Source organism: Kitasatospora sp. NPDC088264, assembly GCF_040685715.1.
Lineage (GTDB): Bacteria > Actinomycetota > Actinomycetes > Streptomycetales > Streptomycetaceae > Kitasatospora.
Genome location: NZ_JBFBIR010000036.1, coordinates 1 through 57,671, shown reverse-complemented (window position 1 = coordinate 57,671; position 57,671 = coordinate 1). Strand labels below are relative to the sequence as shown.

39 protein-coding genes (1 of these 39 running past the window's edge) are annotated in these 57,671 nt (G+C 73.8%); 24 read left to right on the top strand and 15 right to left on the bottom strand.

What is annotated here, in order from left to right:
* Positions 1-458, top strand: the end of a protein-coding gene (locus AB0O82_RS25105) for an alkaline phosphatase family protein (RefSeq protein WP_363586201.1). Its footprint begins 1,102 nt before the window's first position; only the last 458 of its 1,560 coding nucleotides appear in the window; its start codon lies off the left edge, out of view; its stop codon occupies positions 456-458.
* Positions 459-552: 94 nt separating this feature from the next.
* Here the strand turns inward: AB0O82_RS25105 and AB0O82_RS25100 are convergent, their stop codons facing one another.
* Positions 553-990 (bottom strand): VOC family protein, encoded by a 438-nt coding sequence (locus tag AB0O82_RS25100; protein WP_363586200.1) that lies wholly within the window; start codon positions 988-990, stop codon positions 553-555.
* Positions 991-1,134: 144 nt separating this feature from the next.
* Here AB0O82_RS25100 and AB0O82_RS25095 point away from each other — a divergent pair, with 144 nt between their 5' ends.
* The 3 genes from AB0O82_RS25095 to AB0O82_RS25085 all read left to right on the top strand — a co-directional run bounded on the left by AB0O82_RS25095 (position 1,135) and on the right by AB0O82_RS25085 (position 8,429).
* Positions 1,135-1,665 carry an AAA family ATPase gene (locus AB0O82_RS25095; RefSeq protein WP_363586199.1) on the top strand — a complete coding sequence of 177 codons (531 nt, stop codon included), beginning with the start codon at positions 1,135-1,137 and terminating at the stop codon, positions 1,663-1,665.
* Between the two features lie 291 nt (positions 1,666-1,956).
* Complete coding sequence (locus AB0O82_RS25090; RefSeq protein ID WP_363586198.1) at positions 1,957-8,175, top strand: DNRLRE domain-containing protein; 6,219 nt, start codon at positions 1,957-1,959, stop codon at positions 8,173-8,175.
* Entirely contained in the window at positions 8,172-8,429 is a 258-nt protein-coding gene (locus AB0O82_RS25085) for a hypothetical protein (protein WP_363586197.1), read from the top strand. The genes AB0O82_RS25090 and AB0O82_RS25085 overlap by 4 nt, the downstream gene beginning before the upstream one ends.
* A 196-nt stretch (positions 8,430-8,625) precedes the next feature.
* On the opposite strand, the gene AB0O82_RS25080 is transcribed toward AB0O82_RS25085, so the two are convergent.
* The 3 genes from AB0O82_RS25080 to AB0O82_RS25070 form a co-directional block, all read right to left on the bottom strand.
* Entirely contained in the window at positions 8,626-9,543 is a 918-nt protein-coding gene (locus tag AB0O82_RS25080; RefSeq protein ID WP_363586195.1) for a phosphatase PAP2 family protein, read from the bottom strand.
* A gap of 167 nt (positions 9,544-9,710) precedes the next feature.
* The gene (locus tag AB0O82_RS25075; RefSeq protein WP_363586194.1) at positions 9,711-10,373 is read right to left on the bottom strand and encodes a response regulator transcription factor; all 663 of its coding nucleotides are present in this window, start codon (positions 10,371-10,373) and stop codon (positions 9,711-9,713) included.
* The gene (locus AB0O82_RS25070) at positions 10,370-11,491 is read right to left on the bottom strand and encodes a histidine kinase (protein ID WP_363586193.1); all 1,122 of its coding nucleotides are present in this window, start codon (positions 11,489-11,491) and stop codon (positions 10,370-10,372) included. The genes AB0O82_RS25075 and AB0O82_RS25070 overlap by 4 nt, the downstream gene beginning before the upstream one ends.
* Positions 11,492-11,995: 504 nt before the next feature.
* On the opposite strand from AB0O82_RS25070, the gene AB0O82_RS25065 reads away from it, so the two are divergent.
* Positions 11,996-13,495, top strand: a complete 1,500-nt coding sequence (locus tag AB0O82_RS25065; protein WP_363586226.1) for a dienelactone hydrolase family protein — start codon at positions 11,996-11,998, stop codon at positions 13,493-13,495.
* A gap of 101 nt (positions 13,496-13,596) precedes the next feature.
* Here AB0O82_RS25065 and AB0O82_RS25060 read toward each other — a convergent pair whose 3' ends face one another.
* On the bottom strand, positions 13,597-14,085 hold the full coding sequence (locus tag AB0O82_RS25060) for an SRPBCC family protein (RefSeq protein ID WP_363586192.1): 489 nt from the start codon (positions 14,083-14,085) through the stop codon (positions 13,597-13,599).
* Between the two features lie 63 nt (positions 14,086-14,148).
* Between AB0O82_RS25060 and AB0O82_RS25055 the strand changes: the two genes are divergently transcribed.
* The gene (locus AB0O82_RS25055; RefSeq protein WP_363586191.1) at positions 14,149-14,745 is read left to right on the top strand and encodes a helix-turn-helix domain-containing protein; all 597 of its coding nucleotides are present in this window, start codon (positions 14,149-14,151) and stop codon (positions 14,743-14,745) included.
* A 41-nt stretch (positions 14,746-14,786) separates the two neighbouring features.
* Here the strand turns inward: AB0O82_RS25055 and AB0O82_RS25050 are convergent, their stop codons facing one another.
* The 3 genes from AB0O82_RS25050 to AB0O82_RS25040 all read right to left on the bottom strand — a co-directional run bounded on the left by AB0O82_RS25050 (position 14,787) and on the right by AB0O82_RS25040 (position 17,361).
* Entirely contained in the window at positions 14,787-15,719 is a 933-nt protein-coding gene (locus tag AB0O82_RS25050; RefSeq protein ID WP_363586190.1) for a glycosyl hydrolase family 18 protein, read from the bottom strand.
* Positions 15,720-15,946: 227 nt separating this feature from the next.
* Complete coding sequence (locus AB0O82_RS25045; protein ID WP_363586189.1) at positions 15,947-16,372, bottom strand: VOC family protein; 426 nt, start codon at positions 16,370-16,372, stop codon at positions 15,947-15,949.
* 122 nt (positions 16,373-16,494) lie between these two features.
* Positions 16,495-17,361: an LLM class flavin-dependent oxidoreductase gene (locus AB0O82_RS25040; RefSeq protein WP_363586188.1), complete on the bottom strand. Its 867-nt coding sequence runs from the start codon at positions 17,359-17,361 to the stop codon at positions 16,495-16,497.
* Between the two features lie 781 nt (positions 17,362-18,142).
* Between AB0O82_RS25040 and AB0O82_RS25035 the strand changes: the two genes are divergently transcribed.
* From AB0O82_RS25035 to AB0O82_RS24975, 13 genes are all read left to right on the top strand, one after another.
* Positions 18,143-24,622, top strand: coding sequence for an amino acid adenylation domain-containing protein (locus AB0O82_RS25035; protein ID WP_363586187.1), 6,480 nt, complete (start codon positions 18,143-18,145; stop codon positions 24,620-24,622).
* On the top strand, positions 24,619-27,597 hold the full coding sequence (locus AB0O82_RS25030; RefSeq protein WP_363586186.1) for a beta-ketoacyl synthase N-terminal-like domain-containing protein: 2,979 nt from the start codon (positions 24,619-24,621) through the stop codon (positions 27,595-27,597). Before AB0O82_RS25035 ends, AB0O82_RS25030 begins: the two co-directional genes overlap by 4 nt.
* A complete protein-coding gene (locus AB0O82_RS25025; RefSeq protein WP_363586185.1) occupies positions 27,594-32,219 on the top strand; it encodes an amino acid adenylation domain-containing protein in 4,626 nt (1,541 codons plus the stop codon). Before AB0O82_RS25030 ends, AB0O82_RS25025 begins: the two co-directional genes overlap by 4 nt.
* 130 nt (positions 32,220-32,349) lie before the next feature.
* On the top strand, positions 32,350-33,249 hold the full coding sequence (locus AB0O82_RS25020; RefSeq protein WP_363586184.1) for a phytanoyl-CoA dioxygenase family protein: 900 nt from the start codon (positions 32,350-32,352) through the stop codon (positions 33,247-33,249).
* Between the two features lie 2 nt (positions 33,250-33,251).
* Entirely contained in the window at positions 33,252-34,634 is a 1,383-nt protein-coding gene (locus tag AB0O82_RS25015) for a cytochrome P450 (protein WP_363586183.1), read from the top strand.
* Positions 34,631-36,505, top strand: a complete 1,875-nt coding sequence (locus AB0O82_RS25010) for a non-ribosomal peptide synthetase (protein ID WP_363586182.1) — start codon at positions 34,631-34,633, stop codon at positions 36,503-36,505. The genes AB0O82_RS25015 and AB0O82_RS25010 overlap by 4 nt, the downstream gene beginning before the upstream one ends.
* On the top strand, positions 36,502-37,236 hold the full coding sequence (locus AB0O82_RS25005; protein WP_363586181.1) for a DUF6875 domain-containing protein: 735 nt from the start codon (positions 36,502-36,504) through the stop codon (positions 37,234-37,236). The genes AB0O82_RS25010 and AB0O82_RS25005 overlap by 4 nt, the downstream gene beginning before the upstream one ends.
* Positions 37,233-37,469 carry an MbtH family protein gene (locus AB0O82_RS25000; RefSeq protein WP_363586180.1) on the top strand — a complete coding sequence of 79 codons (237 nt, stop codon included), beginning with the start codon at positions 37,233-37,235 and terminating at the stop codon, positions 37,467-37,469. The genes AB0O82_RS25005 and AB0O82_RS25000 overlap by 4 nt, the downstream gene beginning before the upstream one ends.
* Positions 37,466-38,743 (top strand): ATP-grasp domain-containing protein, encoded by a 1,278-nt coding sequence (locus tag AB0O82_RS24995; protein WP_363586179.1) that lies wholly within the window; start codon positions 37,466-37,468, stop codon positions 38,741-38,743. Before AB0O82_RS25000 ends, AB0O82_RS24995 begins: the two co-directional genes overlap by 4 nt.
* A 121-nt stretch (positions 38,744-38,864) precedes the next feature.
* Positions 38,865-40,175 (top strand): MFS transporter, encoded by a 1,311-nt coding sequence (locus tag AB0O82_RS24990; RefSeq protein WP_363586178.1) that lies wholly within the window; start codon positions 38,865-38,867, stop codon positions 40,173-40,175.
* Positions 40,176-40,307: 132 nt separating this feature from the next.
* Complete coding sequence (locus AB0O82_RS24985; RefSeq protein WP_363586177.1) at positions 40,308-41,246, top strand: LysR family transcriptional regulator; 939 nt, start codon at positions 40,308-40,310, stop codon at positions 41,244-41,246.
* A 392-nt stretch (positions 41,247-41,638) separates the two neighbouring features.
* On the top strand, positions 41,639-41,809 hold the full coding sequence (locus AB0O82_RS24980) for a hypothetical protein (RefSeq protein ID WP_363586176.1): 171 nt from the start codon (positions 41,639-41,641) through the stop codon (positions 41,807-41,809).
* Complete coding sequence (locus AB0O82_RS24975) at positions 41,806-44,640, top strand: hypothetical protein (RefSeq protein ID WP_363586175.1); 2,835 nt, start codon at positions 41,806-41,808, stop codon at positions 44,638-44,640. The genes AB0O82_RS24980 and AB0O82_RS24975 overlap by 4 nt, the downstream gene beginning before the upstream one ends.
* 83 nt (positions 44,641-44,723) lie before the next feature.
* Here the strand turns inward: AB0O82_RS24975 and AB0O82_RS24970 are convergent, their stop codons facing one another.
* Positions 44,724-45,263 carry a hypothetical protein gene (locus AB0O82_RS24970; protein WP_363586174.1) on the bottom strand — a complete coding sequence of 180 codons (540 nt, stop codon included), beginning with the start codon at positions 45,261-45,263 and terminating at the stop codon, positions 44,724-44,726.
* A gap of 364 nt (positions 45,264-45,627) precedes the next feature.
* Between AB0O82_RS24970 and AB0O82_RS24965 the strand changes: the two genes are divergently transcribed.
* The 3 genes from AB0O82_RS24965 (at position 45,628) to glsA (ending at position 47,711) form a co-directional block, all read left to right on the top strand.
* The gene (locus AB0O82_RS24965) at positions 45,628-46,050 is read left to right on the top strand and encodes a DUF6325 family protein (RefSeq protein ID WP_363586173.1); all 423 of its coding nucleotides are present in this window, start codon (positions 45,628-45,630) and stop codon (positions 46,048-46,050) included.
* Between the two features lie 46 nt (positions 46,051-46,096).
* Complete coding sequence (locus AB0O82_RS24960) at positions 46,097-46,399, top strand: SHOCT domain-containing protein (protein WP_363586172.1); 303 nt, start codon at positions 46,097-46,099, stop codon at positions 46,397-46,399.
* Positions 46,400-46,475: 76 nt separating this feature from the next.
* On the top strand, positions 46,476-47,711 hold the full coding sequence (gene glsA, locus AB0O82_RS24955) for a glutaminase A (protein ID WP_363586171.1): 1,236 nt from the start codon (positions 46,476-46,478) through the stop codon (positions 47,709-47,711).
* Positions 47,712-47,729: 18 nt separating this feature from the next.
* Here glsA and AB0O82_RS24950 read toward each other — a convergent pair whose 3' ends face one another.
* Positions 47,730-49,430, bottom strand: a complete 1,701-nt coding sequence (locus AB0O82_RS24950) for an AbgT family transporter (RefSeq protein WP_363586170.1) — start codon at positions 49,428-49,430, stop codon at positions 47,730-47,732.
* Positions 49,427-50,920: a leucyl aminopeptidase gene (locus tag AB0O82_RS24945; RefSeq protein WP_363586169.1), complete on the bottom strand. Its 1,494-nt coding sequence runs from the start codon at positions 50,918-50,920 to the stop codon at positions 49,427-49,429. Before AB0O82_RS24945 ends, AB0O82_RS24950 begins: the two co-directional genes overlap by 4 nt.
* A 307-nt stretch (positions 50,921-51,227) precedes the next feature.
* Here AB0O82_RS24945 and AB0O82_RS24940 point away from each other — a divergent pair, with 307 nt between their 5' ends.
* On the top strand, positions 51,228-52,052 hold the full coding sequence (locus AB0O82_RS24940; protein WP_363586168.1) for an SAM-dependent methyltransferase: 825 nt from the start codon (positions 51,228-51,230) through the stop codon (positions 52,050-52,052).
* A gap of 208 nt (positions 52,053-52,260) precedes the next feature.
* Here the strand turns inward: AB0O82_RS24940 and AB0O82_RS24935 are convergent, their stop codons facing one another.
* The 4 genes from AB0O82_RS24935 to AB0O82_RS24920 form a co-directional block, all read right to left on the bottom strand.
* Complete coding sequence (locus tag AB0O82_RS24935; RefSeq protein ID WP_363586167.1) at positions 52,261-52,617, bottom strand: immunity 51 family protein; 357 nt, start codon at positions 52,615-52,617, stop codon at positions 52,261-52,263.
* A 76-nt stretch (positions 52,618-52,693) separates the two neighbouring features.
* On the bottom strand, positions 52,694-53,566 hold the full coding sequence (locus AB0O82_RS24930; protein ID WP_363586166.1) for a HEAT repeat domain-containing protein: 873 nt from the start codon (positions 53,564-53,566) through the stop codon (positions 52,694-52,696).
* A gap of 169 nt (positions 53,567-53,735) precedes the next feature.
* Complete coding sequence (locus tag AB0O82_RS24925) at positions 53,736-55,049, bottom strand: cytochrome P450 (protein WP_363586165.1); 1,314 nt, start codon at positions 55,047-55,049, stop codon at positions 53,736-53,738.
* A 206-nt stretch (positions 55,050-55,255) separates the two neighbouring features.
* Positions 55,256-56,257 carry a LacI family DNA-binding transcriptional regulator gene (locus tag AB0O82_RS24920; RefSeq protein ID WP_363586164.1) on the bottom strand — a complete coding sequence of 334 codons (1,002 nt, stop codon included), beginning with the start codon at positions 56,255-56,257 and terminating at the stop codon, positions 55,256-55,258.
* A 179-nt stretch (positions 56,258-56,436) separates the two neighbouring features.
* Here AB0O82_RS24920 and AB0O82_RS24915 point away from each other — a divergent pair, with 179 nt between their 5' ends.
* Entirely contained in the window at positions 56,437-57,378 is a 942-nt protein-coding gene (locus AB0O82_RS24915; protein WP_350876327.1) for a nitrilase-related carbon-nitrogen hydrolase, read from the top strand.
* Positions 57,379-57,671: the final 293 nt, after the last annotated feature.

Below are 57,671 nucleotides of genomic sequence, written 5' to 3'. Positions count from 1 at the left end.
GGATGCCCAGCGGCGGGGTGACGGAGTGGCGCGGCTGGGCCTTCGCCACCGACGAGTTCTGGAGCGCCACCCAGCTCGGACAGGGCCGGGAGACCAACGTACGGGCCCGCAACGTCTTCGCGGTCGCCGACTCCGACGAGTGGGACGACAAGGCGCACGGCGCCGGCCAGTTCGACTCCACCCTGGTCAGCCCGGCCTACCCGGTCGCCGGCCTCAGCCGGGCCACGCTGTCCTTCGCGACGAACTACAAGGTCGACGGCCCGCAGACCGGCGACGTGTACGTGGTCTTCGACGACGGCGCCCCGCAGCTGGTGAAGTCCTACCGCGCCGACCTGAACACCGTCGAGCACCTGCCCGTCACCGTGCCGGCCGGCGCCACCACCGCGCGCCTGCAGTTCCGCTACACGGGCACCAACAGCGCCTTCTGGACGGTCGACCAGGTCTCCTTCGGCTCCTGACACCACCACCGGCCCCCGCCGCCCCGGCCCCCGGGGCGGCGGGAGGCGACGCCCACCATGCGGTACGGCGGCCTCCCGGAGCGGAGTTCGACTGTCAGACCAGGCAGAACTCGTTTCCTTCCGGGTCGGCCATCACCACATGATCGGGCCTGCCGTCCAACTCCTCCTCGCTGACCACGGTCGCGCCCGCAGCGGTCAACCGCTCCACCGCCTCGACCACGCGCGGCCATCGCACCTCCCACGGTGTCTCACGGCCGCCACCGACCTGGACGTCCACGTGCACCCGGTTCTTCACCGCCTTCGGCTCCGGCACCTTCAGGAAGGACATGGTGGGGCCCACCCCCTCGGGATCACAGAGGTACGCGCCGTCATCCCACTCGTCCTCCGGGATCCCGTAGTGGGAGAGCCATTCCTCCCAACTCCCGAATCCCACAGGTGCGGGCTTCTCCGCATAGCCCAGCGCCAGTGCCCAGAACTCAGCCAGCTTCGCCGGGTGCGCGCAGTCGATCGTCAAGCTCCACCTGGTCGCCATGCGGTCCTCCTCCGGTCGGATGCCGCGACGGTACCGCGCACCTCTGACACTCGCGGCCGGTGAGCCGTCCGGTGGCGGCCGGCGTCGTCAGGGCCCTCGGCGCGTGCCGGGCAGGTGCCTCCCGGCGGCCGGTACGGTACCGGCGTGACGGGAACTCAGGACACCGTGCTGGTGGTGGTGCGCGGTCCGAGCGGGGCGGGCAAGTCGAGCGTCGCCGCGCGGCTGCGCGCCGCGTACGGACGGGGCGTGGCCGTCGTCGCCCAGGACGTGCTCCGGCGCACCGTCCTGCGCGAACGCGACCTCCCGGGCGGGGCGAACATCGGCCTCATCGACCTGGTCGCCCGGCACGCCCTCGACCACGGCTTCCACACCGTCGTCGAGGGCATCCTCGCCGCCGAGCGCTACGGCCCGATGCTCGCCCGGCTCGCCGCCGACCACCGCGGCCGCAGCCACCTGTACTACCTCGACGCCGACTTCGACGAGACCGTGCGCCGCCACGCCACCCGCCCCCAGGCCGCCGAGTTCTCCCCCGAGGACATGGCCGACTGGTACCAGCCCCACGACCTCCTGCCCGGCGGCCTCGAACGCGTCGTTCCGCAGCACAGCACCCTCGACGAGACCGTCGAGCGGATCCTCGCCGACACCCGTCTCACCCCGCCATTTCGCCACCGGTGAGCGGCGCTACGACAGCTGAGCCCGTCCCCCGCAGGAGGCCGGGGGTACGGAACGGCCCCGCCCTACCGGCGGTGGCGGCCGGTAAGTGGTCGGCGCCGCTGACGTAACGCGCGGGGCGCGGGCGCGGTTGCCTACGCCATGATCACGATCACGTGAATCTTGTCGAAACAAGATCATTATTTGATGATCCTTTGGCGTCATTTGACCCCATCTTTGATCTTGCCGCCCACTCCTATGCTCCGAGAGCGCCGTCGAGCGACGGTGTCTCAAGGAGTCGATATGAACAGACGGATGACCACACGACGCAGACCCGGCAGGCCCGTTGGCATGCGGGCGGTGAGCGGGTCGCTGGCCCTCGCCGTGGCGGTGTCGCTGCTGGCCGGGTCCGAGACGGCCCTCGCCGCGTCACCGAGCGCGGCGGCGAAGGCGGGCAGGGGAGCCGGGCAGTGGGCCACGTCCGCCGCCGACGTGCCGTCGGCGAGGGTCGCCGCCCGGCTGTCCGGGCAGCGGGTGGAGGCGCTCTCCGAGCGTACGGAGACGTCGACGACGTGGGTGAACAAGGACGGTTCGCTCACCACCGAGCTGTTCGCGGGCCCGGTCCGCTTCCAGCGCGACGGCCAGTGGGTGGACGTCGACCTCGGCCTCCAGGCGGGCGCGGACGGGTCGGTGGCGCCGAAGGCCCACCCGAACGCGCTGCGGCTCGCCGGTGCCGGCGGCACCCGGGCGAAGTCGCTGCTCCACGCGCAGGCGGCGGCCGCGGACGACGCCCGCACCCTGGTGACCCTCGGACAGGGCGACCAGCAGGTCGAGCTCCAGTGGCGCGGCGGCCTGCCCAAGCCCGCCCTGGACGGCACGAAGGCCACCTACCGGGACGCGATCGCGGACGGCGCGGCCGACCTGGTCGTGGAGGCCACCCGGACCGGCTTCGAGCAGTACACGGTGCTCAAGCAGCGCCCGAGCGCCGCCGGGTTCTCGTACACGATGCCGCTGAAGGCCGACGGCCTGAAGGCCGAGGTCCAGCCGGACGGCGGCGTGCTGTTCACCGACAAGCGCACCGGCGAGCGGCGGGCCGTGCTCCCGGCGCCGGTGATGTGGGACGCGACGGCCGTCGCCGAGGGCTCCGGCGAGCACGCCCGGCAGGCGAAGGTCGGTCTGAAGGTCGTTCAGCGCGGCGACGGCATCGACCTGGTGTTCACGCCGGACGCCGCGTTCCTCGCGGACCCGAGGACGCAGTACCCGGTGACGGTCGACCCCTCCACCACGGCCCTCGGCAACGTCTTCGACACCCGGGTGCAGCAGGGCGAGACGGTCGACTGGTCGGCCGACACCGAGATCTACTGGGGCAACTCCGGCACCAAGAACGCGGACGGCTCCTCCCGCCAGGCCCGGTCGTTCATCAACTGGAACACCGCGCCGATCGCGGACGCGCTGATCACCAACGCCAGCCTGTCGCTGTACAACTTCCACTCCGGCAACAGCGACTGCCAGCCCTACGCGTGGGACATCTGGGACACCGGCCTCGCCTCGACCGCCTCACGCTGGACGGCGCAGCCCTCCTGGAACGCCAAGAAGGCCACCGGCACCGAGACCAAGGGCCGGGACGCCTGCGGCGGCGACGGCTGGATCACCGCGGACGTCACCAACCTGGTGCAGACCTGGACGTCGGCGAAGAACACCACCTCGGGCATGGGGCTGCGCGCCCCGGACGAGACCAACACCAAGTACTGGAAGGAGGTGAACTCCGCCAACGCCGCGACCAACGTCCCGAAGCTGACGGTGACGTACAACTACCGCCCCCGGACCGGGACGGACCAGCAGGCCGGCTCCCCGTTCTACAAGGACGCCGCCGGCACCTGGTGGGTCAACTCCACCACCCCGACGCTGCGCGACACCTTCGTCGACCCGAACAACGACAAGGTCGACGGCACCTTCCAGATCTTCGACGCCGCCACCGACACCCAGGTGGGCAACGTCCTGGTCTCCCCGTACGTGCCGAGCGGGGCCCCGGCCTCCGTCAAGGTCCCGGCCGGTGTGCTGGCCAACGGCAGGACGTACAAGTTCCGCACCTCCCCGTACGACGGGCTGCACTACAACAACAACTGGTCGGCGTGGGCCACCTTCACGGTCGACACCTCCGCCCCCTCGGCGCCCGCCGCGCTCTCCTCCTCCGACTACCCGTCGGGCCAGTGGGTCAAGGGCCCCGGCCAGGCCGGTTCCTTCACCGCGACCCCGCCGGCCGGTGACCAGAACGCCCTGGAGTGGACGCTCGACGGCGCGACCTGGACCAAGGTCGCGACGAACGGCTCCACCGCGCCGGTGACCTTCACCGTGACCCCGGCCAAGGCCGGCACCAACACCCTTCAGGTGCGGGCGGTGGACCGGGCGGAGAACAAGTCCGAGGCCCGTACCCACACCTTCCAGGTCGGCGCGGGCGGTGTCACCTCGCCGAACGACGGCACCCGCACTGCGGCGCGCCTGCCGCTCACCGCCGAGGCCGACGCCGCCCGGTACGACCAGGTGGCCTTCTCCTGGCGGCGCTCCGACGCCGACGCCTGGACGCGGATCCCCGCCGGCGACATCACCAACGGCGGTGCCGCACTGGCGGCCTGGCCCGTGCCCCTCGCCGCGGGCAAGAGCCCGGCGCTCACCTGGAACGCCACCTCCACGGTGACCCCGGACGGCACCGTCCAGCTCCGCGCGGACTTCACCGGGCCCGGCGCCGCGGCCGTCTCCTCCGAGCCGGTGCGGGTCGTCGTCGACCGCAAGGCCGACGGCGCGGCGACGGAGAACGTCGGCCCGGGTGCGCTGAACCTGCTCACCGGCGACCTCAGGGTCCCGGCCACCGACGTGTCGCTGTTCGGCATGACGGTCGGCCGCACGCACTCCTCGCGTGACCCGCGGGCCGCCGCCGGCCAGGACGGCCAGGCCGCGGTCTTCGGCCCCAACTGGGTGTCCAGCGTGTCGTCGAGCCTGTCCGCCTCGGAGTACACGGAGATCCGCAGGACCTCCGGCACCTCGCTCAGCGTGATGGCCGCCGACGGCTCCGCCGTCTCCTTCACCTCGAACGCGGCCGGCAACGGCTGGGCGCCCGAACCGGGCAGCGAGGACCTCACCCTGAGCGGCTCCTTCGGCGCCGACTTCACGCTCTCCGGCACCGAGGGCACCGTCACCACCTTCGCCAAGGCCGATCCGGCCGCCGCCACCTGGACGGTGACCTCCACGCTCCAGGGCGGGCTGGCCAACACCACCACCAGCGTGGTGTCGGAGACGACCGTGGTCGGCGGCAAGACGCTGGCCCGGCCGAAGCTCGTCATCGCGCCGACCTCCGCGGCCACCCCGGCGGTGTGCGCGGCGAACGTCGCCGCCAAGGGCTGCCGCGTCCTGCAGTTCGTCTACGCCACCGCGACCACCGCCACCGGCGTCACCACCGGCACCGAGTTCGGTGACGTCGCCGGGCAGGTCAGCGCGATCAGGCTCTGGAGCACCGCGCCCGGGGCCGCCGCGGCCACCGCCACCGACGTCGCCGTCTACCGCTACGACTCGGCCGGGCGGCTGCGCCAGACCTGGGACCCGCGGCTCGGCCAGAGCAGCCAGAACCAGTACGCCTACTACACCCAGGGCGCCGACGACGGCCTGCTCTCCTCCGTCCAGCTCAGCGGCACCCTCGCCACCTCGCTGGCGTACGGCACCGTCACCGCCAACCCGGCCGCGGGCCCGGGCATGTTGACGAAGACCTGGCACGACACCCTCGCCCCCGGCACCACGGGCACCGTGAACGGCACCGCCACCACCACCGTCGTCTACGGCGTCCCGCTCTCCGGCGCGAAGGCACCGGAGGACCTCTCCGCGCCCGCCGCCTCCGCGTGGGGCCAGAGCGACCTGCCGACCGACGCCACCGCGGTGTTCCCGCCGGACCAGGCCCCCGCCTCCAACAACGGCACCGACCTCGGCGCCGGCGACTACACCAGGGCGAGCGTCACCTACCTGAACGCCTCCGGCCGCCAGGTCAACCAGGCCACCCCGGGCCACCACGTCACCACCACCGAGTACGACAACCAGGGCCACCAGGTCCGCAGCCTGACCGCGGGCAACCGCGAGCTCGCCCTCGGGGCCACCCCCGCGGCCAAGGCCGAACTGGCCGACCTCGGCATCGACACCCTGCCCTCCGCCGAGCGCGCCCGGCTCCTGTCGAGCAGCAGCGCCTACAGCGCGGACGGCCAGCAGGAGACCGACGTCTACGACCCGCTCCACCGCATCACCCTCGCCGCCGACGCCACCTCCGGTGCGACGGTCCTGGCGAAGGCCGGCACCCAACTGCCCGCCCGCCAGCACACCGTGAAGACCTACGACGAGGGCCGGCCGACCGACGGCACCGCCAAGATCAAGAACCAGATCACCCTCACCACCACCGGCGCCCGGCTCCGCGCCTGGCCCGACCTGCTGGTCGACGCCCGCCAGGACCGGACCACGTACAACTGGGCGCTCGGCGTGCCCACCGCGCAGATCAAGGACAGCGGCGGCCTCGCCCTGACCACCACCACCGGCTACGACGGCCAGGGCCGGGTCGTCTCGACCCAGCAGCCGGCCTCCACCGGCTCCGACGCGGCGGCCGGCTGGACCACCTACTACACCGCCGGCGGCACCGGCACCTGTGGCAACCGCCCCGAGTGGGCCGACCTCGTCTGCCAGACCGGGCCCGCCGCGGCCATCACCGGCGGCGGCGCCAACCCGGCACAACTGCCCACCAGGACAACCCAGTACGGGCAGTTCGGCCAGGTCACCCGCACCACCGAGACGGCCAACGGCGTCACCCGCACCACCGTGACCGACACCGACACGGCGGGGCGCCCCACCACCGTCACCGTCACCGACGGCCTCGGTACCCCGGCCCCCGCCGCCACCACCACGTACCACCCGGGCACCGGCGCCGTCACCCGCCAGACCTCCGCCACCGGCGGCACCATCACCAAGGGCTACGACGAACTCGGTCGCCTGATCTCCTACACCGACGCCGACGGCGCCGTCACCACCACGGAGTACGACGCCCTCAACCGCCCCACCAAGGTCACCGACACCTCCCCCTCCACCACCACCTACACCTACGACACCGCCGTCGACCCGCGCGGCCTGGCGACCTCGGTGACGGACTCCGTCGCCGGCACCCTCACCGCCCGCTACGACGCCGACGGCACGCCGCTCACCCAGGGCCTGCCCGGCGGCTACACCCGGACCGACGACAAGGACCCGGCCGGCACCACCACCGGCCGCACCTACACCCGCGACAGCGACGGCCTCGTGCTGGTCTCCGACGGCATCACCGAGACCATCCACGGCCAGCGGGCCACCCACACCGGCACCCCCGGCGTCACCGCGGCCCAGACCTACGCCTACGACCGGGCCGGCCGGCTCCTCCAGGTCCAGGACACCTCGACCGACGCCGTCTGCACCACCCGCACCTACACCTTCGACCGCAACACCAACCGCACCGCGCTGGCCACCGCCGACGCCGCCCGCGGCCAGACCTGCACCACCACCGGGGGCACCGGCCAGACCAGCACCTACGACACCGCCGACCGCCTGGTGAACCCCGGCTACACCTACGACGCGTTCGGCCGCACCACCGCACTGCCCGGCAGCACCGTCGCGTACTACAACACCGACCTGGTGCAGCAGCAGACCAGCGGCACCAACCGGCAGAGCTGGACCCTCGACTCGGCCCAGCGCTTCCGCGCCTGGACCACCGAGACCAACACCGCCGGCGCCTGGGCCCAGACCGGTCTGCGGACCAACCACTACGGCTCCGACACCGACAGCCCCCGCTGGATCACCGAGGACTCCGCGGGCACCCTGACCCGCAACGTCACCGGCCCCGCCGGCACCCTCGCCGCCACCACCGCGAAGACCGGCGGCACTGTCCTGCAACTCGCCAACCTGCACGGCGACATCACCCTGCGGCTGCCGCTGGACACCGCCGTCGCGCCCACCGTCCTCGACTACGACGAGTACGGCCAGCCGCGCACCGGCCAGCCCGGCACCCGCTACGCCTGGCTCGGCGACAAGCAGCGCTCCGACGAGACCCCGAGCGCCCTCACCCTCATGGGAGCGCGCCTCTACAACCCGGCCGCCGGCCGCTTCCTCTCCCCCGACCCGGTCCAGGGAGCGAGCGCCAACGCCTACGACTACTGCAACGCCGACCCGGTCAACTGCACCGACCTCAACGGCCGGATGCCCGGCTGGCTGAAGGCCGCGCTCAAGGCCGCCGTCGCCCGTGCCGTCCAACTGTCCGTCACCGCGGCCGTGGCCGCCTGGATCCCCTTCCTGGCACCCTGGGCGCTCCACATCGGCAACTGCGCCGGCGGCGCCTGCGCCGGTGTACTGTTCGGGAGCGGCGGCTGGAAGCAGCGCATCGTCTGGGCCGTCGCCGGCTGCCTCGCGGGTTTCGTCTTCGACCGCGGCGTCTCCCAGCGGATCGTCGACAAGGTGATCGGCGTGGTCAGGAGGTTCGTGTGACATCCACGGAGTCGGCGGAGTCGGCGGAGGAACCGGCAGCGCGCCGGGTGAGCCCGCTGCGCCTCGCCGCGACCAACGGGGCCTGGCTCGCGCCGTCCTTCCTCGCCGCCTACCTGCTCGCCGACCGCCTCACCGCCGACGCCACCACCCGCACCTGGTGCACCCTGCTCCTCGCACCGGTGATCGGCCTGGCCCTGCGTGCCGCGGCCACCCTCGTGGCCCGCCGCCGACGGGCGCGGACCAGCCGGCGATAGCCCGACGCACACTCCCGCAACAGGCCGACCCGCCGGCGCCACCGGCGGGTCGGCCTGTTCCGTGCTCGTTCCGTGCTCGTTCCGTGCCAGCGGGGCACACCGATGGTCACGAGGCAGACGGGGCGGCCGATGGCGAAGGCCGAGGCCAACGGCCTCGGCCTTTCGGCCGCCCGACGCCGAACGGCGCGCCGGGCGGTCAGCCCACCGCGGGCCGCGTACGACGCGCGGCGCGGGCAGGCACCTCCACCACGGTGAACCAGACCAGGACCGCGCACAGGAAGGCCGCCGCCGCGAAGACCAGCGGTCCCGTGACGGAGTCGTCCCGCGCGCCGGCGGCGAGCGCGGCGACCGCCGACAGGACGAGGGCGACGGCCGCCAGCGCACGAGGGCTGCGCGCGACGCCCGGTGCGGCGGAGGACGGCAGCAGCCAGAGCGCGAGACCGTAACAGGCGCAGCCCAGCAGCGCGGCCCCCAGCACGTCGCTGGGCCGGTGGTGGTAGAGCGCCTGCACGGCGCCGGCGGTGACGGTGAGCCACAGCATGCCGACCGCGGTGACGTAGAGGCGCAGGCGCGGGGAGGCGACGAGGGCGGCGCCGAGGACCAGCCCGATGGGGACGGCCGCGTGCCCGCTGGGGAAGCTCACCTCGGTGAGCATGTCGGGCGCGTTCACCAGGTCGGGGCGGGGCAGGAGCATCTTGCTGCACACCTCGGTGCCCCCGAACGTGCCCAGGACGACCCCGATCGCCGCGCAGCCCTGCCACCAGCACCGCCGCACCAGCGCGACGACCACGATCACGGCCATCCCCACGACCAGGGTGGGAAGGGCCGTGAACTCCAGCGGCGGCATGGCCGCCGAGTCGTAGACCGACCCCGACCAGTCGTAGATCCACGCCGGTTCGCCGCCGTTCCCGTTCATCAGGGAGTTCTCCCCCCGCTGCCCGAACGGGGTCCAGACGGCGAGCAGGTAGACCGCCACGAACCCCAGAGCGCACAGCAGAGCCGGCAGCCACGGCCGTATCGACCGCGAAGGGCCCCCTCCGGCCGGGGTTCCCGGGGCCCGGCCGGGAGCGTCCGGCCCGGGTGCGGACAGGGCCGGGTGATCTTGCTGAGTCATCACTGTCTTTCTGCTCGCAGCTCTGGGAACCGCGAGCCCTGGTCGTAGACGACTTGGTTTGAACGGGGACGCCGACGACGACGTCACGGTTCCCGTCCCGACTCGGACCCGACACCGGACCCGGGCCCGGACCCGGACTGAGGACATCGCCGTCGGCTCCTGCGGCGTCATGCCGGGTGGATGAGGCGGCTCTCGTAGGCGAAGACCACGGCCTGTATCCGGTCGCGGAGTTCGAGCTTGTGCAGGATTCGCCCCAGATGGGATTTCACGGTCGCCTCCGCGAGGAACAGGGCGGCCGCGATCTCGGTGTTGGACAGGCCGCAGCCCACCTGGACGAGCACCTCGCGTTCACGGGCGCTGAGCCGGCTCAGCCGATGGTCGGGGCCGGCGCTGCCGCCGTCGGGGATGTGCGGGCGCAGGTGCTCCAGCAGGAGGCGGGTGATCCGCGGGGACACCACCGCGTCGCCCGCGGCGACGCTGCGTATCGCGGTGAGCAGTTCCTCGGGCCTGGTGTTCTTCAGCAGGAAGCCCGAGGCTCCGGCGCTGAGTCCGGCGAAGGCGTATTCATCCAGGTCGAAGGTGGTGAGGATCAGCACTCTGCTGTGCGGGGAGGCCCGGATGACCTGCCGGGTCGCCTCGATCCCGTCGATGCCGGGCATCCGGACGTCCATGAGGACGACATCGGGGCGCAGTTCCCGGGCGAGGCGGATGGCCTGGGCGCCGTCCGCGGCTTCGCCGACCGGTGTCATGTCGGGCTGGCCCTCCAGGACCGTGCTGAAGGCCATCCGGAGCAGTGCTTCGTCGTCGGCGATCAGGATGCGGATCGTCATGCGGACGCCGCTCCGCCGCTGTCGAGGAGGAGACGGGTGTGGACTCCCCAGCCGCCACCCGGAAGCGGTCCGGCCCGCAACGTCCCCCCGTAGGCGGCCGCGCGCTCGCGCATGCCGGGGATGCCGTGGCCGGACGGTGTGGCGCCGGGAAGCGGCGGGCGGGGGCCGCTGTCGGTGACGTCCACGGTGACGGTCCCGGTCGAGCACCGTAGCCGGACCTTCGCGCGTGTGCCGGTGGGTGTGTGCTTGAGGGTGTTGGTCAAGGCTTCCTGTACCAGGCGGTAGACGGTCAGTTGTGCGGTGGCGGGTATGTGGGTGTGGCCGCCCTGGACCTCGATGCGGGTCGGCAGCCCGGCGGCGCACATCTGGTCGGCGAGGGCCTCCAGTTGGGCGATGCCGGGCAACGGGTGGCGTTCCGCGTCCGGTTCGTCGGTCCGCAGGATGCCCAACGAGCGCCGCATGTCGGTCAGGGCCTGCCGGCCCGTCTCGGAGATCTGGAGCATCGCGGTGGTCGCCTTGTCGGGCGACCGGTGCTGCGCGTAGACGGCGGCGTCGGTGAGCGCGACCATGACGGACAGGTTGTGGGTGACGATGTCGTGCATCTCCCGGGTGATACGTGTCCTCTCCTCGGCGACGGCCAGTCGCGCCTGCTGTTCCTGTTGCTGCTCCAGGCGTGCGGCCCGTTCCTCCAGGGCCGCGAGGTAGGCGCGCGTGGTCCGCACGTTCACACCCAGGACGGCGGCGGCGACGACCATCGCGGTGACCGCGACGAAGGGGGTCAGGAACGCGCCTTCCGTCGCCCAGCGCAGGCAGGCCAGCAGGGCCCCCGCCTCCACGACGGCACCGGTGACGAGCGTGCCGCGCCGGCCCGAGTTCGCGGCTGCCGTGTAGAGGGCCACCAGCAGGCAGACGTCCGCCGGAAGTTGGACGTCCGTCAGCCACTGGACGAAGGCCGCGGCTGCCACGACGCCGAACACCGTGAGCGGGGCCCTGCGCCGCCACACCAGGGGCAGTGCGAGGGCGGCGGTGAGGGCGACGGCCACCGGCAGCTCGTGCGGTGCCCGGGTGGTGATGATGTTGAGCAGGAGAAGCGTCGGCAGCAGCGAGTCCCACGCCACGGGCGGCAGCCGGGAGGACCGGCGCCCGGCGGCTGTCACCAGTCGCGCCGCTCGTGCGGAGGCCAGGTCGGCGTACCTCGTCAGCCGTGAGGTCGTCCCCGCCCACCGCACCCGCGTCAGCACCCACACCCTGCCCCGGCCCCGGTGGGCATTGCCGGGTTCCGCGGCCGCCTCGGTCATCGCACGTCCCTGTCGATTCGGCGTCATGGTGGCCCCGGCCGGGGCTGCCACCGCGTGCAGCCGGATCCGAGTGGCGTACGGGAACGTACGCCTCGCGCTGCCCGGCACGTACCGCGGCCCTGTCACGGTAGGCGGCGGGCCCCATGGAGCACATGAGTCCACCGTCTGATGGCACCGTGCCCGGGTACGACCGCAGGAGGAGTCCCGCTACCTCCCGTGGTCGTAGGGCGGCCGCCGATCCGGCGTGCCCGATTGCCACTCCGGTCGCACCGGGACCTGCCGCGGATTGCGACCCCGGTGGCACCCGACGGCGACCCGGGATCGATGTGGCAGCGCGTGCCCGGCGCCGAACATGGCCTGGTGACCGAGATCATCACGGGGCTGTACATGTCCCCCCTGGAAATCCTTGTCCTGCTGGGCGCCGTCGCACTGGTGGTGGCGCGCTGGCTTCCCCCCTCCGCCCGCCCACGCGTCACGATCGCGGCGGGGGCGGTTCTCGTGCTGTCCGCGATCCTGCTGAGCGTGGCGGGGATCCACTGGCAGATGCTGCCGGTACTGGCAGGCGCCGCCTTCGCGTCGCCGTTCGCCCTCTCCCCCCTGCTGCGACCGCTTCGACGCCGTCCCGGCCGGCCGGCGTGGCGGGCCCGATGGTGGCTGGCGTTGCCGGGATCGGTGGCCTGCGTCGGCCTGATCGCCACGGGCCCGGTGGCCGCCTGGGCCCTTCCCGTACCCGAGTTCCCCCAACCGTCGGGCGACTTCGCGGTCGGCACCCGCGTGGTCCAGTGGACCGACCCGCACCGCCCCGAGACCTTCACCGCCGATCCGGACGACCGGCGCACGGTCGTGGTCCAGCTCTGGTACCCCGCGCAGAAGAGCCCCACCGGCGCGCAGCGGGCCCAGTACCTCGGACGTACGGAGCACGAGGCGCGCACCGTCTCCGACGCCCTCGCCCGCCAGGTCGGCCTGCCGGGTTTCCTGGTCGACGGTGTTCCGCGTGCCCACACCCATGCGGTCTTCGACGCCCCGGTGGACGGCGGGCGGGGGCGGTTCCCCGTCGTCCTGTTCTCACCCGGGTCGGGCGGAGTGCGCACCCAGAACACCGCCTGGGCGGAGGAACTGGCCAGCCACGGCTACGTGGTCGCCGCCCTCGACCACCCGTACGACTCCGCCGCCGTCGTCCTCGCCGACGGCCGGACGATCACCACCGAGACCACCTCCACCGGCGACCCGGACCAGGACGAGAAACTGGCGGCCGACTGGACAGCGATTCGGGCCGCCGACCTCGGCTTCGTCCTCACCCAACTGGACGGCCTGGACCGGGGTGAGACCGCCGACCCGCTGAGCGGACACCTGGACACCGGCCGGGTCGCCGTGGCCGGCCACTCCATGGGTGGCGCTGCCGCCCTCCAGGCAGCCCGGCAGGACCGCCGCTTCGACGCCGTCATCGATCTGGACGGCTACCCCCACGGCCCCGTCTCCCCCTCCCTCGACCAGCCGACGCTCGCGCTCACCCAGGCCATCACCCCGGCAACCGACCCGCGCTACCTGCCCCGCCTCACCGAGGCGCTCAAGTCCAGCACCGCGACGAGCTACCGGCTCACCATCCCCGGCGCCGCGCATCTCACGTTCATGGACGGCCCCCTGTATCTGCCGCCCGTGCCCTCGATAGTCGGCTCCCTGGGCCGCACGGAGAGCCCGCGCGTCGTCGCCGCGGCCACCCTCGCCTTCCTGGACGCCACTCTGCGAGGCAAACCCGGCGACCTGGCCGGCGTTCTGCCGGCCTACGGCAACCTCAGCGTCCACCGCCCGGACAACAGCGGCTGACCAACTGTTCCGGGGCACGTACGCCTGCCGGACGAGGACGACGGGATCATCGGCCGGACGGTCGCGCCCGAAACCGCTGGTAGGCGGCCCCGCGTCGTTGTTCACCTGTGGGCGAACGCGCGGAGCAGGCGTACGTACGGGGTCCAGCGGGCCGGGCGGGCCACCGTGCCCGTGCAGGCGAGCTCGGCGCGGTCCAGGCCGTCCTCCAGGCAGGCGTCGTGCATCGGGCGCCAGGCCGCCGGCCAGGTCAGGCGTGCCAGGCCGCCGGCCTTCATCGCGAGGGTGTGCCGCAGCACGGTGCGTTCCTCGCCGACGGGCAGCACCGTGAACTCGTGGAAGCCGTGGAATCCGCGCGGCCCGCTGAAGGTGAAGCGGACCCAGACCCCGGGCACGTAGGCGGTGACCGTGTAGCGGACCGGGCCGTGGCCTCCGGTCGCGCCGACCGCCAGTGGGCGGTCGAACTCCATCGCGGGCCAGTCCGGGTGCGGCCAGAGCCGGTCCGCCGGGCCGCCTGACAGGTTGTCGACGAGCGCGCCCACCTCGCTCGCCTTGGCGGCCAGCAGGCGCTCGTGCACGTTGTAGACGCCCATGCGTCCTCCCCTTCAGATTATTAGAGACCATCCTCTAATAATCTGGAGGGTACCCTCTGATTCATGGCGAGACCACCCCGCTTCGACACCGACCAGATCCTCGACGCCGCCGTCCGGCTGGCCGCCTCCGCCGGGCCGGCCGGCGTGACCATGTCCGCCGTCGCCCAGGCGATCGGCGCGCCGAGCGGGTCCATGTACCACCGCTTCCCCGGCCGTACGGCACTGCTCGCCGAGATGTGGCTGCGCACCGTGGAGCGTTTCCAGGAGGGGTACTTCGCCGCACTCGGCAGCGCGCCCGACCCCCACCCGGCCGCCCGCGCGGCCGCCCGGCACGTCATCTCCTGGAGCCGCGCCCACCCGCAGGAAGCCTCGCTCCTCCTCTACGGCGCCGAGGAGTTCGGCCGCGCCGACTGGTCCGAGGACCACAAGGAGCGCGCGGACCTCGGCAGCCGGCGCGTGCTCGACTCCATCGCCTCCCTCGCCGAAGCCCTCGGCGCGGCGGGCCCCCGGGACCACGAGCGCATCACCCTGGCCCTGATCGACCTGCCGCTGTCGGTGGTCCGCCGCCATCTGCGCGCCGGGCAGCCACTGCCACCGCACGCAGAAGACCTCACCGAGGAATGCACGACGGCTCTGCTGGCCGGCGCGGGGGCTCCGTGATCGGACTCCCCGAAGCCGGAGTCCTCCGCGGAGCTACACCGTCAGGCCCTGGCCGCCGGGGCGACGAGCGCCTGACGGACGGCGCAGTACCAGCTGGCGGGGCCGGTGGGGCAGTCGGGGCCGTCGACGTTGCGGGAGAGTGCGTACTCCCAGCCCGCGGCACCGGCGAAGTCCGGGTACTTGTCGGCGAGAGCGCGCAGGGTCCGCTGGAGGACCGGCATGTCGACGTAGCCCCCGCAGTCCAGGTTGTCGTTGGTGATGCCGGCGGCGACGACCTTGGACGCGGGGAACTGGTTCTGGATGACCGCGTCGTAGTCGGCGGTGTCGGCGAGGCTGCCGTTGCCGCAGTAGAACTGGGTGTTGTACCAGCGGATCAGGGGGCCGACCTGCTTTTCGAGCGTGCGGTAGTCGAGGAAGGGAAGGTTGCCGCCCTCGGGCATGGTGAGATCGCCGGGCCCCGGGGCAAGGGTGATCAGAAAGTCCGGCCCGAAGTCGGAGCGCAGCTGACGGATGAGCCGCTCGGCGGTCGCCTCGCGGAACGCTTCCTCGACGTCGAGGTCGATGCCGTCCAGCCGGTACGTCCTGAGGGCGTCGCGGACGGGCGGGTAGTACGTGCCGAAGTCCTTGTCGAGCAGCCCGTACGTCCCCTGCGCGGCGCCGCCGAGAAGAGCGGTGACCTTGACGCCCTTCGCCTGCACCGAGGCGATGTCACGCCACATCGGAACGTACTTGGGCGCGGAGGGCGGGTCGTCGTTCAGGGTGAGGATCGGGTACTGGGCGGGGTCGTTGAGGTGGAACGCGGCCACCTCCACCACGTCCGCGTGACCGATCAGGGGCACCGGGGAGACGTAGTGGCTGTCCGGGTCACCTGTGGTCGTGCCGGTCTGGTAGAACGCGACGACGTGGCGGGTCGCCGACGTCTTCGCCGCGGGAGAGGTGCCTCGCACCCCATCCGGGTGTCCGTGACTGCTCATGGACGGGTTCCTCCTGGTGGTCGGCCACAGACCTGCTGTGGGTCACCAGGAAGCGTGCCGCCCCGCCTGGAGGGTCGCGCGCATTCCCACCACGCGTCCTGGAATTCCACTCCGCCAGCCCCGTACCACCGCCGCCGCCCATCGGCCCGGCCCGCCGGGTCGAGGCCGGCGAGGTCGGTGTCGCGCTCGGCCCGACGAGCTCCCCGCCTCGCCGGCTCGGGGGAGGCTCAGTCGACGCAGAACTCGTTGCCCTCGATGTCCTGCATCACGATGCACGAATCGTGGCCGTCGTAGAGCAGTTGCACGCGTACCGCGCCGAGCGCGACCAGCCGGGTGCACTCGGCTTCGAGCGTGGCGAGGCGCTCTTCGCCCACGAGCCCGGTGCCGACCCGCACGTCGAGGTGCACCCGGTTCTTGACGACCTTGCCTTCGGGAACGCGCTGGAAGAACAGTCGCGGGCCCTCGCCTGAGGGGTCGCTGCAGGCGGACCACGAACCCCGGTCCTCAGCAGGCTGGGAGCGGTCGTACTCGTCCCAGGTGGCGAACCCCTTCGGCGGCGGCGATTCGTACCCCAGCACCTCGCACCAGAAGCGGGCGACGCGCTGGGGTTCCGCGCAGTCGAAGGTGACTTGGAACTTCTTGATCAATGACATAAGCGCACCATAACAGGGGTGCTGTCGCTCATCTCCGGCCCAGGAGCCGCACGTTGGCGCTCCCGAAACGGCAGGGGCGCGGGTCCTCCAGGAGAACCGGGAGCCACGCAGCCGCGGGAGTGCTAGCCGAACGACGTGGTGACGGTGTGGTGGAGCCGGGCGATCTCGTCCTCCCAGTCGGGGACCGCGCGGGCGGGGACCAGGATGACGTGTTCGACGCCGACGTCCGCGAACTCGGCCAGGCGCTCGCGCAACGCCCGGTCGCCGCCGACGGCATAGACATCGCGGCTGGTGCAGCCCTGTTTGTGGGCCGAGACCTCGGCGTCCAGCTCGCGCCGGAGTTCGGGGGTGTCGATGGCGGGCGGCACGTAGACGAGCTGCACCGCGCGGGTGATGTGCTCGGTGCGGCCGAGGTGCTGCCGCTCCTCGTCGAGGACCTTCAGGCGCCGGCGGTACTCGGCAGGGGTGATGAACGCGGGGACCCAGCCGTCCGCGAGGGCGGCGACGCGCCGTACGGTCCCCTCCCTGCCTCCGCCCAGCCACACGGGCGGCACCCCGGTCGGGCCGCTGCCGCTGGATTCCCCGGCGGACTCCCCGACGAGGCGGCGCAGGCGGCGCAGGATGTCCTCCAGGGCGGCGGCCGCTTCGGCGGGGTCCCGGATGAGGGCCTCGCGGGGGCCTCCGATGCCGAGCTGGGCGACGAACCGGCCGTTGGACCGCCGGTACAGGTCGGTCAGTTCGCGGACCACGGCGGAGGGTTCCAGGCCGGCGGCGACCAGGACGTGCGGACCGAATACCAGGGCGGATGTCCGGTGGGCCACTTCCCGTGCCAGCTCAAGCGGCGGGGGCATGTCGTCCCCGTTGTTGTTGTAGAACCAGAACGAATCGAATCCGTGCTGCTCCACCGCGTCGAGCAATTTCCACAAGTGGTCCCGCGTCACGTCATGACGCAACGAGGTACCGAAACAGAAGCCGAATTGCAGACCCATGAGACCTCCCTGTCGAGATATTGCCTGCGGGGCACGGCCGCCTGCCAGGCGGGCGGTCGATGAATTGGCGGGAGCCATATGAATACCGACTTCAGGTCCGCGATCCACAGGATTTTCCACTCCTGTCGAACCCTTTCGAACCCTGTCGAAATAAGGGGTCTCCGCTCACCGTGCGCAGCCGACGAAGCAGATCAGATACACCTTCGCCTGGAACGTACCACAGGGGTCAAGCCTTCGAGAAGTGCGCCAATCCAGGCCCGAAGCTCATTTACCGAGCCATATAACATCCTTTAACCAATCTTCGCAAGGTCCACAGGTTTCACTCAAACCAACGGTGTGATTCGCCCCAAAGTGCGCTCTTGCGCCGCCCCCGAGGCGGCAGGGGCGTCGGCGGAAGCACTGGATCCGGTGTCGGGAGAGGCGGGCATAGCCCTATGTCCAGAAAGTCGCCTTCCCTGCACCTTCGAGAATGAGACATTCCGTTTGCTCGTTCTTGAAAAACTCCCAGGGTACATACAGACTCGTTTCGTGAACGGACCCCGGCGTGCCGGAGGTCCGACCCGGGGCACCGATCCCCGAGGGCGCCGACCGCACCTTCACGTACGCGCCCCTGGTTCCCCTCTCAATTCGCCGTCGCCGGCATCCGCCCGCTCACGGGCGAACTCTTCGAGTTTGCAGAGCCCCATGCCCGGATGGCCGCACAGCTTCATTCTTCCTCTCGACACCCCGCGCTCGGACCACCGGCCGAGTGCCGCCAGCACGTACGGAAGGGGCAACCGAAGTGAACAGGAGCGACCTGGTTTCGGATTCGGGTCCGGCGCCGGATGCCGAATTCGCGTTCCCGCTCTCGGCCCCGGAGTTCGGTATCTGGCTCACCTGTCGGGACCAGCCGGAGTCCTTCAACATCCACCGCGTCTGGGAACTGCGCGGGCAGCTCGACGAGCAGGCCCTGAAGGGCGCCGTCGAGGAGACCGTCGCCCGGCACCCCGTGTTCGCCCGCCGGCTCGTCGACGAGGACGGCGTGCCCTCCTGGGTTCCCGGCGTGCCGCAGCCGCGATGGACCGCGATGGACACGGCCACGACGGTCGACGCCACGCCCTGGGCGCCCGTCGGACGCCACCGGTTCGACCTGAGACGAGACTGCCCCGTCCGCGTCGACCTGTTCCGGCACCGACCGGACCACCATGTGCTCTCCCTCCTGGTGCACCACATCGCGTGCGACGGGGCGTCGCTGGAGAACGTGCTGGCGGACATCGGTGCCGCGTACAACGCGCGCACCGGCGGCGGGCCCCCCTTCACACCGTCACCGGCACCGCCCGCGGTGTCCGACCCGCCCGCGCCGGCGGAGCCCTCCCGCTTCTGGCCCCTCGAACTGGCGGACGCCCAGTGGCCGGAGGCCCTGCCGCGCACCCCGGGCCCCCGGACGGCCGAAGCCGACGTCCTGGTGCTCCCGCTGCCCCCGGACGAGGCCGACGCGGTGCGCGCGGCGGCCCGCCGCCTGCGCGTCACCCCGTACCTCATGGGACTCGCCGCCCTCTACGCGGCGTTCGCCACGCAGGGCAACGCCCCCGACGTCATGGTCGCCACACCGTTCGCCTCCCGGACACCGGCCACCGTGTCGCTGGTCGGCTGCTTCGCGCGGATGGTCCCGCTGCGCCAGCGGTGGCCCTCGGGAGCCTCCGGCACCGAGCTCTGCGACGGTGTGCGGCGGACCGTCGCCGAGGCGCTGTCCCACGCGCACGAGCCGATCCACGAGAGCGCGGACCTCTTCGACGCCGCGGCGCCCGGACTCACCGTCAGTTTCCAGCTGCGGGACCCCCTTCCGGGGCCGGCACTCGGCGGGCTCACCGTCCGTGCGATGGAAGCGGCGTGGGCGGCGGGCACCGTACCCGGGGCGGAAGCGGTGCGTGAGCCGGCGGCACCCGTCGCAGGTGCACCGGAGGCGCCCGGAGCGACTGAAGCGACTGAAACCCCCGGAGCCCCTGAAGCCCTCGAAGCTCCCGGAGCCGCTCCCCCGGCCGGGCACCCCGGCGGGACGAACGGCCTCACTCGTTTCGACCTCGAATTCGACCTGTGCTTACGGGCGGACGACGCCTCGGTGACGGTGACGCGCCGGGTGCGCGGCGGCACGACCCACGCGGCCGCCGCCGAACTGCTCGCCGTCTACCGCCGGGTCCTGCTCGCCCTCGCCCGCGACCCGGGGGCACCGCTGCCCCGCTCGACGAGCGCGGCGACGCCGTCCCTGATCGTCGCGCCGGCCGATCCGTCGGCGCACGCACAGCCCCTCATGGACCGGTTCGACGCCTGGGTGCGCACACAGCCCCGGCGGCCGGCGGTGCGGTGCGGCGACGACCTCCTCACCTTCGCCGGCCTGGACCGCGAGGTCGCCCGGCTCGCCGCCGCCCTGCGCCGCCACGGCGCGGGCCCGGGCACCGCGGTGGGCGTCCTGCGCGAGCGGGGCGTCGCCCTGGTCGCCTCCGTGCTGGCGGCGTGGCGGGTGCGGGCCCACGTCGTCGCCCTCGACCCCTCCCAGCCCGACTCCCGTCTCGCCTACGTCGTGGCGGACACCGGCACCCGTCTCGTGCTGTGCGACCCCGCGTCACGCCACCGGCTCGACGCCTCGCTCACGATCGTCGACGAGGACGCGCACGCCGGGGCCCCGGACGCGGAGAACGCGCACACCGAGGCCCCGGACGCCGAGAACGCGCACGCCGAAGACGCCCGCCCCCACGATCTGGCGTACGTCCTGCACACCTCGGGCACCACCGGCCGCCCCAAGGGCGTCATGGTCGAGCACCGAGGTCTCGCCGTCCTCGTCGACGCGCAGCCGGCGGGAGCCGGGGCCGCCCGGGTCGGCGTCACCGCCGCCGTCTCCTTCGACGTCTTCTTCCAGCAGCTCCTCTACCTCTTCCGGGGCAGCTGCCTGGTGGTGGCCGACCAGGCCACGTACCGCGATCCGCAGGCGCTGGTGCAGTGGGTCGAGCGCAACGACGTGCGCCTGCTCAGCACCTCGCCGTCGATGTTCGCCGCCATGCGCCCCTTCGGCGTGGAGGAGATGTTCCAACGCACGGGCCTGGAGCTGGACTTCGGGGGCGAGGCGGTCGACGCCACGACCTGGCGCAGGCTGCGCGAGCTGGGTGTCAGGGGATCCAACGGCTACGGTCCGACCGAGGTCACGATCCAGACCACGTGGTGCGGTTTCGACGAGTACGGGACCCCCAGCATCGGCCGGCCCCTCGACGGCACCTCGGCCTACGTCCTGGGCCCCGACCTCCGCCCCGTGCCGGTCGGTTCCCGCGGCGAGCTGTACCTCGCGGGGCCGCTGGTCACCCGCGGCTACCTCAACGCCCCCGCGCTCACGGCCGAGCGCTACCTCCCGGACCCCTTCGCCCCGGCACCCGGCGCCCGGATGTACCGCACGGGGGACCGCGTCACCCTCGGTGCCGACGGACACCTGATCTACCACGGCCGGACCGACCACCAACTGAAGGTGCGCGGCCAGCGGGTCGACCCGTACGAGGTGGAGGAGGTGCTGCGCGGCACGCCGGGCGTCCAGGACGCCCACGTGGCACGCCAGGGTCCGATCGGGACGGCGGGGCTCCTCGCCTGGGTCACCCCCCGCCGCCCCGGGCCGGTTCCGGTGCCGGGGGAGCTGCGCAGCCTCGCGGCCCGGCGGCTGGCGCCCGCCGCGGTGCCCGCGCACATCGAGGTCGTCGACGCGTTCCCGCTCACGCTCAGCGGAAAGGTCGACGAGCGCGCCCTGCCCGTGCCCGTGCCCGTGCAGCCGCCGGACGGCGGCGCGGACCCCGCCGTCCGGCTCTGGGCGCTGACGCTCGGCCGCCCGCCCGCCTCGAACGGGGACAACTTCTTCTCCTGCGGCGGGAGTTCACTGGACGCGGCCCGGCTCGTCGCCGAGGTCAACCAGGAGTGCGGGGTGCGCGTCGACCTCGCCTCGTTCTTCGGCGACCCGACACCGGAAGGGTTGCGGCACCTGATCGCGCGGGCCGCGCCCGCCGGCGGCGAGGGCCCGTCCACGGCTGCGCCCGCCGGCCTGTCGGCCGCCCAGCGGCGGCTGTGGCTGCTGCACCGGGCGGAGCCGGACAGCCATGAGTTCACCGTGTACTGGGCGCTGCGGCTGAGCGGTCCGCTGGATCCCGGGCGCCTGGAGACGGCCTGGCACGACGTGCTCACCGCCCACCCCGAGACGCGGCTACGGGTCATCGACGACGACGTGGCCCCCGGGCGCGGGCAGTGGCCCCTCACGGCGTTCACCGTGAGCGTGCGGGACGTGCCCGGGCACGCCCTGGCGGAGCACCTGCGGCGCGTGGCCCACCGGCCCTTCGACCTGTTCGAGGAGCCCTTGGTCGAGCTGCGGGTGCTCAGGACCGGCCCCGGGGACCACGTGCTGGTCTTCGTCGGCCACCACCTCGTGCTCGACCGCCGCTCCACGGAGCTGATCACCGAGCAGCTGCTGAGCCGGCTGGCCGACGGCCCGGCGCTCCCGCCCGCCCCGGCGGGCGCCGTCCCCGGGCCGTCGCCCGCCGAGGCCGAACGGCTGCGCCGGTTCTGGGCCGAGGAGCTCTCCGGCGTCTCCGCCCACTCGCCGGTCGCCCTCGGCGGGCCCCGGCCGGGCCCGCACCGGCGCACCGCGGCGACGGTCGGCGTCCCGCTGGACGCGGCGCAGTGGCAGCGCGTGGCCGAGGCGGCGCGTACGCATCGCACCACTGCCCTCGTCCTCGTCCTGTCGGCGTTCGCGGTGACGGCCGACCGGTACGGCGCGGCGGGCGACGTCCTGGTCGGTACCACCATGGACGTCCGACCGCCCGGCTTCAGCGAGGCCGTCGGCCTCTTCGTCAACCCCGTCCCGGTACGGCTGCGCCCCCGCCCCGGCGGCACCGCCGGCGAGGCGGTCGCCCAGGCGCACGCGGCCCTCCTGCGGGCGCACGCACACCGCGCGCACCCCTTCGACGAACTCGTCAGGGAGCTCGGTCTGCGGGCCGGTCCGGGGCAGGCCCCCCTGTTCCAGGTGCTGGTCGACCATGAGCAGCCGGCCACGGCGACGGCCGCGCCGCCCGGCGTCCGCGCCCGCCCGGTGGAGATCCCGGCGGCCATCGCGAAGTACGACGTCGAGATCCTGCTCCGGGAGACCGCTGACGGCGCCCGGCTGGACGTGCTCCACCGCACCGACCGGTGGACGACGGACCAGGCCTGGCAGCTGGCCGAGCGGATCCGCGGGGCGCTGCTCGCGCTGGCGGCCGAGCCCTCCGCACCGGCCGCGCTCCCCGTGGCGCTGGACCCGGGGCGCCTCCCCCTGGAGTGGGGGCGGGGCCCGGAGCCGTTCGCGCCGGTGGTCCCGGTGAGCGAGCTCATCGCCCGGATCGCCCGGGAGGCACCGGAGCGGACCGCCGTGGTCGCCGGGGGCGAGCAGCTCACGTACGGGCGGCTGCGGGCCGACGCCCTGGACCTCGCCGCCCGGCTGACGGCCCGGGGCGCGGGCCGGGGCGCCCGGGTGGCGGTGCTGACCGAGCGGTCCGCGGGCCAGATGACCGCGCTGCTCGGTGTGCACTTCGCCGGTGCCGCGTACGTCCCGCTCGATCCCCGGCACCCCGACTCCCGCATGACGGCGTGCCTGGCCGACTGCGGGGCCTGCGCCGTCGTCGCCGACGCGGCCATGGCCGGGCGGGCGGCGTCCTTCGGGCTGCCGCTGGTCCCGCTGGTCCCCGTGGTCCCCCTGCGCCCGACGCCCGAGCCGGGGGCCGACCGGAGTGCCGCGCCGACGGCCGGGCCGGCGGCCGACCGGAGTGCCGAGCCCGCCGTCCCCCTCCCGCCCGGACCGCACGACCCCGCGTACGTCATCTACACCTCCGGGACGACCGGGCGGCCCAAGGGCGTGGTGATCGAGCACGGCACGCTGGCCGCCTCCACGGCCGCCCGCCGCACCGTCTATCCGGGGCGGCCGGTCTTCCTGCTGCTCTCGCCCGCGGCGTTCGACTCGGCCGCGGCCGGGATCTGGGGAACGCTGTCGGCCGGTGGCCGCCTGGTCGTCGCGAGCGACGACGAGGTCCGCGACCCCGAGGCCCTGGTCACCCTGATCGCCCGGCACCAGGTCACCCGGCTGCTGTGCGTGCCCTCGCTCCACGCCCTGCTGCTCACCGCCGCCGACCGGGCCGGCCCCGACGCGGTGCGGAGCCTGCGCGAGGTCGTCACGGCCGGGGAGCCGCTCCCGGACGAGCTGCTGCGGCGCCACTTCGCCGTCCTGCCCGGGGTGGCGCTGGTCAACGAGTACGGGCCCACCGAGGCCACCGTCTGGGCGAGCTACCGCCGTTACCACGGGCCGGAGGCCGTGGACATCGGCGGCCCGGTGCCGGGGTACCGCCTCTACGTCCTGGACCACGCCCTGCGCCCCGTCCCCCCGGGGGTCGACGGCGAACTGTACGTCGGCGGCGCGGGGGTGGGCCGGGGGTACGTCGGCCGGCCCGCCGAGACGGCCGGCGCCTTCCTGCCCGACCCGTTCAGCGGCGAGCCGGGGGCCCGGATGTACCGCACGGGCGACCGGGTGCGGTGGCAGGGGCCGGAGGCGCTCGCCTTCGTCGGCCGGCTGGACCACCAGATCAAGGTCCGTGGCCACCGGGTGCAGCCCGCCGAGGTGGAGGCGGCGCTGCGCGGCGCCGAGGGCGTCCGGGAGGCGGCCGTGGTCGCCGACGGCGGCGCGCGCCTCGTCGGCTTCGTCACCGGCGGCGGGCGGCCGGAGGCCATCCGGCGCGAAGTCGCCGAGCTGCTGCCGGAGTTCATGGTCCCCGCCGTGGTCCACGCGCTGGAGCGGCTGCCCGTCACCCCCAACGGCAAGGTCGACCGGCGGGCCCTGGAGCAGGAGGCGGCCCGGCGCCGGGCCTCGGCGCTCGCCCGGCCCGCCGGGGACGTGTCGCCCGGGCACGCGGCGGTCACCGCGGCGTGGCGGGAGGTCCTGGGCGTCGTCGAGGTTCCCGGCGACGTCAACTTCTTCGACCTCGGGGGGCATTCGCTGCTGGTGCCGGCGCTCCAGGAGGCGCTGCACCGGCACACCGGCGTCCGGCTGCCGATCCTCGACCTCTTCCGCCACAGCACCGTCGCCGACCTCGCGGCCCGACTGGCCCGCGCGAAAACGGACCCGCCGCCCGCCCCCGGGACGGAACCAACGCCCTCAGCCGGGTCGTCCCGTCGCCGACGCGGCGACGCGGCCCGTACGCTCCGCGACCGCCGTGCCCAGGAGGCCGACCGATGAACCGCGACCGTTCCCTCGACATCGCCGTCACCGGCATGACGGGGCGCTTCCCCGGCGCGGCCGATGTGGCACAGCTGTGGCAGGCCCTGCGCGACGGGCGGGTGCTGACCCGGCGCCTGAGCCGGGAGGAGCTGTCGGCCCGCGGCGTCCCCGCGTCCCTCGCCGACGATCCGGCCTACGTCCCCGTCCACGGGTCGCTCGACGATCCCGACCGCTTCGACCACGCGTTCTTCGGCGTCAGCCCCCGCGAGGCCGGGCTGACGGACCCGCAGCACCGCCTGCTGCTGGAGTGCGCCTGGGCCGCCCTGGAGGACGCCGGCCACAGCGTCACGGCCGGCGACGGTCTGCGGACGGCGGTGTACGCGGCCGCCAGCGGCAGCGGTCACCTGCGGGCGCTCCTGGCCTCCGGCTCGCTGGCGCCCCCGGAGTTCGAGGAGGCGCTCCTCGTCAACGAACGCGATTTCCTCGCGACGCGCATCGCCTACAAACTGGGGCTGACCGGGCCCGCGCTCACCGTCCTCACGGCCTGCTCCTCCTCGCTCGTCGCGGCCCACCTGGCCGTCCAGGCGCTGAACAACGGGGAGTGCGACCAGGCCCTGGTGCTCGCCGCGTCGGCCAACGCCCCCCAGGCGGGGCACCTGCCCATGGCCGGCGGAGTGATGTCGCTCAGCGGGCACTGCCGCCCCTTCGACGCCTCGGCGGACGGCACCCTCGGCGGCTCGGGGGCGCTGGGCGTCGTGCTGCGCCGCTACGAGGACGTGGCGGACGGCCCGCTCCCCCTGCACGGAGTGCTGCTGGGCTCCGCCGTCAACAACGACGGCACCGCCAAGGCGGGCTTCCTCGCGCCGTCGGCGGCGGGCCAGGAGCAGGCGATCCGCGCCGCGCTCGCCGCCGCCGACGTCGACGCCGCGTCCGTCGGCTACCTGGAGAGCCACGGCACCGGCACCCGCGTCGGCGACCCCATCGAGTGGTCCGCCGCCTCCTCGGTGTACCGATCGCTGGGTGCCGCTCCCGGCAGCATCCCGGTCGGCGCGCTCAAGGCGACCATCGGCCACCTCGACGCCGCCGCCGGACTCGCCGGGCTGGTGAAGGCGCTGCTGGTGCTCCGGCACGGGTACGTGCCCGCGATTCCCGGGCTGAGCCGGGCCAATTCGCTGCTGGAGCGGGAGGACTCGCCGCTGTCCCTGCCCACCGAGGCCGGGCCGTGGCGGGGCCCGCAGCCGCGCCGGGCCGCGGTGAGCTCGTTCGGCGTGGGCGGGACCAACGTGCACATGGTGGTGGAGCAGCCTCCGGAGCCGGCCGCCGCGCCGCCCGCCCCGCCGTCCGGGCGGGAACGGCTGGTGGTGCTCTCCGCGAAGGACCCGCGGGCCCTCACCCGCATGCGGGAGCGGCTCGCCGCGCACCTGGAGGACGCCGAAGCCGCCCCCTCGCTGGAGGACGTCGGCCGGACCCTCACCCGGCGGGCGGAACTCCCCTACCGCTCCTCGGCGGTGGGCGCGAGCGTGGCCGAGGTCGTGGCGGCGCTGCGGGCCCCGGCCGAGGCGACACCGGAGCCCGCGGCGCACCCCGCCCCGGCGCTGCTGCTCTTCCCGGGGCAGGGGACGCAGTTCCCCGGCATGGCGGCGCCCTTCGCCGCCGCCCTGCCCCCGTTCGCCGACGCGCTGGACGCCTGCCTGGCCGCCTTCTCCCCCGGGCTCGCCCGCGAGGTGGACGAGGCGCTGCACGACGCCGCCTTCCCCGCCGAACGCCTCGCCCGGACGGCGCTCGCCCAGCCCGCGCTCTTCGCCGTCGAGTACGCCGCCGGGACGGCTCTGCTCGCCCTGGGCCTGGTCCCCTGCGCGCTGCTCGGGCACAGCCTGGGGGAGATCACGGCGGCGACCCTGGCCGGCGCGCTCGCCCTCGACGCCGCGGCCCCTCTCGTGGCACGCCGGGCCCTGCTGATGCAGGACTGCGCCCCGGGCGCGATGGTCTCGCTGGCCTGCGGCGAGGCCGAGGCCCGGGCCCTGCTGGCCGAGACCGGTGCCGAGCTGAGCATCGCGGCGGTCAACGCCGCCACCAGCACCGTGCTCGCCGGGTCCCCCGGGGCGGTGGCGGCCTTCCGGGAGCGGATCGGCGGCCGGTACGCGGCCAAGGTGCTGCGGTCGTCCCGTGCCTTCCACTCCCCGCTGATCGAACCGGCGGCCGACGCGCTGCGGGGCACACCGGCGGCCGATGAGGTGCGCCCCGCCGCCCTGGCGTGGATCGAGAACACGGAGGGGCAGCTGCTGCCCGAGGGCTCGCTCACCGACCCCGGCCACTTCGCCCGGGCCGCCCGCCGGCCGGTGCGCTTCGCGGACGCGCTGGCGACGGCCCGGGCGAAGTTCCCCGACGCCGTCGCGGTCGAGGTCGGGCCCGGCCGGGTGCTGAGCGGCTTCGCGGAAGCCGCCGGGCTGCCCGCGATCCCGCTGCTGGGCTCCTCGCCGCCGGCCCCCGCCGCGCCGTCGCACGCCCCGGCCGCTGCCACCGCCCGCCCGGTGCTGGCGGCGATCGGCCGGCTGTGGTGCTCCGGCCTCCCCCTGGACCTCTCCCCGCTCCAGGCCCCGGGGCGCTCCGTCCCCCTGCCGACCTATCCGTTCCACGGCCCGCGCCACCCGGTGCCGGCCGCCCCGGCGCCCGGAGCACCGCCAGGACCACCGCCCGGACCACCCGTCACCGACGCGGCCGATCCCGTCGCGGACACCCCCGTCGCGATCCTCCGCGCCCTGTGGGCCGAACAGCTGGGGGTGACCGACGTGCCCGACACGGCCGACTTCTTCCAGCTGGGCGGTGACTCGCTCACCGTGGCCCGGCTGGCGCGCGGGATGAGCCGCCGGTTCGGCGTCGACGTCCCCGTCGGCGAGCTGCTGCGGGCCCGGTCCATCGGGCTCCAGTACGCGCTGGTGGAGCGGTTGATCGCCCAGCAGATCCTCGACGAGGCCGGGGAGGAGCTCGGATGACCGCCTCACCCCTCGACCGGCTCACCCCCGGGCAGCGCGCCGAACTGGCCGCCCGGCTCCAGGGGCGCAGCCCCGCGGCCGCGTCTCCGGCGGCTGCCGCACCGTCATCGGCGGATTCGGAACCGGCGCTCCCGCCCCGCCCGGAGGCCGCGGCCGGCAGCCACCCCCTCTCCGTCACCCAGTACCGGATGTGGCTCGCCGAGCAGGCGTCCCCCGCCGCGTCGGCGGCCTACACCGTGCCCCTGGCCCTCCAGCTCGCGGGCCCGCTCGACATCGACCGGCTCCGCGCGTGCCTGGACGCCCTCGCCGGGCGCCATCTGGCCCTGCGCACCCGTTTCGGCCAGGAGAACGGGGTGCCCCGGCAGCGCTTCGACCTGCCCGCCCGCATCCCGCTGGAGGTGCGGCAGCTGCCCTCGGGAGCGCCGGAGCGGGACCGAGCCCTCGACGCCGAGGCGGCGCGCCCGTTCCGCCTGGACCGGCCCCCGTACGTCCGTGCCGTCCTGCTGGCCCAGGGGCCGCAGCAGCACACCCTCCTCCTGACCTTCCACCACGCCGTCTGCGACGGATGGTCGTTGGGGGTGCTGATCGACGACCTGCTGGACGCGTACGCCGCCGGGGGCGGCCCCGGTTCCGCCCGTCCCGCGCCGGCCGCCCAGCACCTCGACTACGTCCACTGGGAGCAGTCGCCGGACGGGCGGGCCGCGCTGGCCGCCCACGCCGCCCACTGGGCCCGCTCCAGCGGCAGCGCCGACGACGGGGCCGAACTCCCCTTCGCCGTCGACCCGACCGCCACGCAGCAGGCCGCCACGGAGCAGGCCACCGCGGAACAGGCCGCCACACGGCAGACCGCCTCGCAGCAGACCGCCCGGATGCCGCACGCCGAGCTGGCGCTGCCCCCGGACCTCACCCGGCAGGTCCACGCGTTCGCCCGGCGGTACGCCTGCACGGCGCACGCGGTGTGGCTCGCCGCGTTCGCGGCCACCTGGAGCGCGGTCACCGGCGCCCGGACGGCCTCCGTGAGCGTTCCCACCGCCAACCGGGCGGCGGAGCGCTACGACCTCACCGTGGGCGCCTTCGTCTCCGCGATGCCCCTCGCCCTGCCCCTGCCCCCCGCGCTGGGCTTCGCCGCGCTGGCCCGGCGGACCGGCGAGCAGCTCCTGACCGGTTCCCGACACCCGACCCTCCCCCTGACCTCCGACGACACCGCCGTGCCCGTACCCGCCGCCGCCTTCGTCCTGACCCACGAGGACAACCGGCCGCGCCCGGCCGGCCCCCTCACGGTCACCCCCCTGCCGGTGCGCGTCCAGGGCGACCAGGGCGCGCTGACCGTGCAGCTCACGGAACACGCCGACACCGCCGCCGTCCGGCTGACCGGCTCCCCGCAGCACTACACCGACGCGGCCCTCGCCCGGCTCGGGCGGGCCTACCGACGCTGCCTCGCCTCCGTGCTCGCCGCCCCCGACGCGCCGCTGGCCGCGCTGGACGCACGCGACCCGGCCGAGCGCGAGACCATCGCGGCCGCCTCCACGGCGCCGCCCGCGGCCGGGGCCCGCCTGCCCTACGACGCCTTCGCGGACTGGGCGCGGCGCACCCCCGAGGCCTTCGCCGTCTGGGACGCCGCCGGCGGTCACCTCACCTACCGGGCGCTGCACGAGCGCACCGAGCGCGCGGCGGCCCACCTCGCCCTGGCCGGGGTCGGCCCCGGCTCGGCGGTGGCCCTGGACGTACCGGCGGGCGCCGACTACCCGGCGCTGGCCCTGGCGGTCTGGCGGCTCGGCGGCTGGATCATCGCGCTGCGCCCCGACGACCCCGTGGAACGCCGCCGCGCCCTGCTACGCAGCGCCCGGGCGGACTTCCTCGTCCGCACGGCCGACGCCCCCGGGCACGATGCCGACGGGGACCATGCCGACGAAGACCGTGCCGACGAAGACCGTGCCGACGGCGGCGCGCCGGGGAGGGTGCTCCGGACGATCCGGCTCCCCCGAGGGGGCGCGCGCGAGCTCCCGGCCACCGGGGCGGCGGTGCCGCCCGTGGCCCGCACGGGCCCGCAGGACCTGGCCTACGCGGTGTTCACCTCCGGCACGACCGGTACGCCCAAGTGCGTCCCGGTGCCGCTGGGGGCGCTGGCCAACGAGCTCGCCTGGCGCCGCGAGGCGATCGGCCTCGCCGCCCCCGACCGGGTGCTCCAGACCATTCCCCTGGTCTTCGACCCGTCGCTGTGGCAGTGCTTCGGACCGCTGGTCGCCGGGGCCGGCGTGGTCTTCCCCGGCGTCGACCTCGGGGCGCATCCGGCCGCCCTGGTGGAGGCCGCCCTGGAGCACTCCGCGACCGTGGTCGACGTCGTCCCGTCCCTGCTCGCGGCCCTGGACGACGAGGACCTGCGCCGGCTGCCGGCCCGGGTCGTCTTCTGCGGCGGGGAGGCGCTGCCCTCGGCGCAGGCCGACCGCTACCTGCGCGTGGGCCGCGGTGAACTGCGCAACCAGTACGGGCCGTCCGAGACCTGCATCGACGCCACGTCGTACCGGTGCGCGGCGGGGGCCGAGGGCGGCACCGCCCCCGTCGGCCACCCCATCTCCGGCGTGCGCCTGCACATCCTCGACGGCGCGCTGCGTCCGGTGCCCATCGGGGTCACCGGCGAGCTGTACATCGGCGGCACCGGGGTGGCGCGCGGCTACCGGGGCCGTCCGGCCGAGACGGCGGCCCGGTTCCTGCCCGACCCGGCCGGTCCCCCGGGCTCGCGGATGTACCGCACCGGGGACCGGGTGCGGTGGAACGCCGACGGGAGCGTGCAGTTCGTCGGCCGCAGCGACAACCAGGTCAAGGTGCGCGGCCACCGGGTGGAGCTGGAGGAGGTCGACCGGCACGTCGTGGACGCGCCGGGGGTGCGGGAGGCGGCCACCGTCGTCGTCGGGGAACGCGTCAGCCGCCTGGTGGGCTTCGTCACCGGCGAGCCCGCCCCGGACCCGGCGGCGGTGCGCGCCCATCTGGCCCGTACCCTCCCGCCGTACATGGTGCCCGGCGAGATCCGGGTGCTCCCTCGGCTGCCGGTGACCGCCAATGGCAAGGCGGACCGCCGCGCGCTGCTGGCGATGGTGCGCTCCGCGCGCACGGCGGCGGGCCCCGCCGCCGCCCACGACCGGGTGGCCGCCGCCGTGGTGGAGGCGTTCGCGGCGGCGCTCGACCGGCCGTCGGCCACCCTGGACGACCATCTCTACGACCTCGGCGGGGCGTCGCTGGGGGCGGCCCGGATCGCCTCCGCGCTGAGTCGCCGCCTCGGGGCGGAGGTCCCCGTGCGCACCGTCCTGACGCATCCGCTGGCCGCCGAACTCGCCACCGAGGTCAGGACGTTGCTCGCAGCAGCAGCAGCACCGCCGCCTCCCGCCGACGCCGGAGCCGGCGCTTCCCAGACACCCGAACAGCTCCTGGTGGCCCAGCAGGAGCGGGCCCTCGGACACCCCGCTCCCCCGATTCCGCTGCTGCTCGGGCTCGACGCCCCCGTGGATCCGCGGGACGTGGAGCGGGCGGTCCGCGCACTGGTCGCCCGGCACGAGGCCCTGCGGCCGGCGGCCCCGCAGGCCGTGCCCGGGACGACGGAGGCGACACCGGGGGCCGCCGGAACGGGACAGCACGACGCGTGGCAGCCCTGCCCCGTGGCCCCGCTGCCGGACCAGCCCGCCCAGGTCCACTGGGACACCGCACTGATCGAGCGGCCACTGCCCGCAGGATCACCGGGGCTGGAGGTCGTCCTGCTGACCGGAGAGGGCGGCACCGTCCGACACCTGCTGCTGAGGCTGGCCCGCCACCGGGGCGACGGCGCCTCCGTGGGCATCCTCGCCGACGAGCTCCTCGCCCTGCTCGCCGGACGCGACCTGCCCCGGCCGGCCCCGCGCTACAGCGACTACGCCAGCGCCAGGGCCTCCCGCCGCACGGCCCGGCGCGCCGAACTGGAACAGTACTGGCGCACCAGCCTGGGCCCGGTCCCCCCGGACCCGTTCGCCGAGCGCCGCACCGGCCCGAGGACCTTCCGCAACCACGGGGTGCGGAAGGTCCTCCCCGCCGACGCGTACGCGCGCCTCCAGCGGGCGGGCCGGACGGCGGGCACGACCACCACGGCCGCCTTCCTCGACCTGCTCGGCCGGATCGTCTCCCGGATGTCGGGCGGCACGTCCACGGTGATCGGCATGCCGGTCTCCCACCGCTCGGCGGCCACCGAGGAAACGCTCGTCGGCCGCGCCGTCGACCTGCTGCCGGTGGTGCTCGGCGCCACCGGGGCCGGCCACGCCCACCGGGCGCTGCTGTCGGCCCTGGACCACGCCGACCTGCCGCTGCTGCACATCGCCGAGCTCGCCGATCCGGTCGACCCCGCGCTCCGGCCGCCGGTCTGCGCGGCCGGGCTGGTCGTCCACGGGCAGGAGGAGAACCCGGCCGTGGTGCCGGACGACCCGCCCCACGACACCGTGCCCGAGCACTGGGCGGACCTCGACCTCGTCCTCCACGTGCAACCGGCCCGCTCGGGAGGGTGTTCGGTGCTCCTGACCGGAGCCGTCTGCCTCTTCCCGCAGGCCGAGCTGCGCGAGCACCTCGCCCGGGCCCTGGCGGAGCTCGAACCCGACCAGGGCTGAGGCCCGGCCCCGCCACAGCCCTACGCACCCCAGCCCTACCCGCCCCAGCCGTATCCCCCGCGCGGTGCGCCCGTCGCGCCCGCGTCCCAACCGCCCGCTCTCCGACACATCCGACACAAGGGGAAAAGTCATGGACGAAGAGCAGAAGTACCTGTTCGACCTGCGCGGCTACCTGGTCCTGGAGGACATCCTCTCCGCGCAGGAACTCGCCGCCGTCAACGCCGCCCTCGACGGCCACGGCCTGTGGGACGGCGAGAACAAGCTCGACTACCCGCTGCTCAAGCGGTACAACCCGTTCATCGCCAACGCCGGCCCCCTCCACACCACCCCGCGCCCGGTGCGCGACCTGATCAGCCACGAGAAGGTGCTGCCGCACCTGGAGGAGGTGCTCGGCCCCGACCTGCGCTACGACGAGGGGCAGGTGCTCTACGCCCGCAAGGGCGCCGGAGCGCTGATCCTGCACAACGGGAACACCCCGTGGGAGTACCCCCCGCTGACCTACCAGGTCCGCGACGGCCGGATCTACGGCGGACACCTGATCGTCGCGTTCTGCCTCACCGACGCCCTCGCCGACCAGGGCGGCTTCGCGGTGGTCCCCGGCAGCCACAAGTCGGCCTTCGAGATCCCGGAGGACTTCCAGACCTGGCAGAAGGTCGGCGACTGGGTCTCCCGCGTCCCGGTCAGGGCCGGCTCGGTGGTCCTCTTCGCGGACACCGCCACCCACGGCAGCTGGCCCTGGGCCGCCGACTTCGAACGCCGGGTCGTCTTCTGCCGCTACACCGCGGGCATGGTGCAGCACACCGCTCCCGCGCCCGTGCCCGAGGACCTCCCGGGCGAGGAGTGGACCCCGGTCGAACGCCGGCTGCTCCGCCCGCCGTTCGCCTGGCACTTCCACGACCGGGGCAGGGGCTACACGGAGCAGCAGCGCACCTCGGTGCGCACCGCCGAGGGCTGGACGATGAACGACCACTCCCAGCAGATCATCACGCTCGCGGAAGACGCGGAGAAGTCCGCCGAGGGGCGGGGCTAGCCATGGCGAGCATCACCGTGAGTTCGGTCGGCTACGAGGAGTTCGACCAGGAGCTCGGCAGCGACCCCCTGGGGCTGATGACGCGGCTGCGCGACGAGGGGACGGTCAGCGCCGTCCCGCTGGACGACGGCACCCGGCTGATCGTCGCGGCGGAGCCCGCCGTCGCCGCCGCGGCCCTCGCCCACGGCACCCGCAACCACCGCGGGCTGCTGCGCGAACTGGTGGGCAGCGGACTGTTCGTGGTCGCCTCCGGGGAGCAGTGGCGCCATCGCCGCGCCCTGCTGCGCCCGATGTTCTCGGCCCGGGCCGTGGCGGAGTTGCACACCCTGGTGCTGGAGAGCGCGGAGGACTTCGTGCGCCGTCGGCTGCTGCCCGCGGCGGGCCGCGAGTTCGACCTCGGACACACCCTCCAGCAGCTGAGCATCGAGATCATCCTCCGGCTCGTGGACCCGGAGCTGACCGGCGCCGAACTGGCGTCCCTGGCCTCGACGGTGGACACGGCCGTCCACTACCTGGACCGGCGGCTGTTCGCCCCGCAGACCGTCACCGACGCGGACGGCGAGGCGTTCGCGCGGGACAGGGCGGTGCTGGAGGAGTTCATCGCGCACCGGGCGGCCCAGGTACCCGCTGCGGCCACGGCCGACGGGGTCCTGCCGTCGCTCGTCGCCGCCCTGCACCAGCGGGGGGACACGCTCGGCGACCGTCCCGAGGACGTGCTGCGCGAGGAACTGATGTCGATCTTCGTGGCCGGCGTGGAGACCATGGGCACCCTGCTCACCTGGACCTTCCACAACCTGGCCGGCTCGCCCCCGGCCCTGGCCCGCACCCTCGACGAGGTCCGCTCCACCGACCTCGGCGCCCTGCGCGCCGCGCCGTCGATCCCCCAGGGGACCTTGCCGTACACCCTGGCGGTGGTCGAGGAATCCCTGCGGCTGCACCCGCCCGCGTGGGCGCTCTTCCGCCGCATCGACACCCCCGTCGAAGCGGCCGGCGTACGGCTGGAGCCCGGCGACCTCGTCCTGGCCAGCACCTACGCCATCCACCGCGCCCCGGCCCTGTGGGAGGCACCCGAGGAGTTCCGCCCGGATCGCTTCCTGGGCCGGCGCCCGCCCGTCCAGCAGTACTTCCCCTTCGGGGCGGGCCCCCACCAGTGCCTGGGGCGGCAGTTCTCGCTGCTGGAGGCCCAGCTGGCCACGGCGACGATCCTCGCGCACGGCCGGTTCACCCTGCTGGGCGACCGGGCCGCGACCGGGCTCCGACCGGCCATCGCCCTGACGCCGGACCCCAGCCCGCGCGCCGTGTTCACCCCGCACCCCGACACCGCCAACGGCACCGGCACCATCGGCCTCAGCAACACCCGCAAGCACCCCTCGGGGGCACGATGACGACCGCGCCGCACGCCCGGATCGAGCAGTGCTTCACCGCCGTCGCCGAGGCGTTCCCCGAGCGCGTGGCGTTGGCCGACCGGTACGGCGAGATCCGCTACGGGGAGCTCCTGACGCGGGCGCGCACCGCGGCGGCGTCGCTGCGGGCGAAGGGCGTCGACTCCGGTACCGCCGTGCTGATCGTCGGGCACGGTGACCGCCGGACCGTCCTCGCCATGCTGGCCGTCCTGATGGCGGGCGGCTGCTACGTGCCGGTGGACCCCCGGTACCCGGCTGACCGCGTCCGGCTCATGGCCGGCACGGCCCGGGCGGCCCTGGCCCTGCACGCCGGCGACGGCGGTGACAGCGCCGACAGCGCCGACAGCGCCGACAGCCCGACCGTGGCGGACCTGGGCATCCCCGTGCACGACATCGCCTCCCTCCTCGCGGAGCGGACCACCACGGCGGTGCCGTCCTCACCGGCCGGCCCCGACGACCTGGCCTACGTCATGTTCACCTCCGGCACCACGGGAGCCCCCAAGGCCGTGGGCGTCACCCACCGGGGGGTCACCGGGCTGGCGCTCGGGGCGGAGTCCCTGCGGCTGGGCCCCGGCGACGGTGTGCTCCTGCACTCCACCCTCGCCTTCGACGCGTCCACGTTCGAGATCTGGTCCCCGCTGCTGGCCGGGGCCCGGATCACGGCCGCGGACCGACACCCCCTCGCACTCCACGAACTGGCCGCCCTGCTGGCCCGGCCGCAGATCACCACGGCCTGGCTGACGGCCCCGCTCTTCCGCCTCATGGCCACCCACCACGGTCCGGCGCTGGGCACCCTGCGCACCCTCGTCACCGGCGGTGACACCGTCCCGGCCCGCACCGCGCGCTCCTTCACCGCCGCCCACCCCGCCACCCGGCTGGTCAACGGCTACGGCCCGACCGAGAACACCACCTTCAGCACCCTGGGGGACGCCTCCGCGTGGGACCGCGAGCACTCCGCCGCGTTCCCGATCGGCACCGCCGTCGCGGGAACGACGTGCCACGTCCTCGACGAACGGCTGCGCCCCGTCGCCCCGGGCGCGGTGGGCGAGCTCTACCTCGGCGGCCCCCGGCTCGCCCGCGGCTACCTGCACGCCCCCGCCGCGACCGCCGCGCGGTTCGTGCCCGACCCCTTCTCCGCGCGGCCCGGTGCCCGCATGTACCGCACCGGTGACCGCGTACGGCACCTCCCCGACGGCGCCCTGGACTTCCTCGGGCGCGCCGACGACGAGGTGAAGGTCAGGGGCTTCCGCACCGATCCGGCGGAGGCGGCGGCGGTCCTCGCCGCCGACCCCGCCGTCGACGACGCCGTGGTCATCGCCGGTACCGGTCCCGACGGTGCCGTCCTGACCGCCTTCCTCACGCCGGCGTCCGTCGACACCGACGCGGTGCGCCGGGGCGCGTGGCAGCGGGCGCCGCGCCATCTGGTGGCCGAGCGGATCATCGCGGTCGACGCCCTTCCGCTGGGGCCCACCGGAAAGGTGGACCGCGCCGCCCTCGCCCGTCTCGCGGACGCCCGGACGCACGACGCGGACGACGCGGACGACGCGAATCCTCGGACGCACGACGCGGACGCCCGGACGCACGACACCGCCGCCCCGGGCCACCCCGCACTCGCCGCGGCCTGGGAGTCCCAGACGGGGCACCACCCGCTGCCCGACTCCGACTTCTTCGCCGACGGCGGCACCTCCCTGGGGCTGATGCGCCTGGTCGAACAGGTGCGCACCCAGCTCGGACCGACCCTCGACTTCGCCCAGCTCTACGCCGCTCCCACGTACGCCGATCTGTGCCGGCTGACCGCCCCGAGCGCCACCCCGGCACCCCCCGGCGACCGAGCCCAGGAGACCGTCGCATGACGCAGGTGATGCAGGAACAGGACAATGATCTGGCCAGAATGGACGGCCTGTGGATCCGGGTGATCGAACCCCAGTCACCCGCCCGGCACGCCCGGGACTTCGCCCAGGTCCACACCTGGCTGCGCCAGTACATCAGCCGGCCCCACGACGAGATCGGCCGCACCGGGCCGGTCTGCCCCTTCATCCCACCCGCCCTCAGCGGCAAGGACGCCCAGTTCAGCTTCCGCTACGACGTCACCGGGAAGGACGAGCAGCAGCTGCGCGAGGCCCTGGAGGCGGAGATGTCCACGTTCGCCCTCGGCACGGAGCGCAGCCGTACGCACACCGGAGCCTCCCTCGACTGCCGCATCGTGGTGCTGCCGGCCACCGGGCCGGAGGGCTGGCGGGTCCTCGACGAGGCGTACGAAGACCTGAAGAACAACGCGGTCGCCCACGGGCTGATGGTCGGCCAGTTCCACCCGCACTGCGACGAACGGGCCGTGCGCAACCCGCTCTTCCCCGTCTCCGTGGCCCCTGTCGGCCTGTTCGCGATCCGCCGGATGGCGCCCCACGATGTGCTCTTCTTGTACAAGCACCGCGCCTGGTTCAGGATTTACGATCAGAACTTCCGCGCCCACTACGAACGGGGCCGCGTACGCGACCCGCTCCTGCGCGAGTTGTACGTGACCGCTGTGGAACGTCACGGCCTGCCCGAGCTCGCCCCGAAGGCAAAGGAGAACGACGCGCCGTGACCGAGGACCAGTACCGCATCGTCGTCAACCACGAGGAGCAGTACTCGATCTGGCCCACCTACCACGACGTCCCCCAGGGGTGGCGGACGGTGGGCGAGCCGGCGTCCCGCGAGGACTGCCTGCGCAGGATCGAGGAGGAGTGGGACGACATGACCCCGAAGTCCGCCCGGCGCGAGGCGGCCCCCGCCGCACCGGCCCCCGCGGGCCCGGCCGGCTCCCCGAGGTTCCCGTGACCGACACGCTTCCCACGGTCGCCGTCGTCTACGGCAGGGGGTCGGCGGGGCCGGCCGAGATCCTCGGCGCCGCCCGCGGCCTGTGCGACGTGGTCTTCGTCTGCGACCCGGCCGTACCGGGCGTGGCGCCGCTGCTCGCGGGGATGCGCCGGCGGGCGCGGGTCTGCGAGATCAGCGGACACGACACCCCCGCCGCCGAACTGCTGCGCGAGCACGGCCCCGCGGGCATCGTCACCTTCAGCGAGTACTGCCTCGCCGGCACCGCGCGGCTGGCCCAGGCCCTCGGCCTGCCCTACCACCGGCCGGACACCGTCCGGCTGCTCACCGACAAGGCCGACCAGCGCGCGGCGTTCGCGGCGGCGGGGGTCGACCACACCCCGAGCGTCGTGGTGCGCTCCGCCGCCGAGGTCGACACCGCCGTGGCCCGCCTGGGCTACCCCGTGGTGCTCAAACCCCGTACCGGGGCGGGCAGTCAGGACACCGTACGGCTGGCGGACCCCGAGCAGCAGCGGCGCGCCCTGGCCGACGTCGGCCTCGCCCCCGGGCCCGGTGACGGGCCGGCGGGCCCGGGCGGCGGCCCGCGCGACTTCGTCGTGGAGAAGTACCTGCCCGGGGACCCCGCGGTGGCCGGACCGGGCTGGGGGGACTACGTCTCCGTCGAGGCCGTCGTGCAGCACGCGGAGGTCACGACCCTCTGCGTCACCGGCAAGTTCGCCCTGGCGGACCCGCTGCGGGAGACCGGACTGTTCCTGCCCGCCACCCTCACGCCCGCCGTGGAGAAGGACGTCGCCGAGCTCGCCGCGGCCGCGGTCCGGGCCCTCGGCGTGACGACCGGGGTGACCCACACGGAGGTGAAGCTCACCCCGGACGGCCCCCGCGTCATCGAGGTCAACGGACGCGTCGGCGGGCGCGCCGTGGGCCTGCTGGACCGGGCGCTGGGCATCGATCTTCTGGCCCTCGCCTTCGAGTTGGCCCTGGAGCGCGGCGTCGAGCCCGTCACGGCCCCCCGGCCGGCGGCGGTGACCTTCGAGTACTTCATCGTGCCACCGCGCACGGTCGGCACCGTCCGGGCGATCGACGGCGCCGACGCCGTACGGGCCCTCCCCGGCGTCGGCGAGGTCGACGTGGCGACGGCCCCTGGGCAGCCCGTCGACTGGCGCCACCCCGCACAGCGCCTGGCGTTCGTCCGGGGCGCCGTCGCCACCCATGACGAACTGCTCCGGCTCGTCACGTCCGTCCATGACAGATTCCACCTGGAGTTCGCACCCCAGTGAAGAGAACGTTCCCCACCACAGACCGGCCGCGCACGCCCCGCCGAGAGCGTCGAAGAGCAGGTGCCCCGCAGTGTCCCGCAGTCCTTCATCGTGGAAAAGTGGAACAGCAGAGAGGTAGTCGATGCTCGACAAGGTGCGACAGCCGCTGAAACACCGGCCCTTCCGGCGGGTGTGGCTGGGCGAGACCGTCTCCCTGGTGGGGGACTACAGCTTCGAGGTCGCCTTCATCTGGCTGATCCTGAACGAGACCGGATCGACGACCACGCTGGCCACGATCCTGCTCGTCCAGGCCGTCCCCCGGGGCGTGCTGATGCTGGTGGGCGGCGCGGTGACCGACCGGCTCTCCCCGCGCGCCGTCATGTTCTGCTCCCACACGCTCAGGGGGCTCGCCGTCGCCACGCTGGGGCTGGTCGCCCTGACGGACCACGTGAGCACGTGGCACCTCTACGCCCTCGGCGCGCTCACCGGCGTCGCCGAAGCGTTCTTCTGGCCGGCCGCCGGCAGCATCATCCCCTCCCTCCTGCCGCCCGAGCACCTCGCCCGGGGCAACGCGCTCGTCGGCTTCGGGGAGCAGGGGGCCCGGCTGCTGGGGCCGATCCTGGGCGGCGCCCTCGTGGCCGCGGTGGGGACGTCGACCACCATCCTGCTCAATGCCTTCACCTTCTTCTTCGCCGCCCTGACGGTCTTCGGCGCACCCCGCAGACAACCGTCCGACCAGGCGGGCGACCAGGCCTCCGACCAGGCGGGCGAGGCCGACGAGGGCGCCAAGTCGTTCACGGCGATCCGGCGGGAGATCGTCGAGGGTCTCCGCTACGCCGGACGCAGCAGGGAGATCCGCACTGTCCTCCTGCTGATCGGCGCGGCGGCCCTCAGCTACAGCGGCCTCTTCAGCGTGGGGCTTCCCGCGCTGGCCAAGACCTTCCCCCAGGGCTCGCTCGCACTGGGCGTCCTGCTGTCCGCCTGGGGACTGGGGCAGCTGATCGGCACCATCGGCGCGGTCTTCACCGGGCTGCCGCGCCGCTGGGGACTGCTCATCATCGGGATGACGCTCTGCGAGGGGACCGCCTTCGTACTGCTGGGCTTCCTTCCCAGCGTGTGGAGCGCGGCGGTGGTGCTCACCCTGCTGGGGATCGGCGTCGCGTACTCCAGCGACGTCGCGCTGCCGACGTTCATCCAGACCAGGACCCCGACGGACGTGCTGGGCCGGGTCAGCAGCGTGATGGAACTGCCCCGGGCCACGCTGGAACCGCTCTCCATCGCGGCCATGGGCCTGCTGGTCGGCTGGGACATACAGTGGGCGTTCGTGCTCGCCGCGATTCCCATGCTGGCCGTCGGCCTCCACCTGGCCCTCGACCGCGAGGCCCGCGCGCTGAGCACCACGGCCTCGGAGGAGCATCCGGCGGCGAAGGATCCGGATCCCCTCGTCTTATAGGCCCTGTCCGCCGGTGGTGGCCGGCGACCGGCGTCTCGTCGACCACCTCATAGCCTGGGACCCGTCCACCTGGGACGCGACGAGGCGCCGCCTCGTGCACCCGAGGACGACGTGGGGAGGGGAGGGGAGTCGATGAGTCTTCGTCAGTTCGAGTACGCCCTGGCCGTTGCCGAGGAGGGTTCGGTGACGGCCGCGGCGGAGCTGCTGCACGTCGCCCAGCCGTCGGTGTCCCAGCAGATCCGCGCCCTGGAGCGGGAGCTCGGTGTGGAGCTGTTCGCCCGCACGCCGACCGGGCTGGTGCCCACCGTGGTCGGCCGCGCGTTCCTGCGGGAGGCGGAGGCCGCGGTGAGCGCGGCGCGGCGGGCGAGGGCGACGGCGCGGGCCGGCGCCGACGAGCTGGTGGGCGAGCTGACGGTCGCGGTGCAGATGGGCTTCGGCACCCGGCAACTGCCGGGCGCCTTGGGCGCGCTGCGCCGCCGCTTCCCCCGGCTGGAAGTCACCGTCTTCGAGGAGCCGAGCTCCGCCGAGATGGAGCGGCTGGGCCGCCGGGGCACGCTGGACCTCGCCCTGATGGCGGTGTGCGAGCGGAGCCCCGCCGACGCCCACCACCTCGGCGACGAGGAGTTCGTCGTGGTGCTGGGCGCAGGGCACCGGCTGCTCGCCACGGACCGGGTCGAGCTGCGCGACCTGGACGGGGAGCCGTGGGTGCGGTTCGACCGCGACAGCGCGCTCGACGGCGTGCTGCTGGACGTGCTGCTCGAGAACGGGCTGACCCCGACCACGGTCGCCCGGGTGTCCCAGACGGCGACGGCCGTACGCTGGGCCGCCCACGGGCTGGGGGTGACACTCATCCCGGCCTCCGCGGTGCCCCACGGCCACGAGCACCTCGCGCGCCCGGTGTCCCCGCCCGTCTCCCAGCCCGTCATCGCCGTCGTCCGCCACGCTGCGGGCCCGGCGGAAACGGCCCTGCTCGAACTCCTGCGTCAGGAGACCTGGTCCGAGCCCTTCTTCGCTCCACCGCCTGGGCTCATTCCCGCGATCGGCACACCGGGAATCCGCCCAGGCCGGTGATCTCGAATGGCCGCGCTTTCCGGCCACAACCCCGGATTCCTCGGACAACGCGACAGAATATCGCTGTCGAACCTCCTCCGGAACGGGTGCGGCCACGGCTACCACCGAGCCGATGGTCGCCCGGGCCAACGGATGCGGCGGCTCACGGGTTCACGATCCCGAGCAGAAGATTCGGGAAAGGAATTTCCACCGGTCAAAGGAGTGCAGCAAATACCAGAATTGTGAAGTGTGCATGGCATTTGCCCTTGCTTACTTGATTCGCCCAAATCCCTTCCGTTCCCGGAACGAATCTGACAGCATCGTCCGCTATCCGGCGACCGAATGTCGGTGATCACTGCGCCGGTGCGCCCGCGGGTGTCCGTCCACGGCCGATCTGTGCCTGGATCGGATCAATGGGTGGGCCGGGATACGACTGGGGGGAGAACCTGATGCTCGGCTTCGTCGTGCGCCGACCGCGCGGGCGACCGCCGCTGGCGGCTGCCGCCCCGCTGCTGTCGGCCTTCCCCATCGGACGCCGCCGTCGGGACGTGGCCACCCGGCTGCGCCACGTGGAGGAGCGGTGACCCCCCGGACCGGCACCACCGTACCCACCACCGCGCCCACCACCGGGACCGCTCCCGGGACCGCCCACCGCCCCGCGCGCTGGGTCCGCACCAGGCTGCGGGCGAACCCGCTGGCCGCGCTGCTCATGGCGGCCCTGGCGTTCGTCGCCGTCTTCCTGGCGGCGGCCTTCCCCCGCATCGCGGACCGGGGCGCGGACACGGCGCTCCAGGACTTCGTCGGTCACAAGGGCCTCAACCAGACCAGCCTGCAGACCACGTCCAAGACGCGGGACGACGACAAGGCCGCCGAACTCGACCGGGTGCAGCGGCAGCTCACCGAGATGGTCGGTCGACAGCTGACGCTGACCCAGTCGGGCCAGGCCTACGGCGCCCGCGCCCTGGGCGACCGCGTCATGGGCAATCCGGAGTACGACCGGTTCGCGGAAAGGAGGACCGACCCGGCCCTCGGCCTGCTCTACCTGCACGACCTGGCCGCCCGGGCCACCCTCACCGACGGCACCTGGCCGACCCCCGGCGCCGTCGGCGGTCCGCTGCCGATCGTGATCAGCGAGAAGGCCGCCGAGAGCATCCACATCAAGCTCGGTGACGTCATCGACAACGGCACCGAGGGTTCGGGCGCCAAGCGGACCACCGTGGTGGTCGGCCTCTACCAGGTCAACGACCCCCAGGACCCGTTCTGGGAGGAGCTCGGCTGCCCGGCCCGCGCCTGCCTGAGGGCCGACCCCGAGCACGAGCACTGGATGACCAGCGGATTCGTCGACGGCGACAGCCTGCCCGCGCTGGCCCGCTGGGGTTCGAACGCCGAGAACTTCTGGCGGCTGCCCGTCGACGCCGCCTCGCTGCACGCCGACCAGCTCGACCGCACCCGCGGCATCCTCAGCTCCTTCCTGACCGGGCGCGACGCCACCGCCCTGGCCGACGCGACCCGGCGTCCCGACCTGCACACCTCCTCGGGCCTTCCCGAAATCCTCAACCGGGCGGACGACCGCTACCAGGCCTCGCTGCCGCTCAGCACGATCGGCCCGGCCGCCGTCGCGGGCGTCGCCACCGTGGTGCTGTTCCTGGCCGCCGCCCTCACCACCGACCGGCGCACCGCCGAGATCAGGCTGCTCCAGGCCCGCGGCGGCTCCCGTGCCGGGGTGCTGCGACGGCTGATCGCCGAGGGCGCGGTCACCGTCCTGCCGGCCACCGTGCTCGGAACGGCCCTCGCCCTGGTGCTGCTGCCCACCCCCCGCTGGGACCGCGCGGTGCTGGCGGCCCTGGCCGCGGCCCTGATCGCGCTGCTGGCCTTCCCGGCCCGCGCGGCCCTGCTGTGGGCACGCCGGCGGCCGGCCGGCGGCCGACGCCGACTGGTCGGCGAACTCGCCGTCCTCGCCGTCACCGCCGCGGCTGTGGCAGAGGTCCGGCACCGGGGCGTCGGCACCGGCTCCGGGCCGGATCCACTGCTGGTGGCCGCCCCGCTCCTGCTCGCCGTCACCGGCGGCCTGCTGCTGGCCCGGATCGAGCCGGTGGTGGTCGGCCGGCTGGCCGCCCTCGTCGGCCGGGGCCGCGGCCTGATCGGCTTCCTCGGCCTGGCCCGCGCCGCCCGCGACGACTCGGGCCGCCGCCGGCCCTCCGCGCTGCCGCTGCTCGCCCTGGTCATCGCCGTCACCACGACCGGCTTCGGCGCCACCGTGCTCGACACCGTCGATCACGCCCGGACCCGCGCCGCGCGCATCGCCACGGGCGGGGACATCGGCGTCTCCCTCCCGGGCTACGCCACCCTGTCCGAGTCGTTCACCAAGGCCGCCGACGCCCTGCCGGGCGTGCGGGCCTCGACCGCGGTCTGGGTCGAGCCCAACGCCCGCATCGTCGGCGCCGACCAGCGCTACACCGAGGCCTACCTGATCATGGTGGTCGATCCGGCGGCGTACGCCGAGATCGCCCGGACCCTCGGGGCCGGCGAGTTCGATCCGGCGAAGCTGGCCGGGGCGGCCGGCGGCCGGGACACCCCGGTGCCCGCGCTGGTCAGCCGCGACCTGGCCGAGCGCCTGGCCGCAGGGTCGTCCCAGGTGCGCACGCCCAACGGCAACGACCTGCGCCTCGCCGTCGCCGGGACCGTCGGCGCCACCCCCGCCCTGCCGGACCCGGGCAAGCCGTTCGCCGTCGTTCCCGCCGGCCCCGCCTGGGAGCGACTGCCGGACGCCAAGCGGGTGAACCAGTGGTTCGCCGTCGGCGAGATCGACCCCGAAGGGGTCAGGACGGCACTGCGGGACAACGGCGGGGTCCAGCCGACCGGCCTGGCCAAGATGATCGCGGACGACGCCGCGGCCGTCGGCAAGGCCGTCCGCGGTCTGCCCGCGGGATACACGGTGCACAGCAGCCGGGAGACCGTCGCCGAGCTCGGCGACGACCCGCTGCAGCACGCCGCCGGGCGGCTGTTCCGGTACTCGGGTGCCGCCGGCGCCGGGTTCGCCCTGCTCGCGGTGCTGCTGACGCTGTTCCGGGCCGCGCCCGACCGCACGGCCGTGCTCGCCCGGCTGCGCACCATGGGCCTGCGACCCCGCCAGGGGCTGGCGCTGATCGTCGCCGAGGCGCTGCCGCGGACCCTGGTGGCGGCCGTCGGCGGCGGGCTGGTCGCGGTGGCGGCGGTCGCCCTGCTGGGCGGCGCGTTCGACATCTCGACCCTGGTCGGTGCCAGGGTCGGGGAGGTCGTCACCCCCGCGCTGATGCCGGTGCTGCTGCCCACCGCGGGCCTGGCCCTGCTGGTCGGCCTCGGGGTGGTGCTGGAGACGCTGGTCGCCGGCCGGCGCCAGATCGCCACCGAACTGCGGGCGGGGGAGCAGTCGTGACACCGCGACGGCGGCTCTCCGCGATCACCGGATGACCGGATGACCGGCCCTCGACCCGGTGGTCGAGGGCACGCGGTGCCGCCTCAGTCCTGGTCCAGCTTGGACAGGGCATCGGTGATCAGGCGGGTGGCGAAGTCGTGGTCGTCGCCGGACACCCGGTTGACGTGCTCCGCGAGCAGGGTGGCCGTGGCTTCCAGGGGGTTCATCTCGGCGTCGGTCCAGGGCCCGTACTGCGCGCGCCACAGGTTGGGGCTCAGGCCGCTGCCCGCGGCGATCACCAGGCCGGCCATGGTGGGGATGACCTCGGGGCGGAAGGTCCTGGGCATCATCCGCATCGTGGCCACGAGGGTGGGCACCACGTGCTCGATGACGTCCTTGTCGTGCTCCTCGCAGGCCGACCGCAGCCAGTTCATGAACAGGTAGATGAGCGTGCACGCGCCGTCCAGCAGCGCGTTGAACTCTTCGGGGCCCACGGATGCGGCGAACTCGTCGACCAGCCGCTGCTGTACGGGGTCCGTCCCGGTCCTACCGTCGTAGACGGCCTTGAGCCGGGAGTCGATCATCATGAGCGCGGTGCTCACATCGCCGACGGCGGCGTATCGGGGGTCACAAGGCGATGACACGGGACTCCTTCTCACACGGCCGCGGCGGGTGCGCGGCAGGTCCGGTCGCAGGGTTCGTCGGCCGGTCGGGTCACCGCCCGACGGTACCGCTCCCCGTTGCGGCCGGGCGCCCGTTTCCGCCCCTCGCCCACGCCCCGGCGGGCCGCCCGCGCTCACCCGTCCGCGGCGGCTTTCCGCAGGTCCCGGTGGTACGGCGGAACGCCGGGGGCGGTGGTGCGGCCCCCGGCGATCCGGTTCCACTCGTCAACAGCGCGCCCTCAGTACGTCATCAGTACGGGTGAGCCGTCCGCGCGGTCGCGGCGGCGCTCGGGGCGGCGGAGGATGAGGGTACGGGCGGGACGCGATGCGGAAGGGGCGTGGCGCCATGGACGTCGGGCCGGTCGAGTACGCCGTCATGGCCTTCCCGGGCAACCGGTTCCGGGGGGCGATCCTGCCGGAGCTCAAGCGCCTGACCTCCGAGGGGATCATCCGCATCCTCGACCTCACCTTCATCAAGAGGGACGAGCGGGGGACGGTCCGCGTCCTCGAACTCGATGCCCTGGACAGCGACGAAGCCGCCGTGTTCGCCGAGCTGGACGGCGAGGTCATGGGCCTGCTGAGCGACGAGGACCTGGCCAGCGTCTGCGACGAGATCCCGGCGGGGTGCTCGGCGGCGATCATCGTCTGGGAGCACCGCTGGGCCGCGCCGCTGCTGCGGGCACTCGACGACGCGGACGGGGTCCTGGTCACGCGCGAGCACGTGCCGCACACCGTGGTGGCGGCCGACCTCGCCGCGATCGGTCTCTGAAAGATCGGACTCCAAAAGGGGAGCCGGACTCCGAGAAGGAGCTGTCATGATCGGCCGTCGTCTGTCGCGCAGCGGGCGCCCGGGGCTCATCGGCACCGCCGCCCGCACCGCCGTCATCGCCGGGACCGCCACGTCCGTGTCGAGCAGGGTCGCCGCCCGGCACCAGCAGGCAACCGCGCAGGCGGCCCCGGCACCGCCGTCGCCCGCACCCGCGTCTCAGGCCGTGCCGGGCGCCGCGCCGAACGACCAGACGCTCGCCCAGCTCGAACGCCTCGTCGAACTGCGGCAGAGCGGGATGCTGACCGACGACGAGTTCACGGCGGCCAAGCAACGCCTCCTCACCTCGTGAACCCCCTCCGCCGGACGGCGCCCGCACGGGGGCAGGGCCCGACCGGGCCCGCGCGCTGCGCCGCCGTGGTGCGGTGATGGAGCCCGTGACGGCGGTGCTCGCCGAACTCGTCGAACGGCACCGCGCCGATACCGCCGGTGACGTCGCCCGCTACATCCCCGAACTCGCCCGCGCCGACCCGCACGCCTTCGGCCTCGCCATGGTCAGCGTCCAGGGCCACGCCTATCAGGCCGGTGACGCGTCGGCCGCCTTCACGATCCAGTCGGTCTCGAAGCCCTTCGTGTACTCGCTGGCACTGTCGGAGCTGGGCCTGGCGGAGGTGGCCAGGAGGGTCGGGTTCGAGCCGAGCGGGGAGCCGTTCAACGCGATCAGCCTGGAGGCCGGCACCGGGCGCCCGGCGAACCCGCTGATCAACGCCGGGGCGATCGTGACGACCGCGCTGATCGGCGGCGACTGCGAGGCCGCGTTCGAACGGATCCGCGACACCCTGTCGGGCTTCGCAGGCCGCCGGCTGACGGTCGACGAGGACGTCTACCGGTCCGAGGCCGCCACCGGGGACCGCAACCGGGCGCTGGCCTACCTCACGCTCTCCCAGGGCGTGCTGGAGCGCCCGGCCCAGCAGGCCTGCGACGTGTACTTCCGCCAGTGCGCGATCGAGGTCACCGCCGTCGACCTGGCCGTCATGGGCGCCACGCTGGCCAACGGCGGGCGCAACCCGGTGACCGGGCGCCGCGTCGTGGACGCCGACGCGGCGAGCGCGACGCTGTCGGTCATGGCCACCTGCGGCATGTACGACCACAGCGGGGAATGGATGCTGAGGGTGGGCCTGCCGGCCAAGAGCGGCGTCGGCGGAGGGGTCTGCGCCGTGAGCCCCGGCCAGTTCGGCGTCGGCGTGTTCAGCCCCCCGCTGGACCCTCGGGGCAACAGCGTCCGCGCGAGCGCCGTCCTGCGGGAGCTGTCCGCCGAACTGGGCCTGCACGTCCTGCGGCACACCGAGCGTGCGCGCTCACCGCTCCAGGCGGTGCGCACCGACCACGGCGCGCACCACCTGGAGCTGTTGGGCGACCTCGGTTTCGCCGCCGCCGAGGAGATCGTCCACTGCGTCCGTCGCCTGGCCCGCGATCAGCCCCGGCCGCTGGTCACGGTCGACCTCTCCCACGTCACCGCCGTGCGCCCGATCGCCCGCAGGCTGCTGGCCGACTGCGCCGCCGGCCTCCGGGCCCGGACGACGGTGCGCTTCGTCGACCCCGCGGGCCTGGTCCGAAGGCCGTCCGCAGACCGGAGCGACACCCCGGCCGAGAGAGCCGAGTGAGCACCGGCAAGCACAGGTTCACAGCTTGACGGGTGCGCCCGGCCCCATCGGGATGCCGATGGCGTACCAGGCGACGAAGAACAGCAGCCAGGCCACCGCCACGATGACCGTGTAGGGGATCATCAGGGAGATGACGGTGCCGACACCGGCCTGCTTCCTGAACTTCTGGCACTGCAGGACGATGAACGGCAGGTAGACCATCAGCGGGGTGACGACGTTCGTCGGGGAGTCGCCGACCCGGTAGGCGGCCAGCACGGTCTGCGGCGCGACGCCGAGGCGGATGAACAGGGGCACGAAGATCGGCGCGAAGATCGCCCACTTGGGGATGATCCCGGGGATGATCAGGTTGATGACGTAGGTCAGCAGGATGAAGGCGATCAGGAGCCAGATCGCACCGATGTTCGCGCTCTCCAGCTGGTCGGCGAGCTGCACGGCGACCACCGTGGCGATGTTGCTGTAATTGAAGTACGAGATGAACTGGGCGATGATCAGCAGCAGGAAGATCAGGCCGCCGAGCCCGGCGAAGGTCTTGGTGATCGCGTCCATCGCGGCGGCGCTGCCGCGCAGGGTCTTCGCGCCCGCGCCGAAGGCCAGGCCCATCACCAGGAACGCGATCATGATGATGACGATCAGGCCGTCCATGAACGGCGAGTCCTCGAACAGGCTCCCCGTCTCCGGGTTGCGCAGCGGCGCGCCGGGGATGAACGCCAGCAGCGTGACGGCCACCACGAGCGCGATCAGCGAGAGGCCGGCGTAGCGCAGCCCCCGGGCCTCGGCTGCGGTGTCGACGGGGGGCTCCTCGCTGTCCGCGACGGCGGCGGTGTCCCGCGGCTGCCAGGGGCCCAGGCGGGGTTCGATGATGCGTTCGGTGATGAAGGTGATGACGATGGTGAGGAACAGGGTGGAGCCGATCGCGAAGTAGTAGTTCGCGGTCAGGTTGAGGGACTGCCCGGGGTTGACGAGCCTGATCGCCTGGTTGGTGATCTCGGTCATGATGCCGTCGATCGGGGCGATGAGCAGGTTGACGCTGAAGGCCGCGCTGACCCCGCCGAAGGCCGCGGCGATCCCGGCGAGCGGGTGGCGCCCGGCGCTGATGAAGGCGACCGCTCCCAGCGGGATGAGGACGAGGTAGCCGGCGTCGGAGGCGATGCTGGACAGGATGCCGGCGAAGACGATGATCGCGGTGAGGGTCTCCGGTGGTGAGATCCTGACCAGGCGTCGGATCAGGGCCGCGATCAGTCCGGCCTCCTCCGCGAGCCCGACGCCGACCATGATGACGAGGATGACCGCGACGACGCCGAAGTCGTTGAAGTTGTGCGCCGCGGAGGTGAACAGGAACCGGACGCCGTCGCCGGACAGCAGGCTCTCGACCTTCGTCGTCTCGACGACGGTCTCGTAGTGGTGGGTGTACGTCGACTCCGGCGGCAGGTGGGTGCCCGCGTACTCGGTGCCGCCCTCGTGGACCTGCGTGGCCGGGTAGGGAACGGACTTGACCGTCTCGCCGGTGACGTGGACGTCGAACGCGGCCAGGACCGCCGACAGCACGATCACCAGGACGCACAGCAGCAGGAAGATGATGGCCGGGTGCGGGACCTTGTTCCCGATCTTCTCGATGGCGTCCAGGACGCGCCCCGACCCTCCGCCGGACTTTCCGTTCCCGGAGGCGGTGGCGCTCTTGTCCTGCGGGCCGTCGGCCTGGGCGTGGGCGAGGGCGCTCACCGGCCGGCCTCCTCACTGATCGAGCGGGTGGAGTCGGTCCGCGCGGCCGTCGACGGAGGGGTGAAGGCCAGCGCGAGCTCTGCGAGCAGGCGCGCGCCGAAGCCGGTGCAGCCCTTGGTGCGCCAGCCGCTCGGCTTGTCGTTCTGGGCCGGCCCGGCGATGTCGATGTGCGCCCAGGGGCGGCCGGCGACGAACTCCTCCAGGAACAGCGCGGCATGGATCGCCCCGCCGTTGGGGCCGCCCATGTTCTTCAGGTCCGCCACCTCCGAGTCCAGCTCCGGCCGGTAGCGCCGCGACAGCGGCAGCTGCCAGGCCGGCTCGCCGGTGCGGGCGGCGGCGTCCAGGACCTGGTCGACCAGCGGCTGGGCGTTGCCGAACACGCCCGCGGTCTCGGCGCCGAGCGCCCGCAGACACGCGCCGGTCAGGGTGGCGATGTCCACGATCGCGTCCCCCGGCTCCTCGCCGGCCAGGACCAGGGCGTCCGCCATGACCAGGCGGCCCTCCGCGTCGGCGTTGACCACCTCCACGCTCGTGCCGCCGCGCATCCACAGCACGTCGCCCAGCTTGAGCGCCGAGCCCGAAGGCATGTTGTCCGTGCACATCAGGTAGCCCGTCACGGCCGTCCGGCAGCCGAGCCCGGCCAGGACGCACAGGGCCGCCAGGATCGCCCCTGCACCGGACATGTCGTTCTTCATCGTCGCGTGCACGGCGTCGGCGGGCTTGAGGCTGATGCCCCCGGAGTCGTACGTGATGCCCTTGCCCACCAGGGCCAGCCGGGGCGTCCCGTCACCGGCGCCGGAGGGCAGGTAGGTGAGCTTGATCATGCGGGCTTCGTCCACGCCGCCCCGGTTCACGCCCAGCAGGCCGCCGCAGCCCAGCTCCTCCAGCTCCCGCTGCCCGAACACCTCCACCCTCAGGCCGCACTGCGCGCCGAGCCGCACCGCAACCTCGGCCAGGTCCGGCGCGGTCAGCAGGCTGGGCGGCGCGCTGGCCAGGTCCCGGGCCAGCATCGTCGCGCGGGCCAGCCACACCCCGCGCTCTGCGCCCCGCTCGACGGCCTCGCGCGAGTCCGAACCCGAGCCCGAACCCTCCACGACCGTGACAGTCTCCAGCGCCGTGCCGGACGGCTCGCGCTTGAGCGGATCGAAGCCGTAACGGGCCAGCAGCACCCCCTCCACCAACGCCTGCGCCGCCTCCGCCGGCGTCGCACCCGCCCCGGACGGCACCACGACGGCCAGCCGCGAACGGCCCGGCACCGCGAGCGCCACGGCCGCCCCGGCGTCCCTCAGCACATCGGGACCTGCCGCACCCTCCGGCCCCGTCCCGTAGAGCACGACGTCCGGCCCGTCCTCCCGGGGCACCAGCAGCACCCGGCCCGTCGCCCCCGTCATGCCGGCGGCCTCCACGGCCCCCGGGCCCAGCCCGATCCACGCCGGCACCGCCACCGCCCCTTGGACCACCGGCAGCCCCACCGCCTCCGGATCTCGCACCGCCTCCGGATCCCGGGCCGGCACGACGTCAACCCTCGGAACGCGGCTCCACGAAGGAATGAGATCGAGGGCTGCCCTGCTCTGCGCCACTGTGCTCTCCTCTGCTGGGGCGGCGGTCCAGAGGCCGCCGGTCCCAGCAGCCGCTCCCCAGTAAGACGCACGGTCAGGGCGCTTCCAGGACACGCCACGCGCTGTGCCCCCAAACGCACGAACGCCCGGCGCACCGGCGTCGGCGCGCAGGCGGGGGTGGGAGGACACACCCTAGGCTTGAGGCCGCACTGGTCCGAGGGACGGGAAGTCGGCTGCCGTGACCGATCGCAGCACAGAGGATGATCAGTCGAAGCCGAGCATCGCCCGGGTCTACGACTATCTGCTCGGCGGCAAGGACAACTACGCCGTCGACCGCGAGATCGGCGACTTCTTCATCAAGGACCTGCCCGGTTCGCGGGCGATGGCCTTCGCCAATCGCGGGGCCCTCGTTCGCGCCGTGGCGGCCATGGCCCGCGACGGCGTCTCCCAGTTCGTCGACATGGGCAGCGGCCTGCCCACCGCCGACAACGTGCACCAGGTCGCCCAGCGGCACCGTCCGGACGCGCGCGTCGTCTACGTCGACCACGACCCGGTCGTGGTCGCGCACAGCCGGGCCCTGCTGGCCGCCGACGACCGCACCACCGTGATCCGGGCGGACCTGCGCGCGCCGGAGGCGCTGTACCACGACCCCGGCCTACAGGAGTTGATCGACTTCGACGAGCCGGTGGGCGTCGTCTTCAGCGCCGTGCTGCACCACCTCACCGATGCCGAACGCCCCGCCGAGCTCGCGCGCTGGTGGGTGGACCGGGTGCGGTCGGACAGTCAGGTCTACATCTCCCACTTCCGCTCCGGCGGGAACGAGGAGACCCGGCTCATGGAGCAGAAGCTGCAGAGCAGTTTCGGCCGCGGCCGCTGGCGCACCGACGAGGAGATCACCGGCCTGTTCGACGGCCTTGAGCTCCTCGAACCGGGCCTGGTCCCCTGCTCCCTGTGGCGGCCGGACCCCGCGCCGGACGACGACGGCACCGGGAACGGCGTGGACAGGCCCGCTCCGACGGTGTGGGAACAGCTGATCTCCTGCGCACTGGCCCGCAAGCCGTAGCCGGCTGTTGGCCCGCGCGCCCCGTACACCGGTCCCTCCACGATCCGTTTCGCCACCGCCGCAACCGCTGTCGCATCGCTCCGCGACGTCGCCGACGGCTTCCGGTGCAGGCGGACCGAACGTGTCAGCCGCAGCCGCCGTGAGGGTGCCGCCCGGCGCGCGGGTCGTCCCCCACCCCGCGGTACGGCGGGAGGCGCCCGGCCGACAGTCAGTCGAAGTCGTCCGGATCGACGCCGCGTATCAACTCGGCGAGCCGGGCGCGGTCGTGGAACGCCTGACTCAGGAGCGCGGCGAGGCGTTGCAGAGCGTCCAGGTCCCGACTGCGGGCGATGAACATCCCCGCCTCGGGATCGTAGGTCAGCCGCTCCGACACCTCCGGCGCGTGCGCGAGCACCGCGGCCCGGGCGACGCCCGCCCAGCCGTACCCGTTGCCGTACTGGCCGCAGGCCTCGAACTCGTCCTCGACGGCGACCATGGCGTCGTCGGTGAGCATCAGGTAGTAGGACTCCGGCTCGTGGTCGTAGGCGGAGAGGATCAGGGGTGCGTAGGTCGTCCGATCGGTCATGGGACCGACCTTAGCGGCGGGGTCCGACAGCGGCGGGCGAAGGCTCCCGGGCCGCACTGCCGGATCGTCACTCCCGTTACCCGACCCGCCTGCGACTCTGCACGACAAGGGCGACGATCTCCTCGGGCAGTTCGTCGTCCACCGCGATCCGGACCTCCGTCACCGTGCCGGGCCAGTCGGCGATCAGATCGTTGCTCAGCGCGTCGTTCTCCATGGCGGCCATGAGTTCGCCTCCCCGGACCGTCTGTCCGGGCACCACCAGGACCTCTGTCACACACCACGGGACGCCCATCTTGGGCGTCACCACGAACTCCACCGGCCCGAGCTCGCGCCAGACCGGGGGCGTCGGCGGCCCGCCGATGCGCTGCTCGACCAGGTCCAGAGCCGTTCCGGCGCGCCGGGCGAAGTCGGAGTCGTCCGCGAGGTGCTCACGCAGCAACGGCCCGACCGCGCGGGCATCGCCCAGCCGGGCCAGCGTCTCCACCGCCTCGGACCGCATCGCAGGGTCCGCCAGACACCCGACGACGGCCTCCGTGTGCTCAGCGGACCCGTTCTCTGCCAGACCGAGCAACGCCCGGTGACGGAACTCCGGGCTACCGGAGCGAAGTTGGCGCTCCAGGAACGGCACCGTCCGCGGGTCCCTGACATGTGCGAACGTCTCACGGGCCAGCAGCGATTCGAGCGAGGGGTCGTCCGCCAGCGCGTCGAACAACCCATCCGGGAGAGCCTCCGCCAGGAGTACCTGCAGCGAGGCGGGGCGCCGGTACTCGTCCCGGTCGCGGCTCACGATCTCCGCCAGGTCCCAGCTCTTCTCCGCCCGGCCCGCGAACACGTCGAGGAGTCGGCGAAGGCTCACCGGTCCGGCAGCCACCAGGTCCTCCAGGGCGCCACCGTCCCCGTGCATGTAGCGCGCGAGGAGGCTGTCGATCCCGTCGGTGGTCAAGTCCATGGAAGTCAGCCGGCTTTCGGTGGATCAGCGGGTCGCGGTAGGTGCCCGGACAGTCTCTCGCGGCCGCCCGGGCGTTCAACATTCCGTCATGTGCGAGTACTTCCCGGCCACTCACCTCCGCGCCTTGCTCGGGGACACTGCGCGCGTTGCCCTTGCCGTTCTCTGCCAGCTAGGCCGGGTGTGCCTCGTTCCTGGCCGGCGCCGTGTGGCTCGGGGGTTGGAGGCGTACGGGGAGGGTCTTCAGGTGCCAGTTGAGCGGGTTGGTGCCGCGTTGCAGGTGCTCCGGGTCGACGGCGAGTTGCAGGTCGGGTACCCGGCTGAACAGCGCGGCCAGGGCGACGGCGGCCTCCTCCTGGGCGAGGTGCGCGCCCAGGCAGCGGTGCGCGCCGTGCCCGAAGCCGAGGTGGGGCTCCTTGCTGTGGCGGGTGCGGCCGAGGTCGAGGCGGTCGGGGTCGGCGAAGGCGGCGGGGTCGCGGTTGGCCGCGGACACCATCGGGAGGACGGCTTCTCCGGCGCACACCGGGGTGGCGCCGACGGTGGTGTCGCGGGTGGCGTAACGGGGCAGCGCGCGCACGACGGGCCCGCAGTAGCGCATGAGTTCATCGACGGCGTGCGGCATGAGGGCGGGGTCCTCGCGCAGCAGGGCGAGCTGGTCGGGGTGGGCGAGGAGCGCTTCGGTGCTGTTGGCGATGAGGTTGACGGTGGTGATGTGCCCGGCGACGACCAGGTTGGTGATGAGCGAGACGAGCTCGTCGGTGCTCAGGCGGTCGTCGTGGTGGGGCGCGAGCAGTTCGGAGATGAGGTCGTCGCCCGGGTCGGCGGTGTGGAGGCCGACGAGGAGGTGGGCGTCGGCGACCATGCCGGCGAGCGCGTCGCCCAGTTCCTCGCCGCAGGTGCCGGCGGCCAGGGTGGCGCTGCGACTCCGCCAGCGGTCGCGGTCGGCTTCGGGGACGGCGATGAGTTCGCAGATGACGGTGATGGGCAGCGGTCGGGCGAAGTGTTCGATCAGGTCGACGACGCCGTCCTCGGCGTGGTCCGGCAGGCGGTCGAGCAGGTCGGCGGCGATGGCTTCGATCCGGGGGCGCAGCGCGGCCACGCGGCGCGGGGAGAACGCGGCGGCGACCAGGCCGCGCAGACGGCGGTGGTCGGAGCCGTCCGAGTCGAAGATCCCGGCGCGCAGGTACTTCTCGTAGCCCGCGTACATGCCGCGGGCCTGCCAGGTCTGTTCGGTGCGGTGGGCCACCTTCGCGCCGGGGACGGTCGCGGCGTCGATGGTGAAGTCGGGATCGCTCATGATCGTGCGGATGTCGTCGTGGCGGGTCGCCACCCACATGGGGTCGACGCCTCGGACGCAGCCCCGCACCAGGTGCTCGCGTTCGCGGATGTGCGCGTAGGAGGTGAACGGATCGCGGACCAGCTCCTGATCCGCCAGGTCCAGTGGTTCGTCGCCGGACTCGGTGGTGGTCCGGCCTTGCGTCGTCATGGTGAGCGCTCCCAACGGGTGGTCGTTCCGTGACGGCATCATGGCGGCCGGACCGCGCCCCACCTGCCGCTATCGGTGCCAATCCACCCGAACGAATGCATTCGCCCTCGACCCCGGAGACGAGGACGCCCGGTCGTCGTCCGGGGCCGCGGTCGGTGTCCGTTCGGGTCGGTGTCCGTTCGGGTCGGTCTCCGTTCGGGTCGGTGTCAGCCGCGACCGGCGGTGGAAGCCCGGACGTGGAGTTCCCAGGCGTGGGTCCGTACCACGCCCGGTTCCGCCGCGCCCGACAGCAGGTCGCTGAGCAGGGCCGCGCATTCGCGGCCGTACTCCGCCGCGCGCAGGTCCACCGCCGTCACCTGCGGGCTCGACCCGCGTGCCGCGGCGCCGTCGACGCAGGCGGCCACCAGCACCTCGGTTCCGGCCCGCAGGCCTGCCCGGGCCACGGCTGCCAGCACGCCGGGCACCGCGCCGTCGGGGGCGCAGACCACGGCGTCCAGGCCCGGGGTGCCGGCGAGCAGGTCCGTGGTGGCGGCCTCGGCCTCGGTCGGCGTGGCCGCGAACGGGACCGTTCGCACGGCGACCTCGACGCCGTGGCGCCCGGTCCAGTCGGCGGCGGCGGCCCGCAGGGCGGCCGCCCAGTCGGATCCCGGGCCGGGGGCCAGCAGCGCCGGGCGGCGTGCACCGCGCTGCGCGAGGTGGTCCAGCAGGGCGGCGAGCGAGGTGGCGTTGTCGCACACCACCGATCCGCTGGGTGCGGCCCCGCCTCCGAGGTAGCGCTCCCCGGTGACCACGGGTACGCCGGCGGCCAGCAGACCGGGCACGGCCGGGTCGTCGACCTCCGGATCGATGACCATCAGCCCGTCGACCCGGGCGGCCAGCCCGCCCTCCGCCGCCTTCCCGGGGGCCAGCAGCACCACGTCGAGGCCATCCTCGCGGGCTCGCTCGACGGCGCCGAACGCCAGCTTCATGTAGTAGTCGAGGCGGGTCGCCGTGCGCGGCAGGTACAGGCCCACTGCCCCGGTGCTGGAGCGGCGCAGGCTGCGCGCCGCCGAGTTCGGCCGGTAGCCGAGCTCTCGGGCCGCGGCCTGGACGCGTTCACGCGTCGCCTCGGCCACCCGGCCGGATCCGAGGAGGGCGTCGGAGGCGGTGCTCTTGGACACCCCGGCCGCCCGGGCCACGTCGAACAGGGTCACGGATCGGCTGGTCACAGCCCGGAAGTCTAGACGCAGAACCGGAGGCCACCCGTGGTCCGGGCGTCTGCGATGCTCCTCGAACCCCCTTGCCGGAACGTTCCGGCAAGGCTTAGGGTCACCCGTGCCGGAACGTTCCGGCACAGCTTCGGCCGCTGCTCCCGACACCATGACCCGAGATGACCCGAGGACCCGCCATGCGCCTGATCACCGCCCTGAACCCGCCCGCATCCCCGGCCCGCACCCGCGCGCCCCGGCGCGCCGCCCTGCGGGTCGCCCTCGTCCAGCAGCGCTGGCACGCGGACCCCGAGCAGCACCGGGCCGGCCTGCTGGAGGGAATCCGCCTCGCCGCCGAACAGGGCGCCGCCCTCGTCGCCCTCCAGGAGCTCACGCTCTCCCCGTACTTCGCCGTGCTGCGCCAGTCCGACCACCCGCAGGCCGTCGAGCCCGAGGACCTGCGCACCGGCCCGACCTTCGCGTTCGCCGCGGCCGCCGCCCGCGAGCACGGCATCCACGTGCACGCCTCGCTCTTCGAGAAGGCCGACGGGCCGGACGGCCCCGACGGCCTCGGCTACAACACCGCGATCCTCGTCGCCCCCGACGGCACCCTGGTGCAGCGCACCCGCAAGCTGCACATCCCCGTGACCGAGGGCTACTACGAGGACACCTGGTTCCGCCAGGGCCCGGCCGGCGAGGACGCCTTCCCCCTCGCCGAGGTGGGCGACGCCGCCGTCGGCCTGCCGACCTGCTGGGACCAGTGGTTCCCCGAGCTCGCCCGCGCCTACTCCCTCGCCGGCGCCGACGTGCTCGTCTACCCGACCGCCATCGGCTCCGAGCCGGGCCACCCCGGCTTCGACACCCAGCCGCTGTGGCAGCAGGTCATCACCGGCAACGCCATCGCCAACGCCACCTTCATGGTCGTCCCCAACCGCATCGGCACCGAAGGCGAACTCACCTTCTACGGCAGCTCGTTCATCGTCGACCCGTACGGCCGCGTGCTCGCCCGGGCACCGCGCGACGAGGCCGCCGTCCTGGTCGCCGACCTCGACCTCGACCAGCGCCACGACTGGCTCGAACTCTTCCCCTTCAACACCACCCGCCGCCCCGACGCCTACGCGCCCCTGACCGCCCAGCGCTGACGCCCCCGGCCTCCCCGGCCCGGTTCCGGCCAGGAAACGGGGAGGCCCGGCTGCGGGGCTGCGGGGCTGAAGGCGAGCGAAGTGGTGAGCCCGGGGCTCGCGGTGTCAATGGTGTTGCGCCTGGCCGATTGTCACAGTCCGGTCCTCGGGATGTCCTGACGATTGTGACGCCGCGCGTGCCACCGAAAGTCACTGATTGACCGTCATGGTGGGTGTCCAGCAAGCCAGCACGCACCGTCATCGGGGAGCCACCATGTCCGTCCGCCGCCGTCGCCCGCTGCTCGTCACCGCCG

Excerpts from the sequence above, each read along its gene's own strand:
- AB0O82_RS25100 (WP_363586200.1), bottom strand. The coding sequence starts at position 990 with ATGGCGACCAGGTGGAGCTTGACGATCGACTGCGCGCACCCGGCGAAG.
- AB0O82_RS25090 (WP_363586198.1), top strand. The coding sequence starts at position 1,957 with ATGACCACACGACGCAGACCCGGCAGGCCCGTTGGCATGCGGGCGGTG.
- AB0O82_RS25080 (WP_363586195.1), bottom strand. The coding sequence starts at position 9,543 with ATGACTCAGCAAGATCACCCGGCCCTGTCCGCACCCGGGCCGGACGCT.
- AB0O82_RS25075 (WP_363586194.1), bottom strand. The coding sequence starts at position 10,373 with ATGACGATCCGCATCCTGATCGCCGACGACGAAGCACTGCTCCGGATG.
- AB0O82_RS25065 (WP_363586226.1), top strand. The coding sequence starts at position 11,996 with ATGTGGCAGCGCGTGCCCGGCGCCGAACATGGCCTGGTGACCGAGATC.
- AB0O82_RS25060 (WP_363586192.1), bottom strand. The coding sequence starts at position 14,085 with ATGGGCGTCTACAACGTGCACGAGCGCCTGCTGGCCGCCAAGGCGAGC.
- AB0O82_RS25055 (WP_363586191.1), top strand. The coding sequence starts at position 14,149 with ATGGCGAGACCACCCCGCTTCGACACCGACCAGATCCTCGACGCCGCC.
- AB0O82_RS25050 (WP_363586190.1), bottom strand. The coding sequence starts at position 15,719 with ATGAGCAGTCACGGACACCCGGATGGGGTGCGAGGCACCTCTCCCGCG.
- AB0O82_RS25045 (WP_363586189.1), bottom strand. The coding sequence starts at position 16,372 with ATGTCATTGATCAAGAAGTTCCAAGTCACCTTCGACTGCGCGGAACCC.
- AB0O82_RS25040 (WP_363586188.1), bottom strand. The coding sequence starts at position 17,361 with ATGGGTCTGCAATTCGGCTTCTGTTTCGGTACCTCGTTGCGTCATGAC.
- AB0O82_RS25030 (WP_363586186.1), top strand. The coding sequence starts at position 24,619 with ATGAACCGCGACCGTTCCCTCGACATCGCCGTCACCGGCATGACGGGG.
- AB0O82_RS25025 (WP_363586185.1), top strand. The coding sequence starts at position 27,594 with ATGACCGCCTCACCCCTCGACCGGCTCACCCCCGGGCAGCGCGCCGAA.
- AB0O82_RS25020 (WP_363586184.1), top strand. The coding sequence starts at position 32,350 with ATGGACGAAGAGCAGAAGTACCTGTTCGACCTGCGCGGCTACCTGGTC.
- AB0O82_RS25015 (WP_363586183.1), top strand. The coding sequence starts at position 33,252 with ATGGCGAGCATCACCGTGAGTTCGGTCGGCTACGAGGAGTTCGACCAG.
- AB0O82_RS25010 (WP_363586182.1), top strand. The coding sequence starts at position 34,631 with ATGACGACCGCGCCGCACGCCCGGATCGAGCAGTGCTTCACCGCCGTC.
- AB0O82_RS25005 (WP_363586181.1), top strand. The coding sequence starts at position 36,502 with ATGACGCAGGTGATGCAGGAACAGGACAATGATCTGGCCAGAATGGAC.
- AB0O82_RS24990 (WP_363586178.1), top strand. The coding sequence starts at position 38,865 with ATGCTCGACAAGGTGCGACAGCCGCTGAAACACCGGCCCTTCCGGCGG.
- AB0O82_RS24985 (WP_363586177.1), top strand. The coding sequence starts at position 40,308 with ATGAGTCTTCGTCAGTTCGAGTACGCCCTGGCCGTTGCCGAGGAGGGT.
- AB0O82_RS24980 (WP_363586176.1), top strand. The coding sequence starts at position 41,639 with ATGGGTGGGCCGGGATACGACTGGGGGGAGAACCTGATGCTCGGCTTC.
- AB0O82_RS24965 (WP_363586173.1), top strand. The coding sequence starts at position 45,628 with ATGGACGTCGGGCCGGTCGAGTACGCCGTCATGGCCTTCCCGGGCAAC.
- AB0O82_RS24960 (WP_363586172.1), top strand. The coding sequence starts at position 46,097 with ATGATCGGCCGTCGTCTGTCGCGCAGCGGGCGCCCGGGGCTCATCGGC.
- glsA (WP_363586171.1), top strand. The coding sequence starts at position 46,476 with ATGGAGCCCGTGACGGCGGTGCTCGCCGAACTCGTCGAACGGCACCGC.
- AB0O82_RS24935 (WP_363586167.1), bottom strand. The coding sequence starts at position 52,617 with ATGACCGATCGGACGACCTACGCACCCCTGATCCTCTCCGCCTACGAC.
- AB0O82_RS24930 (WP_363586166.1), bottom strand. The coding sequence starts at position 53,566 with ATGGACTTGACCACCGACGGGATCGACAGCCTCCTCGCGCGCTACATG.
- AB0O82_RS24925 (WP_363586165.1), bottom strand. The coding sequence starts at position 55,049 with ATGACGACGCAAGGCCGGACCACCACCGAGTCCGGCGACGAACCACTG.
- AB0O82_RS24915 (WP_350876327.1), top strand. The coding sequence starts at position 56,437 with ATGCGCCTGATCACCGCCCTGAACCCGCCCGCATCCCCGGCCCGCACC.